The following is a 57,671-nucleotide window of genomic DNA, read 5'->3' on the forward strand; positions in this document are numbered from 1 at the left end:
ACAAAAAAGCCCCCCTCCCCTCCCCCCGCGGCGGGGGCCGCCCCCCCGCCCCCCCCCCCCCGCCGCTCCTTGTGTGGGGCTGAGTTCTCTCGCCTCCTTCCCCTTCACACCTCTCGCCACCCCTTGTACGGAGGCTGTGTTGTCTCGTCCTTCCGCTCGAAACTATTGCTTCACGGGTGCTGCAAGCGCAGGCGACGCGCCCCTTGTGAGGGCCTCGCTTGCCTTGTCTCCCTCTCCCCTCCAGCCGCCCTTCGTCTTTTATATGGGGGCTGTGTTGCCTCGTTTACCTCTGCTTCCCCGCCTCCCCCTTCCCACCTCCCACCGCCCCCTGTACGGGGCTTGGCGGCACTGGCTCAGGCGCTTCTTCGGGATCTCGACCCGCCGCCCCTTGTGCGGGGCTGCGCAGACTCAGCCCCTCCTCAAACTCGAGTGACACGCAAAGACGCAAGCTGTGCCGATACACCCCTGTACGACGGCACCCACCTCGGCCTCGTCGGCACCCTGAAACAACGCGACTGGAACATACGTCAAAACGCAGCTTCGCACGGACGTGGTGACTTAGGTCCCTTTCTTGCTATCCTTCGCCTAGCGGTCCGATGGAGGGCCGACCCACGCGACTACGGAAGTTGAGGACCTCAATGGTCAAGTACGTGTACGACTTCTCCGAGGGCGACAAGTCCATGAAGGACCTGCTCGGAGGCAAGGGAGCAAACCTCGCCGAAATGACGAAGCTCGGCCTTCCTGTTCCCCCCGGATTCACCATCACGACCGAGGCATGCCGCGCCTACCTCAAAGATTCGGTGGTCCCCGAATCCCTCGCCACCGAGGTCACCGCCGCACTGCGCGGGGTCGAAGACCAAATGGAACGCACCCTCGGCGACCCCGACAACCCGCTCCTCGTTTCCGTCCGCTCCGGCGCGAAATTCTCCATGCCCGGCATGATGGAAACAGTCCTCAACATCGGTCTCAACGACCAGTCGGTCCTCGGCCTCGCGAAAATCTCCGGCAACGAGCGCTTCGCCTGGGACTCCTACCGCCGCCTCATCCAGATGTTCGGCAAGACCGTCCTCGACATTGACGGTGACCTCTTCTCCGACGCCCTCGACTCCCTGAAAGCAGAACGCGGCGTTAAAGGCGACACCGAACTCACCGCCGACGACCTCAAGGGCCTCGTCGTCACCTTCAAGAAGATCGTGTCCGAACAAAACGGCATGGACTTCCCCCAAGACCCTCGCGCCCAGATGGACATGGCCATCGAAGCGGTCTTCCGCTCATGGAACACCGAACGCGCCCGCATCTACCGCCGTCGCGAGCGCATCCCCCACGACCTCGGCACCGCCGTCAACATCTGCACAATGGTCTTCGGCAACATGGGCGAGGGCTCGGGAACGGGTGTCTGCTTCACCCGCGACCCCTCCTCGGGCCACTCCGGCGTGTACGGCGACTACCTGGAGAACGCGCAGGGTGAGGACGTCGTCGCAGGTATCCGCAACACCCTTTCCCTGGCTGACCTCGAGGACATCGACAAGGCGTCCTACGACAAGCTTCGCGGCATCATGCGCAAGCTCGAGACACACTACCGCGATATGTGCGACATTGAGTTCACGATCGAACGCGGCAAACTCTGGATGCTCCAGACCCGCGTCGGCAAGCGCACCGCAGCCGCTGCTTTCCGTATCGCCATCCAGCTCGTCGAAGAAAAGCTCATCACCCGTGACGAGGCTCTGGCTCGCGTCACCGGCGACCAGCTCACGCAGCTCATGTTCCCCCAGTTCGACCAGAAGGCCTCCAAGGAATTCGTCGCCCGAGGCATGGCCGCCTCCCCGGGTGCCGCCGTCGGCAAGATCGCCTTCGACAACGCGCAGGCTGAGGCCTTCTCCGCCAAGGGCGTCAAGTGTGTCCTCGTTCGCCGTGAAACGAACCCCGATGACCTGCCCGGCATGGTTGTCGCCGAGGGCGTCCTCACAGCCCGCGGCGGCAAGACCTCTCACGCCGCCGTCGTCGCCCGAGGCATGGGCAAGACCTGCGTGTGCGGCGCCGAAGCACTCGAGATCAACGCTGAAGCCCGCACCGTCACGATCGATGGGCGCGTCTTCACCTCCGATGACACGATCGCCATTGACGGCCAGACCGGTGAGATCTTCTCCGGTGATGTTCCCGTGACTGATTCTCCTGTCACCACCTACCTGGCGGAGGGCCTCGAAGCAGGCCTCGCTGCGGCGGGCGCCGACGAAGGAACCCAAGAGCTCGTCAAGGCCGTTGACTTCATCCTCACCCACGCCGACAAGGTCCGTCGCCTGCGTGTCCGCGCGAACGCCGACACCCCGGCTGATTCACGCCGCTCCATCGAATTCGGTGCCGAAGGAATCGGCCTGTGCCGTACTGAGCACATGTTCCTCGGTTCGCGTCGTCCCCTCGTCGAGCGCGCGATCCTCTCCGCTCCCGGCTCGGATGAGCGCACAGCTGCTTTCGCTGAACTTGAGAAGCTGCAAAGGCAGGACTTCCTCGAAATGCTCGAGGTCATGGACGGCAAGTCCATGACGGTTCGCCTCATCGACCCGCCGCTCCACGAGTTCATGCCGGCCCTGTCCGAGCTCGAAATCAAGGTCGCAGTCGCCAAGGCCACCGGCGAGGTGGATCCGGCCGATGAACGCATGCTCATGGAGGTTCGTCGCTTCCACGAGCAGAACCCGATGCTTGGCCTGCGCGGTGTCCGTCTCGGCATCTACCTGCCTGGTCTCTTCGCCCTGCAGATGCGCGCCCTGTGCGAGGCCGCCGCCGACCTCGTCGCGAAGGGCCTTGACCCGAAGCCGGAGATCATGGTTCCCCTCGTTGGTTCGGTCCGCGAGCTCCAGCTCATCCGTGAAGAGGGCGAGGCGATCATCGCTGAAGTGCAGGAGGCGCGTGGCGTCAACCTGTCGGGTGTGACGATCGGCGCGATGATCGAACTGCCCCGCGCGGCCATGACCGCTGAGGACCTCGCTGAGGAAGCTGACTTCTTCTCCTTCGGGACGAACGACCTGACGCAGACGGTCTGGGGCTTCTCGCGTGACGACGTTGAGGGCGTGTTCTTCCCGCAGTACCTTGAGGCTGGAATCTTCGGCGTCTCGCCCTTCGAGTCGATTGACGTTCACGGCGTCGGCACCCTTGTTCGTGAGGGTGTCACCCGTGCTCGTTCGACTAAGCCGGGGATCAAGCTCGGCGTTTGTGGCGAACACGGCGGTGATCCTGCGTCGATTCACTTCTTCCACGAGGTCGGTGTGGACTACGTGTCCTGCTCACCGTTCCGCGTGCCGGTGGCCCGCCTCGAGGCTGGCCGCGCCGCGGTCCTCACCGAAGAGTCCTGAGTCTTCGCTCTGAAACGCCGGTGCCCCTGCCCTCGAACGAGGGCAGGGGCTCCGCTTTTGTAGGTGTGGGGTGTGCGGGCGTTGGGGTGTAGACGCGGGCTGAGAGGGTGTGTCCTGGTGGTCTTGTGTGAGTGGAGGGGTTGGTGGGGGTGTGCCCTGGGCTCCAGGTTTTCCGTCCTACTCCTGTCATATGGAGCGTGTTTGTGCCGGAAAAGCTGGAATTGACGGTAAGGCCGGTGCGGATTGAGGCGGCACCCGGGGAGAGCACACGTGGCACAACGCAGAAGGACGGGAGGGGTGCCGAGTCAGTGCTCGGCACCCCTCCCCTGGCGATGTGGATTCGTGTGTTCCTTTCGAAGTAAACGTTCGAATCAGGCGGCGTGCCCGACCGGGTTCCGCGTCCGCCGAGGTCAGCGCGCCAGACTAGCTCACGCACCCACCCAGGCGGTCCGCCCAGGCGGCGCGCCCGCCAAAACAGCGCTCTCAATAAGGTAGCGTCCCCGCCTAGGTCGGCGGCTCCGCTCAGCTAGCGATGAGGAAACCGAGGATCCCCATGGACGCCAGAACCGTGATGATGGACAGCAGCAGGAGCAAGCCCACCGAGTAGGGGGCTGCCTTGCGGAGCAGCTCGGGCTCAAGACCCTCCTCCTTGACGGCCGTCGCCGCGATCGCGAGGTTCTGCGGGCTGATAATCTTGCCGATGCCGCCACCGATCTCATTGACGGCGAGCAGGAGTTGCGGGCTCAGCCCCGTCTGGGCGGCGACGGTCGAATGCAGGCTCGCGAACAGGGCGCCCGCGGAGGTCGCCGATCCGGTGACCGCTGTGCCGATCCAGCCGAGGATCGGGGCGAAGAATGCGAAGGCGGCGCCGGTCCCGGCGAGGGCGGTGCCGATCGCGACGGTCTGCCCGGAGAAGTTCATCGCGTAGGCGAGGGCCATGACGGCGCTGATTGTCAGGATCGCCATCTTCAGTCCCATAACGGTCGAGCCGAGGGTCGCGATGCCCTTGCTGATGGAGAAGGGGAAGCGCCCGTTCGAGTCGCTCAACGAGTAGACGATGGTGACGACGAGCGAAGCGAAGACGAGCATCGTGCCGGGCGAAGCGAGCGTGGAAATCGACAGGATCGTCTCCTTCGACACTTCTCCTGAGGCGGTGAGCAGGTTTCCGTCGAGGCCGGGCCAGGGGATCTTGAGATCAGTCGTCTTCAGTGCTGCGGGAACATCGACGCCGAACTTCCACAGCTTCGCAACGGCGAAGACGATGACGACGAACCAGTAGGGGAGAAGAGCCAGGGTGATACGTCCAGCTCCGAGTTTCTCCGTGACCACGGCGGAACGTTCTTCCTCGGGAGTGGTCGGCGACCAGAAGCTGAGCAGGCCTGCGATGAGAACGAAGGCGAGGAGGGCACCGACGACGGCGGTGAGCTCGTAGGAAATGAAGTGTGCGGTGACGAAGTGGCCGACTGCCATGCCGATACCGGCGGTGAGGGCAACGGGCCAGAGTTGCTTGACGCCGCGCTTGCCGTCGAGCATTGCGAGGAGCACGAAGGGGAGCCAGATGAGGAAGAGCGGGGTGATGCGAGAGCCGGTCTGGGTCAGGAGGGTGGCCTCAGAGCCGCCGAGTTTGGCGGTGGTGATCATCGGGATCGCCATTGCGCCGAATGCGACGTGCAGGGAGTTCGCAACCATGGTGACGAGGGCGGCTTTGAGGGGTTTCAATCCGAGGGCAAGGAGCATCGCGCAGGTGATGGCGACCGGAGCACCGAAGCCCGCAAGGCCTTCCATGAGCGCGCAGAACGCGGTCGCGATGAGGAGCGCCTGAATGCGGATATCGCCCTTGCCGACAGCGGAGAAGACGGCGCGAACATCATCGCCGCGCCCGGAGACCTCGGAGAGGTTGTAGAGCCATACCGCGGCAACGACGATGTAGCAGATGACAAGCAGGCCGAAAGCAGCGCCCTGCGCCGCTGAGAGTGCGGCGAGTCCGAGGGGCATGTGGAAGCCGAAGGCGGCGATGACGATCGCAATGGCGAGGGAGCCGATGGCGCACCAGTGGGTGGCGATCTTGAAGACGCCGAGCATGATGAAGAAGACCGCGAGGGGGAGGAGTGCCGCTATAGCGGTGAGGGGAAGAGAGCCTGCAATGGCTGTGGTCGATGGTGTAAACGCGGTTGTGAGCACTGAGATCTCCTCGTGTCGGTGTCAGCGAAGCGGGCGGGGAGCGATGGTCCGATCCCGTCCTCATCGGGTGAACGAATCGAATGGGTGTGCTCGTCGGCGTCAATGCCTGACAAAGCTGCGCTCCGCCCTCCGAGGAGTATCTTCGCATTCCAGCCCGAGTGATCCCAAGTCTTTCGAGGAACCGCGCCATGAGATTTTGACAATTAGGTAAGGCGAGACTTAACTATATCTGGTCAGCCTGAATAGAAACCCGTCCACAGGAGCGCAAGTCCTCTCATGTCAAAGACAAAACTGGCCGTCCCCCTTGCTCCCGCCCTCCTCAGTCTCGCCCTCAGCGTCGGAGCGGCCACAGTCTTCTCCGCCTGTGCCCGTCGTGAGGACGGCACCTGGATGAACTGCCACCAGTGTCAAAACACGGTCGTCGCAGGGGGTATCGGCCTTGTCGCCCTCTTCGGTGCCTCCGCTGCGATCAAGAACAAGCCCACGAGGATTGCGCTGCAGGCCCTCGCCGTCATCGCCTCCCTCTTCGTCTTCTTCATTCCCGGTGGCATCTGCCCCATGTGCATGATGAAGACAATGCGCTGCTACACGGTCTTCCAGCCCTTCACACGGGTGATGACGGTCCTCATCGCCGCCACAGGAATCGGTGCTCTTGTCGATTCGCTGAAGATGAAGAAGACGGGCGCACCCCAGGCGGAAGCCGCTCAAGTGGACACAGTCGAAGCTGGAACGGCCAGCACGGATACAAACGCGCGGGATACGAAGAAAGAGATTCGCGCCTAGGTGATGATGTGCGAGTCCCGAAGCGTGCAAGCGCGCCCCGAATGAGGAAGACGAGGCGCGCACTCGCTGCAACTATCGTTCTCGCCCTCATTGTCGTAGGTGCTTTCCTCATCTGGCGCGAGCACCGAATGGCGGTGTCCTACCAGGAGGCTCTCCGCCTCGAACAATCCGGTGAAGACGAGCGCGCCTACGAGGCCTTCGCAGCGCTCGGAGGATACGCGGAGGCTGAAGAACACTTGCGCGCGATGCTCAACGCCAACCCGGCCCTTCCCTACCGTGTTGCCACCAAAGGGAGCCTTGTCGACTTCGGCTCCTATGAACAAGACGGTAAGGACAGCAACGGCCCGGAGCCGATCCGCTGGATCGTCCTCGACAAGCTCGACGGACGCCTCCTTCTTCTCAGCCTCGACAGCCTTGAGGCTCGCCCCTACCACCCCGTCCCCTTCGAGCCGATCACTTGGCAAGACTCCGATCTGCGTCAATGGATGAACATGGAGTTCCTCAACACGGCCTTCACCGACCTGGAACGATCCCTCATCCCCACGGTCGAAGTGCCAAACGCCGCGCAAACAAAAACCGGCACCACGGGTGGGCCCGCAACGAAAGACCGAGTCTTCGCATTGAGCGAAACCGAGGCCGCAATCTACATCGCCGACCCCCTTGAGCATGAACTCGTCGGCAAAGCCCTCCTGAGCGCGAAGGCTGCGGATGATGCGTTACCTCTCGACGAGGACGGGCACGCCGACTGGTGGCTGCGCTCACCCGGCACCTATGACTTCACCGCGCAATTCATCGACCGGAAAGGCGCAGCTCATGTGTCCGGGGCGAATGTCGATGCGATCTACGGGGTACGACCTGCGCTCTGGCTCGACACGAATCCGGCGGGAGAAGAGCAATGAACAGAGGTCCCCTGTCCCTTCGCGCCATTCCCTTCAAAAGTCTTCGCGCCCACCCGCTGCGTTCAACGATCCTCCTCGTCCTCGTCCTCGCTCAGGCTCTGAGCGCAATGATGGGGCTCCTCCTCGTCCAATCGGTGAAAGGTGAACTCGAGCTCGCGCGCGACCGGCTCGGGGCGGATATCCTCGTCTACCCTTCGGCAGGATTTCGCAGCCTCGACAAGAGCTGTGTGCAGATGCTCGGCACCCCGGTCCTCTACCACAAGGAACGATCGACCCTCGCGCGCCTCAAAGACAATGAAGAGATCGAGCGCATCGCCTACCAGCTTTACTTATCGGACGCGAGTGGCGAGGGTGAGGTCCGCTGGATCGTTGGCTTCGACCCAGCTTCGGACTTCGTTGTCGCCCCCTGGCTGGACAAGGGCCCCCGTCATCTGATCCCAAGTGACGCGGTCGCAGTCGGCGCTGATGTCCCGGTCACGCAGGCTGGGACAACCTTCGTTTTCAATAAAGAATGGCGGGTCGACTCCAGACTTGAGCGCAGCGGCTCCGAGTACGACAACGCCGTATTCGTGCCTTTCACATCCCTCCAACAGGTGATTGATGACGCCTCGGCCATGGGGATCAACACCTATTCCTCCATTGATCCCAAGCGGGACTACTCGGTGGCCCTGCTGAGAATCTCGGATGGGAAACGAGTGGAATCCGTGACGAATTGGATCAACCTGTACGTTCGAAGGGTCGAGGCCCTCCACTCCGATGTCGGCCTCGTCTCCACATCCTCTTCCCTTACGAAACAATCCGGGGCGATCGGAGTCGTCACCGCAGTGACCTGGCTCCTCCTTCTCGGCGCACTCGGCGTTGCTCAATCCCTCATGATGAATGAGCGGCGCCGAGAGATGAGTGTCTGGAGAATCATCGGCGCCTCGAATCGTGTCATTGCACGCCTCTTCATGCGCGAGACCCTCCTCATTCACCTGATCGGTGCTCTCGGAGGGGTCGCGCTCGCCGCCTGTTTCGTCGTCTTCGGATCCTTTAGCTTCCTGCATCGAGAATTCCTTGACGCTTCGAGCATCCTCGCCTCGGCGGGACTCGCAGGTGCGATCACCGTATTCACCGGGTGGGCGAGCGCGCGCTGGTCGCAGTCGAAGGTGATGCGCGCCGCCAACGAGTCGATGCTGTTGATGCGTTAGTGAAAGCTGTTGATGCGCTCATGAAAGAGGGGATTCTTTGCTGTCCTTGATGAAGCTGCCCGGACGCAATCTTCGGGCCTATGGGGCTCGCAGTGCGTTCCTCTTCGCCTTCGCCGTACTCATGGCGGTCGCAACTTTCGGCGGGAGTGTCCTCATTCATGGCATCCACCGCGGTCTCGATACTGTGGAAGCACGCCTGGGGGCGGATATTGTCGTCACCCCAAGTGACGCGGCGAACGAGTTCAATCCCCAGAGCTTCCTCATTGAGGCCGAGCCGGGCTACTTCTACATGGACAAGAGCACGGTTCAAAAGGTCGGGGCAATTGATGGGGTGAAAGCGGTTTCCGGGCAGATCTTCCTCGCATCGGCGAGGTCGAGCTGCTGTTCGGGCCGCTACCAGGTCGTCGCTTTCGACCCTTCAACGGATTTCGTCGTCCAACCCTGGATCGCCGACTCCGTTGGGGGAGCGGACATCGGCCTGATGGATGTCGTTGTTGGCGCCAATGTCGCCGTCCCCCCTGAGGGGAGTTTTAGGATCTACGGCGAGAACCTGCGAGTCGTCGGCCAATTCGATCCGACCGGTTCCACTCTCGACAATGCTGTTTACACGAACTTTGACACGGCGAAGGTCCTTCTCCAGGCCTCCGTGGATAAGGAACTCAACAAGTATCCAGATCTGGACCCCGATGCGGTGGTCTCTTCCGTGATGGTCGCCGTTGAGCCTGGCGCCGATATTGAAACGGTCGCAGAGCAGATCCGCGCACAGGTCGAGGGGGTGAATGTCGCAACGGCGAAGAACATGGTGAAAGGGATCGCCACCGCCCTTGATCGGGTTTCTAGCACCATCAGTATCTTCATTGGCCTCGTGTGGCTGCTCGGAGCGGGCATGACCGTCCTCGTTTTCACGATGATGCTTCATGAGCGGGCGCAAGAGTTCGCACTCCTCAAAGCCCTGGGGGCGAGTCGATCCCAGTTGGGGCGCCTCGTCGTACATGAGGCGCTCCTGATTGACCTTGTCGGCGGGCTAGCGGGGATTGTTCTTGCCGGCGGGGTGCTCGCAGCTTTTCGCACCCTGGTCACTCAACTCATCGGCATTGGCTTCATCCTGCCTTCGCCTCCCCAGATGGGTCTGCTGGCCGTGGAATCGCTCGCGGCGGTCCTCCTTGCGGCGGTGTTGGCTTCGTGGGTGTCGATGATGCGTGTGAACAGGATGGACGCGGCCCTTGTACTCAAGGAAGGGGAATGAGATGACGATCAGTGCCCAAGGATTGACGAAGGAATTCACTCGCCGTGCGGCAGGTGCGGTCTTCACTGCGGTTGAGCCGGTGGACCTGCAGGTCGAGTGCGGTGAGCTGGTGCTCCTCAAGGGGCGTTCGGGAAGCGGTAAGAGCACCTTGGTGTCAATGCTTGCCGGAGTTCTCGCGCCTACAGCGGGCCGGGTCCTCCTCGATGGCGAGGACCTGTATTCCCTGTCCGAGGTGGAGCTGTCGAGTCTGCGCAATGAGAAGATCGGCCTGGTTCCTCAAGGACATGCGGCCCTTCGCTCCTTGAGCGTCGTGGAGAACGTCATCTTGCCTGCTGTCCTTTCCACGAAAGGGGCGGTGGGACCTGAGCGGGGCTTGGAGCTCCTTGAAGCGGTGGGCATGTCGGCGCTTGCGGATGCGTCCCCGAGCGAGTTATCGGGCGGGGAATTGCGGCGCATGGGGGTGGCGCGGGCACTGATGATGGACCCGAAAGTGGTCCTTGCCGATGAGCCGACTGCGGGCCTTGATGAAGAGAACGCTGTGATGGTGCTTGAGATGCTGCGCCGTGCGGCGGACGAAGGTAGGGCGGTCGTGGTTGCGACCCACGAGGAGGAGGCGACGCGCTTTGCCGATCGGGTGCTTCATATGGTCAAGGGATGTTTGCGTGAGGACGGGGGCGGCAGGAGAAGGACTGAACTCGGGCAGAGGGAGGCGCATCGAGGGCGCGTGTTGGCCTCTAGATCAGGGGGACCTTGTCTGCCCGGGCAAGGGCCGGGAGGGCTGGCCAGGGGAAGGGTGCATTGAGAGCGCGTGCTGGAGCCTGTGTAAGGGGGCGTCGGCGAGGAAAGAGGCGTGTCTGTCAGTGTCTGGACTGGGCAAAGTGTGGTGCACCCTGAGTCAGGGCCGGTGGCTGCCTGAGCTCTCACACCGTGCTGACTTGAGTTGGGGTGTCAGTCTGAGTGAACCCCTGAGAATGCTCCAGCCAAGGCGCGGTGTTCAAGGCTCGGAAGAAACCTTGCTCGAGCATTCACATCCTCTTTCACCAGCGCTAATGAGGCAAGCCTTAAATAGGTAATTGGCACCTTATGCAATTCTGGTTAGACTAAGCGTTGCTCGGCGCATCCCATGCGTCGTACACGCAAAGAGCCGCCCCATGCGGCTCAAGACACGAAGGGGAACAACGGGTGGCAGCGAAGACAGCCTCGAAGGAGCACTCACAGCGGAACACCACCTGGCGAATCACCACCTGGATACAAGCCTGTGTCCTCCTCGCACTCCTTGCCCTCATCCTCCTGCCTGCTCCCGCCCGCGCCGCTGACGCCGACTCCTGGGAGCAAGTTGCCGAAGAAATGAGCCAAATCCTCGATGATGCTCAGACCGCCTACCTCGCCGGTGATATTGAGGCCGGTAAGGATCTGGTGAACACGGCCTACTACCGGCGCTATGAGACTCTCGGCTTTGAAAAGCAGGTCATGGCCCGCATCTCCGGTGAGAGGGTCTCTACGGTGGAGATGGAGTTCTCCCTGGTGAAGAGGGCCATGAACGAACATGACGATGCGGGAGTCGCCCAACACACGAGCGCATTGAAGAACTACCTGCGCGAAGACGCCGCCACCCTCGACGGCAAAGGCTCCTCGGATGGCGCATCCGATGACTACAGTCCAGGCCCTTGGGGACAGGTCGCCAAGGAGATGGGCCAGATCCTCGATGATGCGCAGGCCGCCTACCTTGCCGGTGATATCGAGGCCGGTAAGGATCTGGTGAACACCGCCTACTACCGGCGCTATGAGACTCTCGGCTTTGAAAAGCAGGTCATGGCCCGTATCTCCGGTGAAAGGGTCTCCACGGTGGAGATGGAGTTCTCCCTCGTGAAGAGGACCATGAACGAACATGACGATGCGGGAGTCGCCCAACACACGAGCGCATTGAAGAACTACCTGCGCGAAGATGCCAACAGTCTCGACGGATACACCAGTGCGAGCTCAGCGACCAGCCCCTGGCTCTCCGGCTTCCTTCCCTCCCTACTCGTCATCTTGCGTGAAGGCATGGAAGCGATCCTCGTCGTTGCCGCTATCCTCGCCTACCTCACCAAAGCCGGACACAAGGACAAGGCGAAGGTCGTGTGGATCGGCGTCGTCCTCGCCCTCGTCGCCTCCGTGCTCCTTGCTGTCCTCTTCTCTGCTTTCGCGAACCTCGCAGGCGCGAACCAGGAACTCCTCGAAGGCCTCGCAGCACTCTTCGCGGTCGCCATGCTCATCTGGGTGTCGAACTGGATGGTTTCCAAATCCAGCAATGAAGCTTGGGACCGCTACATCAAGGACCAGACGGACGCCTCTTTGACGAGAGGATCACTCCTGGGCCTGACCTTCATCGCCTTCCTCGCGGTCTTGCGTGAAGGAGCAGAGACGATCCTCTTCTACGTGCCGATCATCTCGAATGCTCAAGACTCCCTCACGCACGTGTGGATCGGACTGGGCGTGGGAGTCCTCATCCTCCTCGTCGTCTACCTGCTCATCCAATTCGCAGCCCTGCGCATCCCTTTGCGCCCCTTCTTCACCGTGACCTCAATCCTCTTGGCCCTCATGGCCGTGACCTTCACGGGATCTGGGATCAAAGAACTCCAGGAAGCCGACGTCTTGCCGCTGACGTACATTCAAGGCTTCCCGACCATTGACCTCTTGGGGATCTACCCCCGAGTGGAGAACCTCTCCGGCCAGGCACTGGTTCTCGTTGTAATCGTCGGTCTCTATCTGTGGGGCAGGAAGCGCCGCAGCGGCGCCCTCGCCGCAAAATGACGAGCCGACATCCCATCCGACATCGACATGGAGATAGATTCATGAAGCGCTCACTCACCCGTATCGGCGCGGCTGTTGCAGCCCTCGCCCTGATGACTGGCCTTGCCGCCTGCTCCTCCTCCTCCGACTCCTCGAAGCCCGCCCCCTCTGTCACGGAGTCCACTTCCGAAGAAGGCACCGCCCCCGGTGAAGACGCAGGCTTCGACGAGTTCCCCCTCGGCGATGACGTGTTCTCCGGCCCCCTGAAGATCTCGGGCGTCTACTTCCAGCCCGTCGACATGGAGCCCCAGATTCAGACTCCCGCCAAAGATGCGTCAATGCACATCGAAGCCGATATCTCCGCGCTCGAGGGCAACGACCTCGGCTACGGCGTCGGCGACTTCATCCCCGGCCTGACCGTCGAGTACAAGATCCTCGGCGCCGACGGCAAGGCCGTCCTTGAAGGCACCTTCATGCCGATGAACGCCTCCGACGGCCCGCACTACGGCCTCAACCTCCCCAAGCTCGACGCGGGCACCTACACGGTGCAGTTCATCGTGCACTCGCCCGAGGAGAACGGCTGGCTCCTCCACACCGACGAGACCACCGGTGTGAAGGGACGCTTCTGGACCGAGCCGATCACGGCGGAGTTCAAGGACTGGAAGTGGGATCCCAGCGCCGTCGAATGGTGATCAACCGGATCAGTGGGCCGGAGGTCTCTCCGGCCCACTGGCTTGCCCAGAAAAGACCAACAGACTCGACTCGGGCGCTGAAAGACACTCACTCTGGTGCCTGAGGACGTTCATTTCGGGCACTGAAGGATGCTCACTGAAGGTTCACGCACTCACGCCTTCGACACACAATGCACTGTGGCAAACGTGTTCTTCGGGAAACAGAGGCATGAATCAGGACACGCGCCGATACTCGGGTGTGCCTTCAACACACGACCATGAAGGGGGAAACTGAACGGTGATCGTGCAAATGGGGACTGTCACCCTCACCTTGCTGCTCACGGCACTCGCCGTAGGAGCTGTCCTTCCCTTCATACCGAGCCGAGGACGAGGACGCAGCGGACGCAATGCCAGCACACGGGTGATTCTCATCGGCCTGGGAACGGGCATCATCGCCTCATTCATCCTCACCCTCGTCAACACCCTCTTCCCTAAAGCCGTTAACCGCCAGAGCGTCGCCCTGTGGACCCTGCCCCTCGCGATCGGCCTCGCCATCGCAGTCATGGTCCTCCAGGGCCTCATGAGCCGAAAAGACCGGCCCTCCCCCCGTCTCGAATCCACGCTCCGCCTCATCATCGGCGCATACCTTGCCCTCGCGGTCTTCCGCAGCGCCCCGCAGGCAATGGCTCAGGCCGTCATGATCTTCCCCGCGGGCAGTGAACTCTTCTCAACCCAGATGGTCCTCATCTTCGTCGGCTACGTCCTCGGATGGGTGGTCGCGGCCCTGCTTGGTGCCCTCGCCTTCAAACTCCTCAGCCTCTCGCGACGCCGCTGGGTGATGAACTGGATCCTCGTGCTCCTGGCGCTCACGCACCTCATGCTCATCGTGCGCATCCTCCAGGCCCAAAGGGTCATCTCCATGTCGAATGAGGCATTCGAGGTCTTGTCCTGGCTCATCAACCACGAGGCGGTCTTCCCGATCGCAGCAATGAGCGCCCTCCTCGTCCTCGCTCTCCTCGTGTGGAACGAGGGGCGCCTCATGCCCCTCGAAGGAGCCAACCCCGCTCAAGAGCGCCTCAAGAAAGCCCGGGCGCGCCTGTGGAAACTCATCGCGGGCGCAGCGGCCGGTGGATACCTGGCCGGAGCCCTGCTCATCACCCTCGGAGTACTCATCGGCTCTGCCGAGGTTGAGCTCTCCGAACCCGAGTCCTACTCCGTCCACAACGAGAGCGCCGTCATCAACGTCGCCGACATTTCCGACGGGCACCTCCACCGCTTCGCCTACACCACCTCCTCCGGGGTGGAAGTCCGTTTCATCGTGATCCAAAAGGCGGGCTCCTCCTTCGGCGTTGGCCTCGACGCCTGCGAGATCTGCGGGGCGAGCGGCTACTACGAGAAGGACGGGAAGATCATCTGCAAACTCTGCGAGGTCGCCATGAACATCGCCACCATCGGCTTCAAAGGCGGATGCAACCCCATTCCCATCGAATACGAGGTATCCAACGGGACGCTGAGCGTGCCACTGTCAGTGTTGGAAGCGAACGCGGACATCTTCGCATGAACAGAGAAGACCACACTGTGAACGCAGGAACGAAGGGCGAGACGACGTGTTCATAAGAATGCTCAAAGGAGCGCTGCTGCGCCGGGGCAATCGGCATCTGCTTATCGCCGTGACCATCGCCCTTGGAACCGCAGTCGCCACATCCATGCTCTCCGTCATGTTCGACGTCGGCGATAAAGTCAACCAAGAACTCAAGTCCTATGGCGCGAATATCGTCGTCCGCCCTCGAGGTGCCGCCGTCCTCAACGACCTCTACGGGGCCGAAAGCCCCGAACAAGCACACCTGCGCGAAGACGAACTCGGCAATATCAAAACGATCTTCTGGACCTATAACATCCTCGACTTCGCGCCCCTGCTGCCCGTGGAAGTCACAGACTCGACAGGAACGCAGCTCACCCTCACAGGCACATGGTTCGCCCACCACCTCGATCTCGCGACGGGGGAGAGCCTGGACACAGGGCTCGACAAACTGCGCGGATGGTGGACGATCGAGGGTGAGTGGGCCACAGACGCTGAGCCCACAGGAGTCATGCTCGGAGCCGACTACGCGGCCCGCAACTCCCTCAAGCCCGGCGACACCCTCACCCTGAGTCGAGGTGGAAGCAGCGTCGAGCTCAGGGTGAAGGGGATCTACGAATCGGGCGACGAGGCCGACTCGGGTATCTACGCTCCCCTGAAAACCGCCCAGACTCTCCTCGGACAATCAGGAGTCGTCGGCTCAGTTGAGGTCTCGGCCTTGACCACTCCCGACAATGACCTCGCGCGTAAAGCCGCGAAGAACCCACAATCCCTGTCCGTTTCGGAGCGTGAAACCTGGTACTGCACGGCCTACGTCTCCTCCATCGCCTACCAGATCGAAGAAGTCATGACCGATTCGGTTGCCAGGCCAGTCCGGCAAGTCGCCGAATCTGAAGGGACGATCCTCGCGAAGACGCAGCTCCTCATGGTTCTCGTCACGATCCTCTCCCTCATCGCCTCCGCCCTCGCCATCGCGAACCTCGTCACCGCGAACGTCATGGAACGATCAGCGGAGATCGGTTTGATGAAAGCCGTCGGCGCGAAGAACCGCTCGATCATCGCCCTCTTCCTAAGCGAAATCACGATCGTCGGCCTGCTCGGCGGCGGACTCGGATACGCTGCAGGCCTTGGCCTAGCCCAGATCATCGGCCACATGGTCTTCGCCTCCCCGATCGCCATCGCGCCGGTCGCCCTCGCCCTAGTCATCCTGCTGGTCCTCCTCGTCGTCCTCGGAGCCTCGATCCCGGCGATCCGCTACCTGCTGCGGCTCAACGCTGCTGAAGTCCTCCATGGAAGGTGAACATGAGTCGTCGCACAATGTTTTGGAGGATGGTCGCCTCCTCGATCCTGCGCAGGCGCTCCCGCGTCCTCATCGCCGTCCTCGCCGTCGCTATTGGCGCGACCACCCTCTCGGGCCTGGCAACAATCGCAATCGACGTTCCCGCGCAGATGGCAAGGGAAGTGCGCTCCTACGGGGCGAATCTCGTCGTCTCACCCGCTGAGGACGCCACATCCTTGAGCGAAGAATCCCTCGAAAGCATCTCGGACTTGATCACCCCAGGGACCCTCGTGGGCTCAGCGGTCTTCGAATACCGGACCCTGCTCGTCAACGATCAACCTTTCGTTTCCGCAGGGACAGACCTGCAAGCGGTTCGTGCGATGAATCCCTCCTGGTACGTCGAGGGAGGGTGGCCCTCCCAGCCCAATGAGGTCCTCATCGGAGAAGAAATCGCCGACACGATCGGAGCACACCCGGGAGATCGGATCCAGGTGGCTGCGCTGCGCGATAATACGGGCGCACACTCGGCGGAGGGCGAATCCCAAGGGGCACAGTCAACACCGACTCTGAGCGAGGCACAGCAGGCAGGAACAACATCCTCCACTGGAGCTTCTTCCACGGCAAACCTGGAACTCACCGTCGCCGGGATCTTGAAAACCGGAGGCAACGAAGACTCCTACATGTACATGGCGGCGCCCGACATGTCCGCCTTCACAGGTGCCAGCTTCACGCCCTCAATCGCCGAATACTCCATCGCCATCGAAGCAGGAGCCCTCCACGCCCTCGCCGACACCATTGAAACGCGCGTCCCCGCAGTCAACGCCCAGGCCGTCAAACGCCTCACCACATCAGACTCCGGCGTGCTCGGCATGCTGCGCTCCCTGCTCGCCATCATCACCGGCATTGTCCTCGCCCTCACCATGATCGGCGTATCGACGACAATGGTCGCCATCGTCGCCGAGAGGCGCACCGAGATCGGGCTTCGTAAAGCACTCGGCGCCTCCTCGCGCTCCATCACCATGGAGTTCATCGGTGAAAGCCTGCTCCTCGGGCTCATCGGAGGTGTCCTCGGAGTCGCCCTCGGATATGGTCTCGCTGTGGCCATCAGCCTCAACGTCTTCCACAGGAGCTTCTCCTTGTCCCCACTCATCGCCCTCATCACGGTTCTCGCCTCGCTCGCGATCGCCGTCCTCGCCTGCCTGCCGCCGGTGCGTCGCGCCGCCGCCGTCGACCCCGCCCTCGTCCTGCGCGGAGAATGAAGGAACCAGCATGACTGAAGAGAAGACCGCCCCGCCCCTGCTCGACCTCGAAGGGGTCTCCAAGATCTACGGTGAATTGCACGCCCTCGACAATGTGTCCCTGCAGGTCCCGGCCGGACAATGGGTCTCAATCGTCGGCCCCTCCGGCTCGGGCAAGACGACCCTCATGAACATCGTCGGCTGCATGGACACCCCCTCAAGGGGAAAGGTCCTCCTCGACGGGCACGACATCTCCGATCTCACCGGCGATGAGCTCACCGAGATCCGCCGCTCCACGATCGGCCTGGTTTTCCAGCAGTTCCACCTCATCGGGCACCTCACGGCCCTGGAGAACATCATGGTCGCCCAGTACTACCACTCGATGCCCGATGAGAAAGAAGCTATGGAGGCTCTCGACCGTGTTGGACTCGCCGACCGCGCGACCCACCTGCCCCGACAGCTCTCCGGCGGAGAACAACAGAGGGTGTGCGTGGCTCGCGCCCTCATCAACTACCCGAAGCTCATCCTCGCCGACGAGCCGACCGGTAACCTCGATGAAACGAATGAGGGGATCGTCCTCGACCTCTTCGGACAGCTCCACAAGGAAGGCACGACCCTCATGGTCGTCACCCACGACGCCCTCGTCGCCAGCCAGGGCCAGCGAGAGATCGCCCTCGACCACGGGCGGGTCCTCAAAGAAACCTGGCACGATCACGACCTCGAAAAGGGAAACCGCCCGATTGGCACCGGCAAGGACAAGGTGAGCCTCGCATGAAAAGACAGATCGGAGCCGCAGCCCTTGGTCTTGGCGCGATGCTGCTCGCCGCATGCCAACCCACCTACGACATCGACATGAGCCTGCCGATGAAGGACGGGGTGTGGAAAGGCCAGTCGAATCCGGATGATCAGGGAGCGATCGGCATCATCACGATCGTCGTTGAAAACGGTGACATCACGAACACGATCTATGAGACGAAACAGGCCGATGGTTCGGACAAGGGAAGAAACTACGGGAAGGACTCCTCCGGTCAAGTCTTCAACGAGGAGTATTACGCACGCGCCCAAAGGGCCGTTGACTCCTTCGCCCGCTACTCTCAAGAACTCACCGATAAGGACGACCCCACCAAGGTTGATGTCATCTCTGGTGCAACAGTCGCTCACAGTCAATTCATGCAGGCCGCGATCCGTGCCATTTCCGCAGCTCAAGGAGTGGAAGCTTCAGGAGTCGATGGCATTGAGATCCCCGGCTTGGAGGATTCCACGAAAGTCGGAGGCTCTGAGCTCGACAAGGATTTGGGCGGGACCGGCCAGTAGTGGGTGGGCCCCTCGTTGAAGTCGGTGTGCCCGAGACGGGGGCAGTGGCGCCCTGGCGCCTTTCCCTGCCCGCAATGGGCACGCGCGTCGACATCATCGGACATGGGGGAGACCTGAGGGAGATCACCTCACAGTCCTGCGTCCTGCTCGCCGAACTTGAGTCCCTCTGGTCGGTTTTCCGTCCCGACTCCGATGTGTCACGGATCAACGAGGGTGACTCCTGGTGCGAGGTCGATGAAAGAAGCGACGCGCTTCTCCAAGACGCGCTCGCCCTATCGGAGGCGTGCGGTGGCGCTTTCAACCCCCTGATCGGCCAGATGGGTGAACTCTGGGATGTCAAGGGCTGGAGGCGCGCCCTCGTCGAAGGAAGGCCTTTGCCCTCGCCACCTTCCGAGGAGGTGCTCGCGAGCGTGCGCGCCTGGGCGGCAGAACCCGGACTCGAAAGAGACGACGTCGGACGCTGGAGGCTGAGACGAGGGCGGGCGAAGAACCTACCTGCCTTTCGACGAGGCCCGATTGACCTTGGGGGGATCGCGAAGGGAGCTGGCGCGGATGAGCTGCGCGATGCTGCGGTGCGTTTGGGGGCCGAGGGGGTCCTCGTGTCGATGGGCACCTCCTCAATTGCGGTGCACGGGCATCGAGCGGATGGTGGCGAGTGGCGGGTGGGCCTGCGAGACCCCGATGGGGCAGAGAACGAGTGGATCGGAAGAGTGATGCTCAAGGGAGGGGCTCTGTCCACTTCAGGGACCTGTGGGCCGCGTCTTCTGGCGCCTCGGGCGGGCCAAGCGAGCGAGACGGGCCAGGGAGCCGAGGTGCGCCAGGGGCGTGAAGCGGGCCAGGGAGCTGAGGTGCGCCAGGGGCGTGAAGCGGGCCAGAGAGCTGAGGCGCGCAGAGAGGATCACGTGAGCGAGGAGCGCAGCGGGGCGCTGCTTCCTGACCCGCGCATCTGGGGCCACCATATTCTCGATCCGAGGACGGGCTGCCCCGCAGCCCCTCGCCTTCGCCAGGCGACGGTGATCTGTGAATCGGGGGTGATGGCAGAAGCCTTATCAACGGCTCTGATCGTCGGCGGCGTGGAGTGCATTGATGAGGAGAAGCTGCGCGAGTGGGCACATCGACGCGGAGTGAGCAGCGAATGGGAGTGGGTTGTCGTGGGGGAGGAGACGATCTCGTCCCCCGCAGCGGGGTGGATCCCCAAAGAAGAATCCGCAGGAGTTTCTTCGCTTGAAAGATAACGATTAGGACAACACTCTCGAAAAACTCTAGAACTGGGACCAAGGTCCCTTTATTGTGAGGTGTCGCATCGACACTTCACAGCTGTTCACAGGAGTACAGAGACTATATGAGTGTTCCTATCACACATGAATCGACTTCGGTTGCCCGCGCTGAAAAAGAAGAGGCACCCGACAAGAGCGCATGGATGCGCTCATTCATCGGTATCTTCCTCGGCCTCGCCCTCGCGATCCTTGCCTTCTACATCTTCCCCAAGAGCGGAGTCGAGCAAGTCAACGCCGTCGCCCAAGCTGCCGCAGAGAAAGCCGGAAAGGACTTCACCCCCTACACCGACCTCGGCCTGCGAGTCGTCGTCTTTGCCGCAGTCCTCCTCGGGATCTGGTGGATGACCGAAGCGATCCCCCTGGCCGCCACCGCCCTCCTGCCGCTCGTCATCTTCCCGGCCTTCCAGGTCGCGAAATTCAAAGATGTCGCAGCCCCCTACGCTTCCGACACGATCTTCCTGTTCATGGGTGGCTTCATGCTCGCCCTGGCAATGCAGAAATGGAATCTGCATCGCAGGATCGCCCTCGGCGTGGTCCTCCTCGTCGGCACGAAGCCGCGCCAACTCATCCTCGGATTCATGATCGCCACCGGCTTCTTGTCGATGTGGGTCTCGAACACCGCGACCGCAGTCGTCATGCTCCCGATCGGCATGTCCGTCCTCACCCTCGTTGCGGGCCTCGTCGGAGGCATGGACAAGGTGAAGCGCTTCGCCACCGCCCTCATGCTCGGTATCGCCTACTCGGCATCCATCGGTTCGGTCGCAACGATCATCGGCACCCCGCCCAACGCGCTCCTCGTCGCCTACCTCGCTGAAAACCACGACATCAACATTGGTTTCGGCCAGTGGATGCTCGTCGGCGCGCCCCTCGCCCTCGTCTTCCTCTTCTTCGCCTGGTGGCTCATGGTCTTCGTCATGTTCAAGCCCGAAGTCGACGACATTCCCGGCGGACGCGAATTGATCCTCCAGCAGTGGAAAGAACTCGGAAGAATGAGCCGAGGAGAAATCATGGTCGCGGTCATCTTCGTCCTCGCCGCTTTCTCCTGGGTCTTCGTGCCGATCCTCCTCGATGTCACCGGCTCGGCACTCAATATCTCCGACTCTCTGATCGCGATGATCGCCGCCGCCCTCCTCTTCCTCATCCCCACGGATGTCAAGAGCGGCAAGCGACTCCTCGACTGGAAGACGGCGAATGATCTGCCCTGGGATGTGCTTCTCCTCTTCGGCGGCGGCCTCTCCCTTTCCGCGATGTTCTCCAAGCTCGGCCTGTCCTTGTGGATCGGCGAGCAGGCGAAGGGACTAGGAACCTTGCCGATCCTCGTTATCGTTGCCGCAGTCGCGACGCTCATCATCTTCTTGACGGAACTCACCTCCAATACGGCAACCGCTGCGGCCTTCCTGCCGATCATGGGTGGCGTTGCAATGGGAATTGGCGTGACCGCCGAGAATCCGATGAACGTCCTCCTGCTCGTCGTGCCCGTGGCGCTGGCGGCGACATTCGCCTTCATGCTCCCCGTCGCGACCCCGCCCAACGCGGTCGCCTACGGCTCGGGCTACATCAAGATCGGGGACATGGCGAAGACGGGCCTGTGGCTCAACATCGCCGGCGTCGTGCTCATCACGGTCGTCGTCTTGCTCATTGGAGTCCCCGTCTTCGGCCTCACCCTCTAAAACGCGACACGCTGGGCCGAGCTTCTCGCCGAAGGCTCTCTTAGCGAAGGCCCCTTCGGCTCTTGGTGCAGGGCCATTCGGAGCAGGCTCATTCGGCGCAGCCGAGCGTTTCAACGACAGCCCCGTCCTCGTCTTTTCCCTATCGACGAGGTCGGGGCTGTTCCCTCTCGACGCTGAGCTAGCATGAAGTCAACACGATCGGTTCCGCTCCCCATCTTCGGTGGGAGTCCAGGGCCGGTCTTTGTACTCGAAAAGGCGCCCGCGGGAGTGACGCGAGCGAAACAGTTCAAGACCTACGCAGAGCAGGTCGACGTGCTTCGTGCGCGCGAAATGCACATTGATGACCAGCCCCAAGTTGAGTAGCTGCTGGCTCGACTTCACTACTACCGGAGTCGTGTTGCGCCTTTATCGTCTCTCGATTGTCCGACGGCGCACGACGAAAACTGTCACAGCGAGCATGACCAGAATGTCGATCAGCCCGGCAAGGAGAAGAGTTGCAACAGTTTGCCCCTCGATCGCCCCAGAACTACTCACCGCAGATGAGCCGAGAAGAATCCCCCGCGTACACAAGGCATGCGGGAGTGCGAAGGAAAGCACTTGCGTGATCCTTCCCGGCAAGAGGGTGAAGAGGAAACCGAGGATCGACGCTCCCATGGCGAGCGCAGCTGGACCCGCGAAGGACTTCATCAGCATCGAGAGCAGCGATTGGAGGAGTACGAGCGGTATGGAAAGGACGATGATGAGAACGAACGAAGCGATGAAGAATGAGGGAACGCCCACTCCCAGGCCGACAGTGATCCCAAATATCCAGGTGTAGATGATGAAGCACATATGGAGGGCCGATGTCGGAATCATGATGACGAAGGCCTTGGTGAGAACCAGTTTCAGGGGTGAAATCCCACAGGTCAATGCCACATTCCATGAGGAAGAGCGGTGCTCTGGACGCCATACGGCGGAGGCAATGAGACCAATTCCCAGCGCGTAAAAGAGCGTGCCGTAGAAGAGGGTCGTCTGACCGATCAAGGACGCCCACCCCTTGGTGAGCACGTCCCTATTCATCCAATAATTGACGCCCCCGGAAATGACGGCGAGCAATGACAAGAGTGGAACGAATACCCACACCATTGAGCGACGGAGTTTGAGAAGCTCTGCGCGGACCATGACATTTACCCCTTGATCGTATCCGCACGGCGCGTGAGCACCGCGAAAATGACTGCGACGAGGACGAAGAGCCCGATGAGCCAAGCAGTGCCCGGCTCGCAGTATTCGACTCGCACGTCTCCTGCCTCACCAACCAGACATGTCGGATTGATGACGGCGAAGTATCCCCACGGCAGCCAGCGAGCGAGCTTCATAGGGGCGAGAAATAGATAGATTCCAGCGAAAGCCCCCAATAAGCCGGTTCCCATGCTGATGAGTTGGTTCTCGAAACGAGCAGAAAGAAGAACATGACCGGCTGTGAGGACTAAGTCCACAGCCCAGAGCATGAGGAAATAGCCAATCCAGGGAAGCGCATCAAAGGGGACAGTGATCCCCGAATGCAGTCCGAGCACAAGGATCGCTCCGAGCTGGAAAGTGCAGGCGAATAAGAGGATCAGGGCGAGAACGATGAGTTTGACTCGCATGAGTCGTCCTGGCCTCGTTCCCGCTGTGGCATTGAGCATCCATCCGTCGCCAGTGTTCTCCATATCCACCTGCCGGGAGGAGATGACGGCGACAAGAATCGGATGAAGGAGGGCATTAATCATTGCGACGCTGATAAGTTCCTGTGCCCACGGCAATTTTGAGGGGTCGGAGGCGATTGCCTGGGAGCTTGCGCTATACAGGGTGCCCCCTTCGAAAAGGACGATGACAACGACGAGAGCGAGGAGGATCACCGGGGTATGCAAGCGTCGCATCTTAGACAATTCAATTCTCACGAGCGCAGCAAGATTGAGGGGTTTCCATTCGTCTGCCTGTGCCCCTGGCATTCCGCTTTCTTCCATCCGTGATGAGGGCAGGGGAAGGGGGCTCATTGTTGACCGCCATTGAGAGAAGTGAGATCCATGAAAACGTCCTCGAGACGTTGGGGTGCCCGGCTGACTTCATAAATCGGAATATCAGCTCGCACGAGTTCCACGATGAGACGAGCAACATCCTCTTCGCGGCATCCGGGGACTATGAGGCTTCGTGGAGTAGCGCTCCCGGGGAAGCCGAGGGCGTGCGCCCGGGCAGCTTGGGGCGTCGAAATGATGACATCGGGAACGGATCGGGAGAAGAGCTTTTCCCGGCTTCCCTGGAAGACGAGTTTCCCTTCGGACAAGATCCCAATGACTGAAGCCATCTTGTCGACCTCGTCGAGGAGGTGACTGGACACCATGACGGTGACGCCCTCGTCTGCCAGGTGGATGAGGAGCTCACGGATCTCTTCGATTCCGGCTGGGTCCAGGCCGTTCGTCGGCTCGTCGAGGACGAGGAGTTGCGGCTGGCGGGCGAGCGCTATTGCAATGCCGAGGCGTTGTTTCATGCCAAGGGAATACTGGCGTTGGAGTCGATCCTTGTATGCGCTGAGACCAACAAGGGCAAGGGCGTCATTGATTTGCTGATCGCTTAGGCGGAGCATCTTTTGGACGATCCGCATATTCTCCATTCCAGTGAGGTGACCATAACCTGGAGGAGTTTCGATCATCGAGCCAATGCGGGGCATGAGCCGGGCTCGAGTCCTTTCATCGGCGCGCTGTCCGAAAAGGTGAACCTCACCGGAGGTGGGCAGGAGCAAACCGAGGATCATCTTCATTGTCGTCGATTTACCTGAACCGTTGGGGCCCAGGAATCCGTAGACGCATCCGGTGGGGATGCGAAGATCGAGGGAATCGACGACTGTGTGGCCGTCAAAGCATTTGCTGAGATTGTGGGTGATGACGGCATCAGCGCAGGACGAGGTGGAGGCGCCCTTGTGTGGAATCACGGTGGAGTACGTCATGGCACGATGATGCCGTTGTGCTGGGCGCATCCACATCGTGCCGAGGAATGATTCTGCTTCATCACAGACTCATACCGAGGTATGAGGAGCGGTGGATTCGGAGGAGCGGTGGATTCGGAGGAGCGGTGGATTCGGAGGAACAGCGGTCCTTTATGACAGCGCGAGGAAGAATGCTGAGCCTCGAGGAGCGAAGTTCAAAGGAGTACCTTCCCCTCAAAGCCAAAGCCAAAGCCAAAGCCGAAGCTTGGCGTCCGCAGGGTAAAGCTCAGGGAAGCCCCTTCCCCTCAAAGCCCAAGGATCCCTTCCCCCGAAGCCCGGTAGCGAACAGGCAGGTCTCAATCCTGTTCACGTCCCCGGCTGAGTCTTCCCGCCATGCAGGAGCAGTGTCGCCAAGTGCATGCCGCCCCGTTCGGCAAGCTGCGCGGCCTGAGTGCGGCAGGAGAATCCATCAGCCAAATACACAGCCCCAGGATGCTCAGCGAGGGTGGGCAACAAAGACTTCTCCGCGACCTTCACGGACACCTCGTAATGGCCCTTCTCCATGCCGAAGTTCCCGGCCAAGCCGCAACAACCCGAGAGCTGCGTGACTGTTGCCCCCAAACGGTCGAGGAGAGCACGATCCGCCGACCATCCCATGACCGAATAGTGGTGGCAGTGCGGCTGCGCCACGATTTCAACACCGGAAAGATCAGGAAGATTGAGATCCTCATCGGGCACCGTCGCTAGCAACTCCGACAGTGTGAAAGTGCCCCTGGCCAGCAGCGAGGAACGCGGATCCTCAGGCAGAAGATCGAGCACATCATCTCTAAGGACCGCAGTGCACGAGGGTTCGACACCGAGGATCGGAATCCCATTCGCCGCGAAAGGCGCCAGAGCATCAAGCAAGGCCGAGAGCTTCTTCTTCGCGCCACTCAACTGCCCGGTCGTGATCCACGTCAGACCACAGCACACGTCCGGGGCGACGATGACGGCAAAACCATTCGCCTCCAAAAGCTCAACGATCGAGCGGGCACCCGTGTCGTCAAGAGTCTGCGAGAAGGAATCCGCCCACACGAGGACATAACGCCGCCCCTTCGGATCGCGAGGCCCACCAGCGCCGCGCATCGACTTTTCAGGTGACGAGGTCGAAGCCTGCCCACCCTGAGAAGCGGAAGCAACAGAGGTCTGGGTCGGCGCAGTCGAAGCCTCCTGAGTGGAGGGAGAAGAAGAGGAAATGCCACGCGCCCTCGCCCACTTCGAGAAAGTCCCCGACTGCAGGGCGGGCATTGGGCGGCGAGAATCCAAGCCGATGAATGAGAAGACGAGGCGACGCAGCGCATCGACACCCAAGAGCGCATTCGCGAGGGCGGCAGCACCGGGGATTGAGGCGCTCAAACGAGTCCACCGAGGAAGCCAGCCGAGCGTGTAATGCGAGAGCGGACGAAGGCGCCCCCGATATCTGCGGAAGAAAACCTCAGAGCGGTACTTCGCCATGTCAACGCCCGCCGGGCAATCTGAGGAACAGGCCTTGCAGGCGAGGCACAAATCGAGAGCCTCCAGGACCTCTGGAGAGTCGATTGAGGCGATGAGCTGCCCATTCGCTGCGTCTTGGAGGGTGCGGGCGCGCCCACGAGTCACATCCTTCTCATCCTTGGTGGCCTCCCAGCTTGGACACATGAAAGCCCCGGGCACTCCGGCGCGACACTTGCCCACACCGGTGCAGCGATGAACCGCAGTCGCGAAGTCCCCGTGATCCTCACGGAAAGCAAAACCCCCATCGGCGGGAAGGCGCCGAGAGGCGGGGCGGCGCAAGAAATGATCAACGAGGTCAACCCCCGGCTGAGGATCCACATCCTCCACATCCGCGCCCAGCTTTGTGCCCGGGCGGATCGCCCCAGCTCGCACCGCCGCTGAAGCGGCACTCATTGGGGCGGTGAGGACTCCCGGGTTCAACAGGTTCTTCGGATCGAAAAAGCCCTTCACCTGGGCGAAAAGGTCAAGCATGGCGGGCGAGTACATGAAACGCAAGAGTTCGCTGCGTGCCCGCCCATCCCCGTGCTCACCCGACACGGAACCGCCGTGGGAGGCACAGCACTGGGCGGCCCGTTCCAAGAAACGACGCGAATGCGCGACCCCCTCATCCGTTTCGAGGGGCATATCGAGGCGCACGTGCACGCACCCATCCCCGAAATGCCCGTATAAGAGCCCGTCAATGTCGAACTCCTTCATCAGCGCCGTGAAGTCGCGCAGATACGCGCCGAGCCGCGCCGGAGGGACCGCCGCGTCCTCGAAACCCGGCCAAGCCTGCTCATTGCCTTTCCCAGTCTCAGGGTTGAAAGGAGTGCGACCCCCAAGGCCCGCACCGTCCGCGCGAATCCGCCACAACCTGAGGGCATCGGCTCCGGGCGGGTAGATCGCAGCCGCATCCGTGTGCGCCGAAGCGACCAGGGCCCTCGCCCTCGTCAATGAGTCTTCCAGATCTGTGCCGCCGACCTCGCACATCATCCACCCTTGCCCGGCGGGCAGCTCGGGGACCGCGCCGGGGCCGTTGTGGCGGCGGACAACATCCACGAGCCTCGAATCCAATCCTTCAACCGCGAGCGGATGATGTTCGAGCACCGTGGGGACATCATCCGCTGCGGCGATCATGTCCGGGTATCCAAGAGCAACGAGGACAGGGGCTCTCGGCAAGTCGACGAGGCGGACAGTGATCTGAAGGATCGTGACGAGCGTGCCCTCAGTGCCGACGAGCATCGCCGCAAGATTCCGGTGCTTTTCAGGGGTGAGGTGTTCGAGGGAATAGCCAGACACTTGACGCCCGAAAGTGCCCAGCTCAGTGCGGATGATCCCCAGATTCGAGTCAATGAGTTCAGCGAGGCCGGGCACCTCGGGCAAGGAGGGGTCGTGTTCGAGTTTCGCAGTGAAGCGCCGCCCCAGGCCATCAACGCAGTCGAGTGCCACGATGTTATCGGCAGTGCGCCCCCAGGCGGTCGCATGCGGGCCGCAGGCGTTGTTGCCGACCATTCCGCCAATGCTCGCCCGGTTCTGGCTCGAAGGGTCAGGGCCGAATCTCAGGCCGAATGGGGCGGCTGCCTCTTGCAGGCTCGCCTCAATGCAGCCGGGCTCGACGATGGCGGTGCGCGCCTGCGGATCGATGGACACGACCTTGTTGAGGTGGCGCGTGAAGTCGAGAACAATGCCCGGTCCGATCGCATTGCCCGCACAGGAGGTGCCTCCGCCTCGGCTGGTCACGGGGATCTCGTATTCGCGCGCAAGGGCGAGGGTTGCGAGAACATCGTCAACGCTTGCGGGGAAGACGAGGGCGAGTGGGGGGATTCGGTACAGGCCGGCGTCGGTCGAGTATCGGGCGCGCGTGCCCGTGGTGGCGTCGACCTCCCCCTCGATCGCATCGACGAGGGCGTTGAGGAAGGCTGCGATCTTGGGCTCCGAGAAGGGGTCCGCGGGAGCGTCGGCCTGCAGGCTTGCCGTCCCATTGAGGGGGGAGGGGTCTGCGGGGGTGAGGCTCCTGGCTCGAAGATCGCCGCCGTCGAATTCAACGCTCATGGCCCGATTCTGACACTTCCAGGCAAGAAGAAGGCCAGGACGCTCGAATTATGGGGTGGCTCCCGCCCTCGTCCATGAGATAATAGGCATTCATAAAGACGAAGGAGAGGGGAAGACGAGGTGCCTCTGTTCGAGTTCGACGGCGGACGACTGGTCCCTGCACAGTTCGGGCACACCGTCACCTCCGGGCTCACATCAGACCTCGTTGACGCGATCTGTTCGCAAGTCTTCGAAATCGTTGCACGCCCGCTTTTCCCGATCACGTGGAGGGAATTGTCGCGACTGCCCGTCGAGGGTGACTCCCCGCGTCTGACGGCTCTGGATGTGAGTGGTCAGGTCGTCTCCGTGGAGGTTGTTGCGAAACTCGACTCCGACACGCTCATCGCTTCCTTGTCTCGTCTTGCCGATGCTGCGGCCCTGTCCTGGGCGGATTTGGCCCATGAATACGAGGGCGGCGTTGAAGCATTCAAGAATGGCTGGCTTGAGTTCCGCGACTCGATGCCTCCCGCCTCCGGTGCGGGCCCTCGCCTCGTCATGGTTGTCGGAGCGATTGACCCGCAGGTGCGCCCGGCCCTTGATGTGCTCGCGAGTTCAGGCGTTGAAGTTCACGAAATCAGTTTGCGTCGCATGTCGAACGGCCGCATTTTCCTTGAGGTGAACGCGGTCGGCCCACGCATGTACGGGCACGCTCCGCAACTGCCCGCCGGCCAGTCCACTATCGCCGCCGTCCTGCCCCCTCCTCCGCATGACGAGGACGAGGTTCATCTCGAATCTGAGGATGGCGCTCACACGGGGAGGCTGCGCCTTGAGGGCGTCCTCCCAGAAGAGGAGTTCACTGAGGTGCCCATCGAAGAGTCTGGGGCGAATATGAGTGGGGAAACCCCCCAGCCGGACGCGAGCGCAGTCCCTGGCGTTGAACATGCTTCACATGGGGCGACCCGTAACGCCCCAGCGCAAGAGGCCGCCGAGTTCCTTGCTGCGCGCCAAAACGGTGTGCCCTTGCTGAATCGGGATTCCGATGGCCTGAAAGTTCTCGCCACCCTTATCGGCGAGTCGGTGCCTTTGAACGCGCATGAGGATTGCGCTGCCCCTGATGATTTGATCCTCGACTCCGAGGGGCGGATCTGTTCCCAGCTCGGGACATGGGCTTCCCCTGAAGAGCTCGAAGCCCGTTTCCCCAGGCTCGCGGATGCGTGGGACCACCTGCGGGTTGCGGGTTCTTCGGGCCCGACCCTTGGTGAGAGCATTGACGAGGTCAACCGTGAAATGATCCGCGAGTATTCGCGCACTTCGGGACGCTCGCGCGGGCGCCACGCTTCGAAGGCCTGAGCCTCTCTGCGTGAGCTTTGACCTCTCTGTTCAGAGCTGAGCCTTCGCTCCTTTGTTCCGTGAGCTTCGGTCTGTTCCCTCAGCTTCAGCGTGAGCCTCTGTCACTCTGTTTAGAGCTGAGCCTCCGTCCCTCTGTTCCGTCGGCTTCGCTGTGAGCTTTTGCCCCACTGTTCAGAGCCCTGCTCTCGACCTCACACTCTCTACCTCACTGCCTGAAAGCGCTTTTCTCAGCTGCCCAGGTGTCGAGCCCCAGGACGTTTGATCAGCGAGCCCCGGGATGCTTGATCAGCCCTGTGTCACGAAAGCGCCGATCCATCGCTTCATCGTGTCGTACACCTTCTCACGCACATCCGGATCCGAGAGGAACAGATCGTGCTTGCCGGGGAAACGTGCGATCGTGACCTGGTCGGCGAGGTGTGAAGAGCGCTCCCGGATGATCTCCACGTCGAGGACGATGTCAGAAGTGAAGACCTTCTCGCACCATTCGGATTCAAAATACGAGGTGGTCGAGGTCATCGAGAGAACCGGGCACGTCAAATGCACGTCCTTTTCAATCGTCTCGTGTCCGGCCATGATCGCATCCAACCAGGCAGCTGGGATCGGGTAGGACTCGGGGCGCTTCCACGCTCGAACATAGCCCCATCCGGTGACAACGGGGTCGTCCTCGCTGATCCCCTCGGGGATGGGCAGTTCGGACGCCTGGCGACCGTAGAGGAGAGAACGACCGTAAAAATCGAGGCCACCACCGGAGGGGACCTCCCACTTCGGGTTGCGCGAGGCGATTCGCCCGAGGATCGGCTGAGCGACGGGACGCAGATTCGCCATGGTGTGCATTTCAAGCCAGGGCGAGTTCAGGATCAAGCCTGCGACTGCTCCGGGATGGCGGTGCGCCCACAGGGTCGCGATGAGTCCGCCGGTCGAATGCCCAATGAGAATCAGGGGGAGATGTCCCTGCTCGGCGTGCATGATGCTCAAAGCCTCGCCGATCTCCTCGTCGTAGACACTCAGATCATCCACGTAGCCGATCTGTTGCCACGGACGCAAAGAGCGTCCGTATTTTCGCAGGTCAAGAGCGTAGAAAGCGCATCCGGCCTCGGCCATTGTTTGCGCGAGCTGAGTCTGGAAGAAATAGTCGTTACGTCCGTGCAGGTACAGAGCGATGAAACTGGGGAAAGCCTTCGCCTCCTGGGAGGCGTCAGGGTCGCGGTGGGCCGAATAGCGTACGAGGACAGCGGAGGCGTCACCCTCCTCATCGGGGATCAGGGGGATCGTCTGAGATTCGTAGGCCGGACCGAGGATGTCCTCTCGCCATTCGCCAAGCGGAGGGGGACCGTCAGCCGCCCAGGGCTCCATGACGTCGTATTCGGGTGCCGCTTCGGGAATGCTCAGTTCATCGTCCTGCTCGCTCATGGGATAACCCTACGAGGGCGGGGGCTCTCTCGTACGCTCGCGGGGCTGCGAGGCGCGCCCTCGGGGCGTGTGGTGCGTGGTCTGTCGGGGCTGAGAAGCGCTCACCGGGGGTGGGGCACGTGGCCTGTCGGGGCTGAGAAGTGCTCACCGGGGGTGAGGCGTGCTCGCTGGGCTTCTGGCATGCATACGCGGGGGTGCTCAGAGCCCTGGTCTTGGGGCTGCGTGGCGCTCAGCGGGGGTGTACTGCAAGCTTTGGAGTGCCCCGGCCCCGAGCGATCGCTGACGGACCCTGATTATGTTTTCGGTGGGTCTGGGGTGAGGGTGCACGCGTCGAGATTGTCTTTGGGGTGCGTGTGGGGGCTTGGGAATAGGCGTGTTGTGCCCTGATTATGTTTTCGGCGGGTCTGGGGTGTGGGCGCGTGCGTCGAGATTGTCTTTGGGGTGTGGGAACGGCGTCGGATAACCGCACGGCTTTGGCGGCCGCGCGCCTCAATTGAGACGAGCGACCGCCAGAGGAGCCTGTCGCTTGTTTTGTCTAGGCGGTGGTTACAGGTAAGAAATGAAGCGGTGCGCGAGTAGTACACCTGAGTGAGCATTCCAGTCGGACAAGCGCTCCCGTGGCCAGCGTTTCAGTCGGTCGAGCGCTCCAGCCGACCGACTTGCTCAGCCGACCGAGTCCTTCAGCCGACCGTGCGGATTGGCCCGCGTTCTCCAAGAACCCAGGCGATCGGGACCATGAGGAGCCCGATCCCTCCCATCGCGAGAACGAAGTTCGATTCCCACGATCCGGCGCTCATTGTCGTATCGAACCAGCCCGCCACGGCGCCCAGAACGGGACCGAGAAGGAGCAATACGACAAGTGAGAAGAGCCCGCCCCAGGTCGACCAGATCCTGAATGAGTGGCTGATGATCCTCCCGATCGCACCGATGCTCGCCCACAGGACGAGGAGCGCGAGCGCTCCGCTGAGGATGAAGGGGAGGGGCAGTCCGAGGAAGTTTCCCTGGGAATCGGCGAGAAAGATGGATCGCTCAGAGGAGGGAACAAGAGCCATAGCGAGCATCCAGACGAGGATCGCGCCGAGCGCTTCAAGACCATCCGAGACCCAGCCGACGCGGTTCTGCATCTTCAGGCCCGCCCCCGAGAGGGCCGCCTGCGGGGTGGAGGAGAGTCCTCTGACGATTCCAACGACGAGGAAAAGGATGAACCAACTGAAAGCCCAGTTCGTGGGGATCGAGGATGCAAGATCGTGCTCGCCATTCACCCCTTCGCTGAAGAAGAGGATGAGTGCGTTGATGAGGAGATTCGCTGCGGTCACGCCCACGGGAATGAGCCAGTAGAAGCGGATTTCGGTGAGTTCGGCGCCAATGAGACGGACGAAGGAGGGGCCTTCATGCGCTCCGACGGTGCTTCGGGAAAGGGGTGCGGTCGTCATTTCACTTCTCCTCAGAAATGAGGGACACGAAGGCGTCTTGGAAGGACAGGGGTTGGATCTCGATTCCTGAGAGGCTCAGGGATTCGAGGAGCTCGGGAGTGTGACCGACGATTCGGATCTCAGCGAGGCGCCCGAGGGGGCGTTCGTCGAGGATTCGCGTCTTCGCTTCGGATGCGAGCTCGGCCCGGATCGTGGTGGGATTACCGACGAGGGCGATGGCGGCGGATCGGAGTTCCTCAGCGGGCATCGCTGTGACGAGTCGTCCCTTCTTCAATACGACGACGTGTTCGATGAGTGACTCCAATTCGCTGACGAGGTGGCTGGAGATGAGGATCGTCCGTGCGCCCTCAGCCTCGGCATTCACGCGGATGATCTCTTCGGCGAGTGCGAGTCGTGTGGGCACATCGAGGTTGCCGCTCGGTTCGTCGAGGAGGGTGATCGGCGCGCCCGAGGCGAGTCCGAGCGCCGCAGTGAAAAGGGCGCGTTGGCCCAGGGAGCGTCGGCTCAGGGTTCCTTTAAGGGAGAGCTCGAATCGCTGGGCGAGACGAGTGAAGAGCGCTTCGTCCCAGGTCGGACGGCATCTCGCGTAAAGAAGTGCGTTCTTCGCCGAGATGGGGGAGAGGTCCTTGTCATCGCCGACGTAGAGGCAGTGGGCGATGAGTTCCTCGCGCCCGGTGGGGTCGCCGTCAATGAGGACCTGGCCGCTGGAGGGAAGAATACGCCCTGCAAGGGCTTTGAAGAGGGTTGTCTTCCCCGAGCCATTCGGGCCGATGAAGCCTGTGATTGCTCCTTCGGCGAGTTCGAGGGAGAAGGAATCGAGGGCGGGCTCCTTCTGGCGGGGGTAGGTGTGGGAGAGCGAGTCGATGCGGATCATCAGTGCTCCTTGGTGTGTGTCCCCGCGTTTTGCGCGTGGGTGTGGATTGCGTCGATGAGGTCATTTGGGGTCAGTCCGAGGGCGAGTGCCTCTTCGACCACTGGGAGGAGAGAGTCTTGGATGAATCGGGCTCGGCCGGTGGTGCGCAGGCGCTCGCGGGCGCCTGCGGCGACGAACATTCCGATACCGCGTTTCTTGACGAGCAGGCCTTCATCGACGAGGGCGGTGAAGGCTTTTGCTGCTGTGGCCGGGTTGATGCGGTATGTGGTCGCGTATTTCGTGGTTGACATGACTTGGTCTCCTTCGTCGAGGGCTCCGATGAGGATTTCGTGACGGAGTTCTTCTGCGATCTGGATGTAGATCGGGGTTGTGGAGTCGAATTCCATTGAGAACCTCCTCTCTGGTTCATTACATGACTAATTAACCATGGAGGTGGTGAGCTTGTCAAGGGGCTCGAGGGGGAAGAAGAAGGGGGTTGTAACCCTGGAACCCGGAGGGGGAAACGATGCGTCGCTCGAAACCCATGGAACCGGGAGGGTGCGTCGCTCGAAACCCTTGGAATCGGGAGGGTGCGTCGCTCGAAACCCTTGGAATCGGGAGGGGAGAGCGGTGAAATGTCCTGAGAGTGGTGAAGCGTTTCCGGTGTGGTGTCGGCCCTCGCCTGTTCCAGGTTTTCCTGCGTGCGTCATTGCCTATTCCACCTTTCCCGGCAGAAATGGGTGTCATAGGGCAGGAATAGGGCGGGAAAGGTGGAATCCGCGCGGGGCGGGAGCAGGGTGTGGTGGTCGGGAAACCTGGGATCCGGAGAGGGGAGGGGCGGAGCTTCCTGGTTCGGCATCCACCATTGTCTGTTCGATGTTTTCTTGCGTGCGTCATCGCCTATTCCACCTTTCCCGGGGGATGGCGATGCCTATTCCACCTTTCCCGGCAGAAATGGGTGTCATAGGGCAGGAATAGGGCGGGAAAGGTGGAATCCGCGCGGGGCGGGAGCAGGGGTTGATGTGGCTGAGGACGTCTGGAATCCGCGCGGGGAAGGGGAACTCTAAGGTGTTCGCTTGGGGTCGTGGGCGTGTAGATGGCATCAAACCTGGCGGTCTTGTCGTGGGGCGCCCGTTCGGGCCGAGGCATGTTCCCCCTGCGTGCCGAAACATGTGCCCCTGCGTGCCGAGGCGTAGAGCCCCTCGACGCTGAGACGTGCCCCCCCGTGCAGAGGGCTACACCCAGGTAGGCAGCTGCGGCTTTCTCGAGGGTGGGCACAGCCCCTCTACGCCGAGGATTACACGTTTGGTGGAGCCCCGGAAGAGGCCCCACTGGAAGTGCCCCCTCCACGCCGAGGGCTACTTCCCTTCCGTGTCCCCTCAGAGTTGGGCGGTATCCCCCAAGAACTCATCGAACATGGCGGTGAGCTGGGAGTATTCGAGGAGGAAGCCGTCGTGCCCATAGTCTGAGTGGATTTGACGGTAAATGGCACCGGGGATCTGCTCGGCGATCTTGCGGAGTTGTTCAGGGAAGAACAAGCGATCCGAATCCACGGCGACAACAAGGGTCGCTGCCGTGATCCGCGCCAATGCTTCGGGAATGCCCCCGCGCTCGCGGCCCGCATCATGCGAGAGCATCGACCTCGTAAGAGCCACATAGGACCCAGCATCGAAGCGGTTGACGATCTTCGTGCCGTGATAGTCGAGATATGACTCAACGGCGAGGCGCCCGCCATGCAGGGGGTCCTCGTCCCCCTGAGGGCGCCTTCCGAAGCGAGTATCGAGTTCTTCGGGGGAACGATAGGTCGTATGAGCGATCTGACGAGCCAGAGCGAGTCCGGAACTGGGCTTGTCCGGGGAGGTGTAGTAGTCGCCCCCCTGCCAAGCGGGGTCCAATTCGATTGCCCGCAACTGCGTATGTGCCCAGGCCGCCTGTTCGGCCGTGGTGTGTGCGCCCGAGGCGACGACAATGAGTCGGCGAACTCGCTCGGGCATATCGACGGCCCATTCGATCGCGCGGTGCCCGCCAAGAGAAGCGCCGACGACGAGGGAGAAACTCTCAATACCGAGCTGATCGGCCAGAAGGGCCTCAGCTGCGACCTGGTCGCGCGTTGAAATGACAGGGAACCTTGAGCCCCAGGGAGCTCCATCGGGTGCTAAGGAAGAGGGACCCGTCGAACCTTGGCATCCGCCGAGCACATTCGGGGCAAGGACGAAGAACTTCTCTGTGTCGATGACTTTGCCCGGTCCGACGATCTCATTCCACCATCCACCGGTTGCTTGTCCCTCGGTCGCCTCGCCGACCACGTGGGCGTCCGCAGTGAGCGCGTGGAGGATGAGGACGGCATTCGACTTCTCAGTGTTGAGCTCACCCCAGGTCTCGTATGCGAGTTTGGTGCCGGGCAGGGTTTTGCCGTTCTCCAGCTCCAGGATTCCCAGGTCTGCGAAGAGGCGTTCAGCGACGGGATCGCCCTCGTTCCACCCTCCGGAAACGGGTGCCGAGGGACCGGTGTTGGCGGCGGTGGGCATCGATTCTCCTTGGGGTGGACGAGGGTGAGGGGGTGTTTGGAGGAGGGGATGGGAACTGTAGGTAGCTCTCCGGGGTTTAGAGGTTGAGGTGAAGGGTGAGGCTCATCCTTCGTGTCGAGTGACAGTGTCCAGGTCCCCGACTGTTCAGGACGCGACGGTGTTGGCCGCTGTGAACCCGATTTCGAGGTCGGCGATGATGTCGTCGATGTGCTCAATGCCGATCGACAGGCGGAAGGTTCCTCCTTGAATGCCCGCGGCTTCAAGCTGCGAGGGCGACAATTGGGAGTGTGTCATCGAGGCCGGGTGAGTGGCGAGTGTCTTGTTGTCACCGAGGTTGGCGATGAGGGGTAGGAGCTCGAGTGAATCTGCGAAAGCGCGCCCCGCTTCGTAGCCGCCCTTGATGACGAAGGAGAGAAGGGGGCCGGCGCCTCGTGGACAGTATTTGAGGTGAAGGTGGTGCAGCGGCGAGGATTCGAGGCCCGCGTAGTTCACCGATTCGACCTGTGGATGCGCTTCGAGGTAGCGGGCGACGGCGAGGGCGTTGTCCGTTGCCCGTTCGATGCGCAGTGACAGGGTCTGGATGCCCGACTCGATGAGGAAGGCGTTGAAGGGGGAGGGGACGAAACCGAAGTCGCGCTGCCCGAGGAGGCGGGCGCGCAGGATGTAGGACAGATTCTTTCCGAATGCGCCCCCTTCGCCGAGGTCGCGCGCGTAGACGATTCCCCCGTAGGAGGGGTCGGGAGTGTTGAAGTGCGGGAAGCGCTTCGGATCGGCCGAATAGTCGAAACGCCCGGAGTCGACGATGAAGCCGCCCATGGTGGTGCCATGTCCGCCCAGGGATTTTGAGGCCGAGTGGACGACGATATCCGCACCCCATTCGAAGGGCCTCGTCAGATAGGGGGTGGACACCGTGTTATCAACGATGAGGGGGACCCCAACTTCGTGGGCGGCTTGGGCGATTGGTTCGATGTCGAGGATGTCTCCGCGCGGATTGGGGATGGCTTCGCCGAAGAAGGCGACGGTCTTGGCGTCGGCGAGGGTTTTCCATGCCTCAGCGTTGAGGGGGTCGGAGACGAAACGAACCTCGATCCCGAGGCGGCCCAGAGAGTTCTTCAGCAGTGTGACGGTGCCGCCGTAAAGGGAACCGGAGGCGACGATGTTATTTCCCGTGTCTGCCAGGTTGAGGATCGAGAGGGCGGTTGCGGACTGTCCCGACGCGAGGAAAAGGGCGCCGACTCCCCCTTCGAGGGCGGCGACACGCGCTTCGAGGGAGTCGTTCGTCGGATTCGATAGGCGGGTGTAAATATTGCCGATCTGTCGAAGGGAGAAACGATCGGCCGCCTGTTCGGCGGATTCGAAGGCGAATCCATTGGACATATGGATCGGCAGGGCTGTTGCTCCGGTCGCGGGATCGCGGTCCCAGCCTGCGTGGACCTGCTGGGTTTCAAACTTCCAGTTCTGGGCGTTGGACTGGGGCATTGTGGGCTCCTGAGAGATCTGAGGAGCGGGAGCTGTACGGCGCGATCTTGGGCGCTTGCGACCTCCCGCAGGGACTGGGGTTGACTGCACGCCAGCACTGTGCGCTCTGGCGCGACAGGGATGCTGGGGTCCAGTCAGCGGGGCATTCGCAAGCTCATGATGACGAGGCTACGGCGTGGAAGGGAGTGAAAGGGGAGCTGTTCAGAAGCTGGGACGAGGTGACACCCCTGTGAAAGATGGTGTGATTGTGATGAATGTAAATAATAGGGAAGATAGTGGATGGTGTTGCGTGCTGAGACTGAAGTGAACTACGCTCGCGAGAAGGTACACCAGCTCCGGTGGGCCTCCGCGTCCTCGACGATAGGTGATTCAGTGTCTGATTCGAGCAGCCGATCACACTCCTTCCGCTTACGCGCAGGAATCATCGCGCTCTTGGCCAGCGCCGCTCTTCTTCTCCCACAGATTGCGCAAGCCGCTCCCTCCGAAGAGGACATTGCCCGCGCCCAGGCTGAAGAAGAAGCGGCACGAATGTCGGTCGCTCAGATCGAGGTTCGCCTCGCCACAGTTTCCGCACAGGCGGACATGGCCATTCAAGAGGCGCGGATCGCTGCTGAACAGCTGAACGCTGCGAACCTGGAACTCGAACAAGCGAGGATGACTGCCTCGAAGGCCCAACAAGACGCGGACCAGGCGCTTTTAGAGTTCGAGCAGGGCAAACAGCAGATCGCCTCCGTCGCTCAAACCGCCTACCGCGAGGGCGCCGCCTCCCTCGATTCTCTCGCCCCCTATCTTGGGGCCGATGGCTTACGCACCGTTGAAACGAAGCAAGCCTCCCTTGACTCCTTCTCCGCATCCGCTGACGCGAAGATGCAGGAGGTTGCGGCGCTCGAACAGGTCGCCAGGGTCATGCAATCTGCTGCCGATGAAGCCGTGAACGTCCAACAAGCTGCGACTGAGGAAGTTGAGGCTCGCACTGAAGCAGCTCGCGCCTCCGCCGAATCCGCTCTTGCCCTTCAGCAAACAACCGCAGCTCAACGCGAGGTCTACGTCAACGAACTCGCGAAGAAGCAGGGCACCACCGTCGAACTCATCAACGAAAGGGAAGCTGCCCTCGAAGCCGAAAGGCAGGCGGCAGCTCAAGCGGCCGCTGAAGAAGCCGCGAGGCGTGCGGCTGAAGAAGCAGCCAGGCAAGCAGCTCAAGAGGAGGAAGACTGGGAGGAACCCTCCTACGTCGCCCCCTCCCAGTCTTCACGAGGGTCTTACTCTCCCTCCTGGTCCTCCTCTGGAGGGGCTTCCACCGCAATTGCGGCCGCGAAGTCCTTCTTAGGTGTCCCCTACGTGTGGGGTGGTGAATCCTACGGAGGCGTCGACTGCTCGGGTCTGACGAAGCTCGCATGGGCTGAAGCTGGGGTCTACCTGCCGCACTATTCGGCCTCCCAGTACGGCTATGGAACGCATGTGCCGATCGATTCGATGGAGCCCGGTGACCTGATTTTCTGGTCCTCCAATGGATACCAGTCCGGCATCTACCACGTCGCTATGTATCTTGGCGGCGGTCAGATGATCGAAGCTCCAACTTTCGGTATGACGGTACGCATTACCTCGATCTGGGGCTGGTCTCAGCTCATGCCCTACGCGACGCGCCTCTAAGGCCCACCCCTTCAGCACTCATTCCGCCTGGATGCGAGGCGCTCCGTGGGAGCGCCGGGGCTCGAACGGGGAACGTCTTCACCCCCGCCTTTGAGGCTCGTATCTCGAATGCCGCGTTCTGCGTGAAGTGGAGGTGCTCAGCATGAAGCGTTGGGCCTCGTGCGCCTGCTCGTTCACACTGATTGTTACACAAAGCTAGTTGTCATCCCTCAAGCAGGTGGGCGCATGTTCGCCAGTCAGGCGCAGCGTCTTATGAGACGCGCGCACTCTGAGACACTCGGGGCGTGAGGTGTGCGCATAGCACGCCGCTCGGGATCTCATCCTCGAACAGTCTGGTGCATTCCCCAAGCGGACAAGGTCTTCACCAACACGCCCAGACACAAGGAGCGGGTGGTCATGAGCCGCAGCTCATGACCACCCGCTCGGGGTGTGAATAGCTCTCAGTGCCCGGCCTCGTGCTCCTTCAAACGTTCATAGGAACGCTTGATCTCAGCTTCGGCCTCTTCACGCCCCACCCAGTGGGCGCCTTCAACCGACTTTCCGGGCTCGAGGTCCTTGTACACCTCGAAGAAGTGCTGGATTTCAAGACGGTGGAATTCCGAGACGTCCTCGATCTCAGTACGCCACGATGCGCGCTGATCCGACGCGGGAACACACAAGACCTTGTCGTCCCCGCCCTTCTCGTCGGCCATGCGGAACATACCGAGTGCGCGGCAACGAATCACACAACCAGGGAAAGTGGGCTCTTCAAGGAGGACGAGGGCGTCAAGCGGATCGCCGTCTTCACCGAGGGTATCATCAATGAAGCCGTAATCATCGGGATACCTTGTCGAGGTGAAGAGCATACGGTCAAGGCGGATGCGTCCCGTCTCGTGATCGATCTCGTACTTGTTCCTATTCCCCTTCGGGATCTCAATGGTCACATCGAATTCCACCGCGAACTCCTTCATATTGCGCCAGTGACTGAGGGTGTCGGATCGGCCGCCCCGGCGCCTCACCATTAGGGTGGGAGCGGTTGTTGAACCTCGGAAGGAGATCCATGCGGCGCGAAACTCTTACAGCGATTGTAGGCGTTGCAGTACTCGCGCTGGGGATCAGTGGGTATGTTGCCGCCGATATTGCCGACCGAGTACCAGGGTTCCTCACCACCGCTGAAGTGCCGAGCCCTGCCGACCCCCCTCAATTACCTGCCGATTCAGGCCAATCCCTCGCCACGTTCTCCACTCCTGAAGGCGAGCCTGTCCTCTCTTCCGACGTCGCCCAACTCTGGGCAAGCGTCGCCCAATCCGCCGAAGAGGGGCAGTGGAAGGCCTGGGGAAACGTTATCGATGCACGAAGCGGGGAGGTCCTCCTTGATGCTTCAGCAAGCCAGGCGCATACTCCCGCGTCCACCACGAAGGTCCTCACCGCTTTCGCGGCCCTGAAGACCCTCGATCCGGCGAGCACACTCTCAACGAGCGTGCAGGCATCCGGCTCTGAACTCTTCCTCAGCTCTGAAGGAGATTTCCTCCTCGGGGCGGGCACATCCGATCCTGACGATGTCAACGGTCGCGCGGGGCTCGCCGACCTGGCTGAGGAGGCGGCCGCCGCCCTCGTCAATGCCGGAACGACCAATGTGACCCTGAACTGGGCGGATTCTCCCTTCGACGGGCCCGATCGCCTGGAAGCCTGGACCGCCCAAGACGTCCAAGGCTACGTCGGAGCAGTCGGAGCGATGGCGATTGATGCGGGACGCACAGCCCCCTCGGTCTACGTTTTCGTTGACGACCCCGAGTCCACCGTCGCAGCCGTTTTTGCCCAGCGCCTACAAGAGCGAGGAATCGCAGTGACTTTGGGGGGAGCGTCGAGCGGACTTGAAGGCGCAGAAACGATCGCCACGATCCAATCGGCGTCCCTGGGCGAGCAGATCCGATGGATGCTCTACAACTCCGACAACACTCTCGCCGAACAACTGGGGCGCCTGAGCGCGAAGGCCCGAGGTGTCGAAACTTCCTTCCCAGGAGCCGTTTCCGTGATCCGCCAGACCTTGGAGGAATCCGGAGTACCGACGAGTGGCCTTTCCCTGGGGGATTGCTCGGGATTGTCCTCCGATGACAGGATCGCCCCGCAAACCCTGGTGGGCGCCATCAACGTCTCACTTTCCTCTACCGGCCCGCTCGCCGACCTTCCTCGAAGCCTGCCCTGGTCGGGACTCAATGGCACGATGGAAAGACGCATGACAGGTGGTGGGGCTTATGCGAATGCTCAGGCCAAGACGGGAACGCTGGGAGAAGTGTCATCCTTGGCTGGGATCGTACAGACCTCCACGGGCAGGATCCTCGTGTACGCCATTGGAAGTGAGAATGTTCCCGATGACGGTGGAGCCTTGACCAGGCCGGTGCTTGACGCTTTCGTTACGGGGCTGGCCGGCCTCTGAACCACCCGCGCCACCAGGGGTTTTCCGCCGGGTGAAGCCCCTGTCCTTCCCCGTGTCAGCAGGGGGCTTTGTAGAATGAGCCCATGTCGATGCGGATTGGCTCCAGAGGAATTGCACGAGCACTCAACACCTTCAGCTCTGCGGGGCCAATGACGAACTCCTCGATCGCTGCCGGGGCCGTCACCCGCCTCAGGCGCGCCGCACGCTGGTCCGAGCCCTACGTGGAGAGCCTCAGTGCCCTGCCCGAAGCGGCAAAAATTGCCACATCTCCCGTCCTCGTCCTCGACCGGCATTCCTTCGCGCTTCAGACGGCTCGCACCTTGGACACGATCGCGCCCATCTACGAGCTTCGCGAGCTGCGCGACCGCGCTATCACGATCAGGGCCCTTTCTCGTCGAGCCACGGGACTATGGGATCCGCGTGTGAAGGCTCGAGTCCTCATCGCACCGAATGTCCTCGACGCTGCCCACGCCCATTCCCTCGACCAATCCGACTGGTGCAAGTGGGTTGCCCTACGAGTCGGATTGGAAGGCCTCATCGTGCACAAGGCGCCGAACCTGGTGGATCCAACCCTGGAGAACACGGACTTCCTGGCCCGCCTCCTCCTCGTGGATGCCCTCCTCGATGCGCTGATGCTCCGCCTCACCCCAACGGACCTGTCCTCGGTCCTGTGGATTCGCAACTTCGGCCCGAAATCCTCAATTCGTACTCTCGTCTCTGCGCTCCTCCTTGACTCTTCAATCCCGCAGACCGAGCTTTTCCGCGCATACGAGGACTATCGGAGAATCTCCCACGAGGTCGTGAGCTCAAACTCTTTGGGCTCTGCCCTTGATGCTCTTTCCCGCAACGAGGACCCCTTCCCGGACTTTGCCCGCAAAGGGCCCGAAGCGACGACACCTCCGACTCTGACGAGCCCGCGTGTCTGATAAAACGAAACGGGTCGCGCATCCTCGGGCCTCCTCGTCCACTCAAGACAATCGGGGCGCGCATCCTCACGAACATGGCCCTCGCTCCACCCCCACTTCACATGCGAGCCGCATCATCGGCCCGAACCCGAAAGGGCAATTGCGGATCGTCTCACTCGCCGTGAAGCACTCTCTCGAATCCCTCGAATCCCTTGACCCGAAAAGCCCACTCCTCGTGGGCCTGTCCGGGGGAGCGGACTCCCTCGCTCTGACTCTCGGGGTGATCGACTGGGCAACGAGGGAGGGCAGGCAAGTCCACACCCTCACCATTGACCATGGTCTGCGCCCAGAATCGGCTCAAGAAGCGGAAAAGGTCGCAGCCCTGGCCCGCAAACTCGGAGCCTACGCCGACATTGAGAAGGTCGAAATCGGCTCGGTGGGAGGACCAGAAGGCGCAGCCCGCGAGAAACGCCGCGAAGCCCTTGCCCGCAGAGCACAGGAACTGGGCGCCCCCATCCTTTTAGGACATACCCTCAACGATCAGGCTGAAACGGTCCTCTTACGCCTCGCCCGAGGATCGGGCGCACACTCCTTGAGAGCGATCCGCCCTAAAGTTTTCGACTCTCAGGGCCTGCTGTGGCTGCGCCCACTGCTCGGGGTGCGCCGAGAAACGACGGAGGGCGCCTGCGAGCAAGCCGGACTCGAATGGGTGAAGGATCCGACGAATGAGCCCCAGGGCCCCTGGCGCGCAGCCGATGGGAGTCCTCTTCGACGAAGCGCCGTCCGCGCCCATGCTCTTCCCTCTCTTGCTCAGGCCTTGGGAGTTGACCCGATCCCTGCCCTTGCCCGCAGTGCGGAACTTGCCGCCCGCGATGACGAAGCCCTCGCCTCCTGGGCCAAGAGCGCGTGGCACACGGTGAAACGCGAAGCGCTCTTGCCTGATGGGAGTCGCGCCCCGGCTCTCGACATCCTTCCCATGGTGGAGTTGCCGATGGCGATCCGCACCCGCATCATCCGCCGTTTCTGCCTCGAAGGAGGAGCGCGAGCGGGCGCCCTCTCCTCGCGTCTCATTGACGAGGTTGATGCACTGCTGTGTCAATGGCACGGACAAAAGGGCGTTGATCTTGCCGGGGTGAGGGTAAGAAGAGGACGCGACATCGCCGCCCGCCCCGTCCTGATCGTGGAGAACACTCACTGAGGGGACGCCGGGTATGGGATGGGGAAGACTCAGGCGAAGCTGAGCTGCTGCTTCTCGAAGGAACGCCGGGGGTGTGGGGCTGCGCTACCTGAAGGATCCTGCGCGCCGAGCCCACCATGTTTTCGCTCTCAGTGAGTTGTGCCGCCCCGCGTCGCAGCCCCCTCGCCAAATGTGGCAACCTTAAGGCAGGATGCCCGCTCGTGTGGGCGCACGATATGAAAAGAGGACCGCGTGGACACCACGGATATGGGCGAGAATCTCAAGGACGTTCTGGTTACTGCAGAACAACTCGATCAGCGTCTCGCCGAAATGGCCGAGGAGATCGACAAAGACTACGCGGGCAAGGAGATTCTCCTCGTCGGTGTTCTGCGCGGAGCCGTCATGGTGATGGCCGACCTGTCCCGTAAGATCCACACGCCCCTTGAAATGGACTGGATGGCCGTCTCCTCCTACGGTTCGGGAACGAAGTCCTCCGGGGTCGTCCGCATCCTCAAGGATCTCGACCAGGACGTGAGCGGACGCCACGTCCTCATCGTTGAAGACATCATCGACTCGGGGCTCACCTTGTCCTGGCTCAGGACGAATCTCCTCTCGCGTGGAGCCGCTTCGGTCCGCATTGCGACGGCCATGCGTAAACCGGCAGCCGCGAAGGTCGAGGTAGAGGTCGCCTACGTCGGTTTTGAGATCCCCAACGAGTTCGTCGTCGGCTACGGGCTCGACTATGCGGAGAAATACCGCAACCTTCCCTTCGTGGGCACGCTTGCTCCCCACGTCTACGAGAACTGAATCGGGAACCCATGGCGAAGACCAAGACGAAGAATCGAGTCAACTGGGCGTGGATCATCGCGCCACTCCTCGTCCTCATGATCGGAGGGTGGTTCCTCTGGCAGGCCTTCCAGCCCCGCGCAGTCGACACTTCCGAAGGACTTGAGATCCTCAAGAGCAACTCGATTGAAAGAGTTGTCCTCAACGAGTCCACCCAGCAGGTGAACCTCTTGCTCAGCGAGCCCTATACGCACGAGTCGACGGGGCTCGGCGACCGCACGGCGGAGCTCGGTAAGAACGTGTACTTCACCTACTCCTATTCGCAGACCGAGGACATCCTCACCGCGGTCGCAAATGCCAAGCCGACGAAGGGTTGGAACGCCTTGCGCCCGCAGGCCTCCTTCCTCTCCTCGATCGTGCAGATGCTCGTTCCCCTGCTCCTCCTTTTCGGCCTTCTTCTCCTGTTCATGCGCTCCATGTCGGGAAATAAGATGCTCGGTGGTTTCGCCCAGTCGAAGGCGAAAGAGTTCAACCAGGAGCGCCCCGACATTACTTTCGCCGACGTGGCCGGTGAAGATGAAGCCGTCGAAGAACTCGAAGAGATCCGCGAGTTCCTCGCAGCCCCCGACAAATTCCACAAAGTCGGTGCGAGGATTCCGCGCGGCGTGCTCCTCTATGGGCCTCCCGGGACGGGCAAGACCCTCCTCGCGAAGGCAGTTGCCGGTGAGGCTCATGCCCCCTTCTTCTCGATCTCGGGCTCGGAGTTCATGGAACTGTACGTCGGCGTGGGCGCCTCTCGCGTGCGCGACCTCTTCGAACGCGCGAAGAAAGCAGCGCCGGCGATCATCTTCGTTGACGAGATCGACGCGGTCGGCCGTCACCGAGGTTCGGGCATCGGCGGAGGCAATGACGAGCGCGAACAGACTCTCAACCAGCTCCTCGTTGAGATGGACGGCTTCGATGAGCGCGCGAACATCATCCTTATCGCAGCGACCAACCGCCCGGACATCCTCGACCCGGCGCTGCTGCGCCCCGGTCGTTTTGACCGTCAGATCGCCGTCGAAGCCCCGGACCTTAAGGGCCGTGAAGCGATCCTCAAGGTCCACGCCGCAGGCAAACCCATGACGAAAGAGGTTGACCTCTTCCAGATTGCGAAGCGCACCCCCGGTTTCACCGGCGCTGATCTCGCGAATGTCCTTAACGAGGCCGCGCTGCTCACGGCCCGTTCGAACGCGGACCTCATTGATGATCGCGCCATTGACGAGGCGATCGACCGCGTCATCGCGGGCCCGCAGAAACGCACCCGCGTGATGAACGATCATGACAAGGCCGTGACCGCCTACCATGAGGGCGGGCACGCCCTGTGCGCCGCCGCCTTGAGGTACACGGACCCGGTGACGAAGGTGACGATCCTCCCGCGCGGACGCGCCCTCGGTTACACGATGGTCATGCCGACTGAGGACCGCTACAACAAGACCCGCAATCAGCTCCTCGACGACCTCGTCTACGCGATGGGGGGCCGAGTCGCTGAGGAGATCGTCTTCCGCGACCCTTCGACGGGCCCGGCGAACGACATTCAGCAGGCAACGAAGACCGCTCGTGCGATGGTTACCGACTACGGCATGTCCTCGCGCGTCGGCCTCGTCAAACTCGGAACGACCGACACTGAGGCTTTCGGGCACGGCGGTGCAGGTGAATCGCGTGTCTTCTCCGATGAGATGGCCGGGATCATTGATGACGAGGTGCGTCTCCTCCTCGACGCGGCCATGCGGGAAGCCTGGGAGATCCTGACGAAGAATCGCGATGTGCTCGACACTCTCGCTGCCCGTCTCCTCGAGGAGGAGACCCTCGATGAGGCTCAGCTCGCGAAGATCTTCGAGGCCGTCCGCAAGCAGGATGAGCGTCCCGTCTGGAACTACGGTGCGGATGCGGCGATCCCCGGAGCCCGCCTCGGTGAACCGGTCGGTATTCCTGCGTCGGAAACGCAGACGGACAGCGCGCCCCTTGACGCCGATGAGGGTGTGGAGAAAGCCGAGGACATCTGATGGGCTACGACGAAGCGCGAGCCGAAGCGGCTACGCGTGAACTCATCGCCGCTATTGGTGAAGACCCAGATCGTGAGGGGCTTCGCGATACGCCCACCCGTGTTGCCAGGGCCTGGAAGGAGATCCTCAAGGGCCTTGATGAGGATCCGCGCGACTATTTGCGCACCCAGTTCGAGGCGGGGACCGATGAGCTCGTCCTCGTGCGAGACATCGTGTTCCACTCCGTGTGCGAGCATCATCTTCTGCCCTTCTACGGGCGCGCCCACGTCGGATACATTCCGCGCGGTGGCAGGGTTACGGGCTTGTCGAAGCTCGCCCGGGTTGTCGAGGGGTATTCTCGCCGCCCCCAGGTCCAAGAACGTCTCACTGCTCAGATCGCTGACGCCATTGACGAGGTCCTCCACCCTCAGGGTGTCATCGTCGTCATTGAGGCCGAGCACATGTGCATGTCGATGCGCGGCGTCTCCAAGCCCGGTTCCTCCACAGTCACCTCTGCTTTGCGGGGGATCATGAATGACGGGGCGACCCGCGCCGAGATGATGTCCCTGGTGTTGGGTGGCCGACGCTGAGGATGCGCATTCGAACTCCGAAACTGCCAGGCGATTGGTCCCTTCCTACGGATCGGACCCTCATCATGGGGATCCTCAACGTCACCCCCGATTCTTTTTCCGACGGGGGGCGCTGGTCGAGTAGTGACAAGGCGATCGAACGCGCTGTGCAGATGATCGACGAGGGCGCCGACCTTATTGACATTGGCGGAGAATCGACGCGACCGAACTCGACGCGAGTCTCAGAAGAAGAAGAGTGGTCGAGGATCAGTAAGGTGCTCTCCGCCCTCGCCGATCAGGGCGTCGTGTGCTCGGTCGATACCCTGCACGCCGCGACCGCCCTGAGGGCCGCCGACGCGGGGGCGGCGATCATCAACGACGTTTCGGGCGGGCGTTGGGACCCGCAGATGAACGCTGTGCTTACGAAAACCGGTCTCGCTTATGTTGTTCAACACTACCGGGCCCTGCCCGGGATGCCGGGTGAGTCCTTCGACTACGGCGAGGATCTCATGGGGACGCTGAAAGAACGGATCAACGCACAGGTGAGGGACGCTCTCGACGCGGGAGTCGTCCCGGAGGCGATCATTATTGACCCCGGGCTCGGCTTCTCCCTCACGAACGAACAATGCCACACGGTGCTTGATGGTCTCGGCATTCTTTCCTCCCTCGGTTACCCTGTCCTCATCGGTGCGTCACGGAAACGTTTCATTGCGGCAATGGGCGGTGACTGCGACGAACAGACCGCTATAATCACTCGCCGTTGCGCGCGCGAGCGGGTATGGGCTGTGAGGGTCCATGAAATACGGGGAAACGCTCGCGCGGCGCGTGAGGGAAATGAGGTGGGAAGATGAGCCGGCCACTCGACGTCATCACGCTGCGCGGACTCGCAGCTGAGGCGATCCACGGCGTCCTGCCTGATGAGCACCTTGCCGCTCAGCCTTTCGTTGTCGACCTGAGAATGTGGCTCGACGCCTCTGAGGCCGCCCGTTTGGACGAGATCGAAGAGACGGTCTCCTATGCTCAGATCGCTGAAGAGATCGCCGCGATCCTCACAGGACCTTCGGTGCGGCTTCTTGAGACTCTCGGCCAGAGGATCGCTGATGCAGTCCTCGCCCATGAGCGGATTCTCGGAGTTGAAGTCACTGTTCATAAGCCCCAAGCCCCGATTGCTCAGGCATTTTCTGACGTGTCCGTGACGGTGCGTCGTGGACAGATCGACGTGGCTCCGGCACTGTCTTCGCAGGACGCGACTTTCTCATTCGAGACTCCGACCCCGTCGACAACACCTCTGCCATCCTCTCCGATACTCTCCACCCAGCCCCCGGCCTTGCCTCCTTCCTCCCCTGCCAGGGGGGCCCTCAGTGAGCCTCGCGAGCAGACTGCGGACACGATTGAGGAATCGGATGAGCCCGCGCACGTCGTCCTCGCCCTCGGGGGCAATGTCGGGGATGCGCCGACCCGTTTGGCCGCAGCCGTTGAAGCTCTCGTCGATTCGCCCGAGGTCGATGTCCTTGATGTGTCGCCCCTGCTGCGGACCTGCCCGGTGCTCGCCGAGGGACAAGAACCTCAAGCGGACTACTGGAACGCAGTCGTTCTCATGGAAACTCTCCTCGACCCCTATGAGGTTTTGGAACTCGCGCGCGAACTCGAAGCAGAGGCTGGTCGGGTGCGCTCTGAGCATTGGGGTCCGCGCACCCTCGATGTTGATGTCATCGACTACGAGGGGTGCACCCTCGCTGAGGGGGACTTGATTCTTCCGCATCCGCGTGCGGCGACGAGGGCTTTCGTTTTGGCGCCCTGGCTCATGGTGGATGAGGACGCCCACCTGGGAGATGACAGTGTCGCCGAGCTTTTGCGCTGCGCCCCTGATGCGGATGGCATTATCGACGCGGTTGACGAGTGGCTTCTTGAACCGGGTTCCGTCATCGCCGAGTCGGATGCTCTCCTTGAGACTGCGCACAATGAAACGCCTGATGAGACTCATTTTGCAGAGCCTCAAGGCGGGTTGAGGGCCTCGGCTTCCTCTACTGTGTCCTCTTCGCGTCTTTCAACGATCACCCGCCTGGACTTCATGCCAGAAGAACTGCGAGAAGGTCTTACTCCTTCAGGTGAAGGCGATGACCTCGTGTGGCGTCGCCTGTGGGAACGCTGGTCCCAACCGATGACTCAGGATGCTCTCGCGGCTGTTGATCCTCGTCGTCAGGCTCTTCTTCGCCCTGCTCCTATGAGCAGTGGACAAGCGGAGCCTGCCACGGGATCCGCTGCGTTGGAGAAGAACACGCGGGTCGAGAACACGGCGACGAAGCCAAGGAATCAAAGGGAACGTGACGCTCTCGAAGCGCAGGCTCCTGCATCGCCCCGGGCCTCCCAGGCTCCTGCGTCGCTTCGTGCCGCTCAGGCAGCTGCGCCGACTCGTGCCTCCCAGGCTCCTGCGTCGCTTCGTGCCGCTCAGGCAGCTGCGTCGCTTCGTGCCCCTCAGGCTCCTGCGCCGACTCGGGCCCCTCAGGCTCCTGCATCGCCCCGGGCCCCTCAGGCTCCTGCGCCGACTCGGGCCCCTCAGGCTCCTGCATCGCCCCGGGCCCCTCAGGCTCCTGCGTCGCTTCGTGCCGCTCAGGCAGCTGCGCCGACTCGGGCCCCCCAGGCTTCTGCACCAACTCGAGCCACTCACACGCACGATCGTGCCTCTTCCTGGGATGAAGCGAAGACCCGCACGGCCCAAGAGTCCCCGCCATCTCGCGTCGAGGCCACAGCGGCAGGTGAAGACAGGGTGGCGATTTCAGAAGAGAAACAGCCTCGCCTGCGCTGGCTTCCCCTCGCTGCTGCCTCTGAAACGAGGAAGAAGCGCCAAGCGAAGCTCACTGAGACTCAGCGCCCCTCCGAACGCGCCTCCACATCTGAAGAGGACGCGTCTTGTGTGCAAGAAGAGCACAGGGATTTGCCGAGCTGGGACTTTGCGCGCGGGGACGTGCGGATTGTCGATGAGCCCACTCCCCAGACTCTTCATGTCGAAGCTGAGGCAAGTGCAGCTCCCGAATCCGCGGCTCGTCGTTCCATCATGGACCCTGAGCTCCACTCTCAATCGCTTCGCGCAGACGTGGCCGACACGGAAAACACGAAGACGGGCTTGTTGCGCAAGATCGTTGTTCGTCCTTCGACGACCGGGCAGATCCCGATCTTCAAGGATCGGGACCACAGATGATGCCCCTATCGAAGGCCTGGCTCCTCCTCATGGGAGCGCTCAGCGCCCTCGTGTCTGGAGCTATTGGCCTCATGATCGTCGCCTCGGGAGGCTCCCCGATCCTCGTCACCCCGATGCTTGCACTCCTTCAGGGCGTTCTCGCCGTATTCCTCTTATGGGCAGGGGTGCATGTCAAACGTTTCATCGCTCATAAGAGCACCTGGGTGAACTCTTTGAATGCCATGAGGATCGCCCTAGGCGCGCGGGCATCAGCGATTGTCGCGTCCCTGCTCGTCGGCGCCCTGCTTGGCATCCTCGTCACGACTCTCAGCCGGATCGGCGCACCTGAGATGATGCGCAACGCCCTCGCCTGTGCTTTCGGAATCGCAGCCGGACTGCTGTGGTGCGTGATCGCTGTCGTCGTGGAGCGCTGGTGCATTATTGACGAGGACGATCACGAAGACGGAGTCGAAACACAACAGCCGACGGTGAGCCCAGCATGAAGGATTCACAATCGAAAGGGCCGAGAAAACGCGCGAAAGCACCATCGCTTTCGCGGGGGGATGCTCGAAAGTCACCAGGCGGCGTGAGTCAGAAGCGGGGGAAGACTCCTCGCACGACGAACCCGGGCAAGGGCACATCGCGTCCTTCATCTTCTCGAGGGGCTTCTCAGAAAGCTTCGGGTCAGAAAGCTTCGCCCCGGGGGATGAGGCGTTTAGGTGGCGCTCGTGCACCGAAGAGACGCAAGCAGAACCTGTGGCCTCGGCGCATCATTACGGGACTTGGCCTGATCCTCATTCTCGCGCTGATCGTGTGGGCTGTGCTTTTCATCATCGGCTTCATGACCACTCAGCCTAAGGTCGATGAATCACAGTCGGCCTTGGCGAAGACGGGGGAGTTCATTCAGTCTGGAACAGAAAGGATTGAGCTTCGCAATAGTGATGAGGTGACGAAAGACGGTGTCGTCACCCGCGAAGAGGGAGTGATGATCCCCGGGTGCATTGCGAAGGATTTGAGTTTTTCCGCGACGGCCACGCAAACGCGGGTCGGTTCAGGAGAGAACCTCGCACTCACGATGGTGAACATTGGGCGCACCGCCTGCTTCACTTCGCTTGGACGAGTGGATCTGGCGATCCGCTCCGGCGATCAACTCATCTACGATTCAGCGCGCTGCGCCTCTCGTGACGAGGAAGCGACGCCCTTGCTCCTGAGTCCCGGAGATCCCTGGTCGTCTTCATTGGCGTGGGATGGGCGCGTCTACGTGCAGGGCTGTTCAACGCCCGAGGGCGGGGCTCCCCTTGCAAGCGAGGGGACGTACCGGGCCCAGTTGAGTTTCGCCGGCGTGCCTGTGACGAGTGAGTTGGTGTTCACCGTCATCGAAGCTGCGGGCTGATATACCCTCGCCGTTCTGCTCTTTACGGGGCTCCTTACAGGCAGAGATCTCGCGCAGCGCCGGTGTTTTATGCAGAACGTTTGGCGGGAGTCCCGAATAGCTCTTTATCGGCGCATCTCGGCGCACAACACCTGCGCCTGCTTGGCGGTCGGGTCTTCTAGAGTGTCCGTGCATACCCCCTGGGCGGATGCCTGAGCTTTCCTGCCAGGAGAGTCTTTCGGAGTGCGCGCGTTGCCCACTGCGTGAGTGCTCCAGTGCGCCTGTCGGGCAAGTCTTTCCTCAGTGCCTGTGTGTCCTCTCGGCGGGTGCCTGAGCACCCCTACTGGGTGAATCTCGCGCGTGCGCGGGCGAATCTCCCGAGCCGTCCCCTCACCAGCCGACGAGGCCGTTCGCCGCCATCTGAGCCTGATGCTCGAGGTTCTCGTGGATGAGTTTCGCCCGGTAGGGGCCGATCCCTTCGATGCTTTGCAGATCCTCGACGGTCGCGGCTCGCAATTCCGCGTAGCTCCCCCAATGCGAGGAAACATCCTTGATGATGCTCCACGGCAGGTGCGGGACAAGGGAGAGGGCGCGGATTCCACGAGGCTGGATCTCTCGATCCAGGTCGGCGACCTCGAAGACCCCCAAACCGAGGACATTCGCGATCGCCGTGAGATCGACGAGCTTATCGCCGGGCAGCTCTGAAAGATGCTGTTCAACAGTGGCAATGGAGGACTGGTCACGCACGTAGTCGCGCATGACGAGGGCCCGTTCGGATGCAGAACCGCGGATCAGATCATCGACCTGAAGGGCGAGGAGACGCCCCTCGGAGCCGAGTTCTTCAAGGTAGCTGTTGATCTCGGAGATGATCCTTCGGATCATTTCCATGCGTTGCAACACAGTCGTGACATCACGGACCGTCGCAGAATCACGGATTTCAAGGACAGTGAGGGTCTGGAGGACCTCGTCGAGGCGCTGAGAATAACGGTCGAGAGTATCGACAGCAAGGTTGGCGCGCGCGAGGAGAGCCTCGGGTTCTTCCACGAGACGGTGATATTCGCCGACGTAGATGGAGATCATCCGCATCGACGCGGACAAGGACAGGATCGGAAGGTGCGTCTGACGGGCTGTCCGCTGGGCCGTGCGATGACGCATGCCGGATTCATTAGTGGGGATCGAAGGATCAGGGAGGAGCTGGACATTCGCCTTGCGGATGCGCCACTTGTCAATATCGAGGACGACGGCGCCGTCCATCTTGCACAGTTCACGAAGACGAGAGGCCGTGAAAGCGACATCAAGATCGAAACCGCCTGAGCACAAAGCCTCAATCTCGGGCGTGTAGCCCAGGACAATGAGAGCGCCGGTGTGTGAACGCTGAATCCTTTCGAGCCCTTCACGCAAAGCAGTGCCGGGAGCGACGGCCGCAAGGGCCTCCCTCAAAGTGACGGCGTCAGCATTCATGCCACCCTCCTAGGCGACTCAACCTTGATTCGAGTCTAGGGCAGAGCCACGCGGATCGCGGTCGACAGCTCGGAGACGGTGAACACGTTCATGCCTTCGATGCGGGGAAGATCCTGCGAACCCTGCGCAGGCACGATCGCGGTTTCAAAACCCAGACGAGCCGCCTCCTGTAGACGCCGTCCCAGCCCCGTGCAGGCCCGCAGTTCCCCGGTCAGCCCGATCTCTCCCATGGCGATCAAGGAGGAGCGGGGAGCTGAGCCTTTGAAAGCGGAGGCGATGGAGATCGCGATCGCCAGGTCAACCGCAGGCTCCTGGGTCCTCGCACCCCCCACTGTTGACACGTACACATCCAAAGATGAGGAGTCGAGGTCGAGCCTGGCTTGAAGTACCGCGAGGATCATTGCGACCCTGGAATGGTCGACTCCTGAAGTGGTGCGACGCGGCGAGCCCCCGGCGCTGGGGGCAACGAGGGCCTGGACTTCGGTCGGCATGGGGCGCCGCCCCTCGAGGGAAACCGTCGCGCAGGAACCAGGAACGTCCCGCGAGGCCTGTGAGAGGAAAAGTCCGGAGGGGTCTGAGAGTTCACGAATCCCCGAATCGGTGAGTTCGAAGCACCCGACCTCGTCGGTGGGGCCATAACGGTTCTTCACCGCGCGCAGCAGGCGTAAACGGGCGTGGCGCTCGCCCTCGAAATGACAGACCACGTCAACGAGGTGTTCGAGGACGCGAGGTCCGGCGATGCCCCCGTCCTTCGTCACATGACCGACGAGAAGGATCGGCATATTGCGTTCCTTCGCGGTGCGGATCAGGGCAGCTGCGACCGCACGGACCTGGGCGACGCCTCCCGCGCCACCATCGACCTGCGGGGACTGGATTGTCTGCACGGAGTCGACGAGCAGGAGCGAGGGCTTGACAGCCTCCACATGCCCGAGGATCGAGGACAGGTCGTTGTCGTCGGCGAGGAGGAGGCCTTCGTCGATTGCGCCAATGCGTTCTGCACGGGACTTCACCTGGGAGGAGGACTCTTCTCCCGTCACATACAGGACTGGGCCGAGGCGAGTCGAGGTGCGGGCGACTCGGGCCGCAACATCAAGGAGGAGAGTCGATTTGCCGACGCCGGGTTCTCCGGCGAGGAGGATGACTGCCCCCGGGACGATACCGCCACCGAGGACCCGGTCGAGTTCACCTACACCGGTGGGGCGCTGCTTCGAGATTCCCGCGTCCACCTGGCCGATCGGACGGGCCGGCTTGCGCGGGGGAGTGGGGGCGGTGCCACCGGCGAGCACTCCTGCGGGGGCGGCCTCTTCCAGGGTGCCCCAGGCGGAGCATTCTCGGCATTGGCCGAGCCATTTCGCGCTGCTCCACCCGCATTCCGTGCAGCGGTAACTCGTTTTCGTCTTCGCCATGTCTTAACCGTATCGACAGCCCTAGGCATTTGCGGACGGGCTTGAGGCAGGCGGGGAGGGGCGAGGGCGAAAGGGGGAGCGAGGGGCTGTCACACTGCCCTGCACCGGGCTGTTTGACGGGGCCTTCGCTTGCGTTCAGGGGCCGATCCGCGCTGAACTCCCTCGGTTCAGGGGCGGTTCGCGAAGTATTCGAGAAGACGAGCATCCCCGGAGACAATGATGATGTCTTCAGGATTGATGCGGGTCTGGGCCTTCGCATACTCGAAAGGCTGACCCGGACGCAGGATCCCGAGCACGTTCACCCCGTAACGGCCCCGCAAATCCAAGTCTTCGAGAGTGAAACCGTGGACTTCCCTCGGGGGGCGCAGCTTCATGATGGCGAAGCCGCCCTTTTCCATTTCAATATAGTCGATCATCCTTCCGCCCACGAGGTGCGCCGTGCGCTGGCCCGCGTCGAACTCCGGGTAGATGACATGATGGGCGCCAATTCGACGCAGAATCCGACCGTGCTCGCGTGAGATCGCCTTCGTCCAGATGGAGGGCATCCCAAGGTCTACGAGGTTCGCGGTGATGAGGACCGAGGACTCCAAGGAAGAACCTGCGCCGACGACTGCGGCCCTAAACTCTCGGGCGCCAAGCTGTTCGAGGGCGTCCATGGAGGTCGCGTCGGCCTCGACAAGGGGGAAGCGCCCGGCGAAAGCGCGAACCCGAGCCGGGTCCCTCTCAACGGCGAGGATTTCGTAGCCGAGCTTGTCAAGGGTGACCGCCACAGCCGAGCCGAAACGCCCGAGCCCGATGACGAGCGTCCCAGACGTCAGATCCTTGCTTTCCTCGTGTGCCATGACCGCCATTATGCCCGTTCACGGCTCTCTGCGTGCTCAGCCGATGATCGGGCGCTCTTCTGGCATGCGGATGACGCGGGAACGCTCCCGCAGTGCCAGAGCGGCTGCGACCGTCATGGAGCCGGTGCGCCCGGCGAACATGAGAGCGATGAGGACGTATTTCGCCAGCGGCGGCAAAGTCGCGCTGATCCCCGTTGACAAACCAACGGTTGCGAAAGCGGAGATCGTTTCGAAGAGGACCGCGTCGAGGGAGTAGTTCGTCAAGGTGAGCAGCAAGACGACGGAGACGGCAACCATCGCCATTCCGAGGAGGGACACTGCGACCGCGAGGCGGACAACGGAAGGGGGAATGCGCCGCCCGAAGGTTTCAATGTCCTGATCGCCCCGGGCTTCGGCGATGACCGCGAGGACGAGGACCGCGAAGGTCGTGACTTTCACACCTCCTGCAGTCGAGGCTGAACCGCCGCCGATCATCATGAGGATGTCTTGCACGAAGTGGGTCTGGGGGCGCATCAATCCGACATCGAGAGCCGATAGGCCCGAAGAACGCGAGTTCACGCCGGCGAGGAGCGCATTGAGGATCCTCGAGGGGGTGTCGAGGGCGCCGAGGGTTGCGGGGTTCGTCCACTCGGTCAGGGCGAGCATGACGGAGCCGATGAGCGCGAGGATGAGGTACACGGAGAGGGTGAGCTTCGTGTGGAGTGCCCATTTTCTTGGTGTTCGCCAGTGGGCGTTGAGGTCTTGAATGACGGGGAAGCCGATTGCTCCGATGAAAGTGCCCAGGGTGATGGGGATCAGCATCCACCCGTCTGTCACATGCGGAGAGAGCCCTTCGACCATGATGACGAAGCCCGCGTTGTTGAATACGGAGATCGCCATGAAAACGGCCTGCCAGGCGGCGGAGAGGGGAGCATGTCCCAGGGTGAGGAACCTGGGGAAGAAGAGGACGGCGAGAAGAGCTTCAGCACTTAAGGAGGCGGTGAAGACCGCTTTGAGTAGGCCCGTGATTTGGCCGAGGCCATCGGATTTCGTCTCTTGGGCGGCGAGCATGCGCTGGGTGAGTCCCAGGTGGCGAGAAACCGCGAAACCGAGGATCGAGGCGAGGGTCATGACCCCCAGGCCACCGATCATGATGCCCAGGGCGATGACGGCTTGGCCGAAGATGGTCCATGAGCTCGCCGTGTCGATTGTCGTCAAACCCGTGACGCACACTGCGGACACTGCGGTGAAGAGAACATCAACGAAGGCGATGGGCCGTTCGGGAACGGTGGCGAAGGGCAGGGAGAGCAAAGCGGTGATCGTCGCGATGATTAAAGCGAAAACACCGAGGGCGAGGCGCGCTGGAGCGTAGCGGGCTTCGCGGGTGAACCAGCTCTTGAAGGAGTCGATTTTTCCTTCCTTCGGCCCGATAGGCCCGTCAACAGGGCGAACGAAGGGCGAAGGCGTGGTGCCGAAATCCTCCACGGTGACGGGGGTAAGCGCGGAGCCCCGTGATTTCAGATTCCCCGTACCAAGGGGAGAAACGATGGGGGAGGAGGAGCGTCTTTTGCGAGGTGCCATGCCCCGTCCTTCCTCGCCCCTTGGGGCGCGTGTCGCACTTCGAGTCGCCCGATGGGCTCCTCGTCTTCAAAGACCGAGAAGATTTCCTTGTGGAACTTGCTAAGGCTCGGCCCTCAGGCACTAGTATGTCCCCTGAGGCGGCCTAAGCAACGGATGGTCGATTCCGAGCGCCTCGCCAACGAGGTTTTCAGGAGTCTTCATGGTGCACCAGCCCGCCCCCCGTTTCATGACGGTTTCCGAAGTGGCGGATCTTATGCGCGTGTCCAAGATGACCGTCTACCGCCTCATTCACTCCGGCGAGATGCCCGCGATCAGGGTCGGGAAGAGCTTCCGCGTCCCCGAAGCGGCGGTCGGTCAACTCATCAACTCCGGTCTTGCCGATCACAGTGATGATCGGGCTGCGGGAATCAGCGGCTGAAGCGGGTAGGATATCCCCGCTGCGGTCCAGACGACCGCGATCACTCGAGCGGTAGTGACCTCTGCCGCGCAAACCGAACACGAGGGAGGAACCCCATGGGCTCCGTCATCAAGAAGCGCCGTAAGCGCATGGCGAAGAAGAAGCACCGTAAGCTGCTCCGCAAGACGCGTCACCAGCGTCGTAACAAGAAGTGAGCTTCAGGGCCCGACCTCATGAGGTCGGGCCCAGCTTTTATGCGCCTTCGCCCTCGTGTGCGCAGGTACCGCGCTCCTGTGCCCCATCAGCCCGTCGCCGAGCGGAGTGCCCTCGTGTGTGCAGGACAGTCGAGTGGAGAGCTCAAAGGGGCCCTTTCACCCTTGAGCGGAGCGGGCGTGAGAGAATCGACCCATGACTTCGACGAAGATTCACGTCATGCGCCACGGCGAGGTGGATAACCCCAAGGGCATCCTGTACGGGCGCCTGCCCGGCTATGGGCTCACGCCCCTCGGCCATGAGATGGCGCAAAGAGGCGCGGACTTTCTTCGCGACCAGGGAGCGGACATCACCGCTGTGATCTCCTCCCCTCTGCTGCGCGCACAGCTCACCGCCGCCCCGACTGCCTCCGCCTACGATTTGCCGATTAACTCCGATCCGCGTCTGATTGAGGCAGGCAATAATTTCGAGGGCCTGCCGGTGAACGCCGATCGTTCCCTCCTCCTGCGTCCCTCCGCCTGGAAGAACTACCTCAGGCCCTTGGAGCCCAGTTGGGGCGAGCCCTACATCGATATCGCTCAACGTATGCGAGCGGCCGTCTCCGGGGCTCTCAAAGTCGCGAAGGGGCATGAGGCGCTTATCGTCTCGCATCAAAGTCCCATTACGATCCTCACGCGCTTCGCTCGCAAACAGCCTCTGGCTCACGCACCCTGGTCGCGTCAGTGCTCTTTG

46 protein-coding genes (1 of these 46 only partly in view) are annotated in these 57,671 nt (G+C 62.0%); 30 read left to right on the plus strand and 16 right to left on the minus strand.

What is annotated here, in order from left to right:
- Nucleotides 1–638: 638 nt before the first annotated feature.
- Nucleotides 639–3,347, plus strand: coding sequence for a pyruvate, phosphate dikinase (gene ppdK / locus JFX23_RS03360; protein ID WP_198775728.1), 2,709 nt, complete (start codon nucleotides 639–641; stop codon nucleotides 3,345–3,347).
- Between the two features lie 522 nt (nucleotides 3,348–3,869).
- Here ppdK and JFX23_RS03365 read toward each other — a convergent pair.
- Nucleotides 3,870–5,528, minus strand: a complete 1,659-nt coding sequence (locus JFX23_RS03365) for an L-lactate permease (protein WP_005963342.1) — start codon at nucleotides 5,526–5,528, stop codon at nucleotides 3,870–3,872.
- Nucleotides 5,529–5,804: 276 nt separating this feature from the next.
- Here JFX23_RS03365 and JFX23_RS03370 point away from each other — a divergent pair, with 276 nt between their 5' ends.
- From JFX23_RS03370 to JFX23_RS03435, 14 genes are all read left to right on the plus strand, one after another.
- Nucleotides 5,805–6,311, plus strand: a complete 507-nt coding sequence (locus JFX23_RS03370) for a DUF4418 family protein (protein WP_005963344.1) — start codon at nucleotides 5,805–5,807, stop codon at nucleotides 6,309–6,311.
- A 41-nt stretch (nucleotides 6,312–6,352) separates the two neighbouring features.
- On the plus strand, nucleotides 6,353–7,210 hold the full coding sequence (locus JFX23_RS03375) for a DUF6273 domain-containing protein (protein ID WP_198775807.1): 858 nt from the start codon (nucleotides 6,353–6,355) through the stop codon (nucleotides 7,208–7,210).
- Entirely contained in the window at nucleotides 7,207–8,400 is a 1,194-nt protein-coding gene (locus tag JFX23_RS03380; RefSeq protein WP_198775729.1) for an ABC transporter permease, read from the plus strand. Before JFX23_RS03375 ends, JFX23_RS03380 begins: the two co-directional genes overlap by 4 nt.
- 49 nt (nucleotides 8,401–8,449) lie before the next feature.
- Nucleotides 8,450–9,646 carry an ABC transporter permease gene (locus JFX23_RS03385; RefSeq protein ID WP_332874669.1) on the plus strand — a complete coding sequence of 399 codons (1,197 nt, stop codon included), beginning with the start codon at nucleotides 8,450–8,452 and terminating at the stop codon, nucleotides 9,644–9,646.
- Nucleotide 9,647: 1 nt separating this feature from the next.
- A complete protein-coding gene (locus JFX23_RS03390) occupies nucleotides 9,648–10,448 on the plus strand; it encodes an ABC transporter ATP-binding protein (RefSeq protein WP_198775731.1) in 801 nt (266 codons plus the stop codon).
- A 380-nt stretch (nucleotides 10,449–10,828) separates the two neighbouring features.
- The gene (locus JFX23_RS03395; protein WP_198775732.1) at nucleotides 10,829–12,439 is read left to right on the plus strand and encodes an FTR1 family iron permease; all 1,611 of its coding nucleotides are present in this window, start codon (nucleotides 10,829–10,831) and stop codon (nucleotides 12,437–12,439) included.
- Nucleotides 12,440–12,480: 41 nt separating this feature from the next.
- Nucleotides 12,481–13,110 (plus strand): iron transporter, encoded by a 630-nt coding sequence (locus JFX23_RS03400; protein ID WP_198775733.1) that lies wholly within the window; start codon nucleotides 12,481–12,483, stop codon nucleotides 13,108–13,110.
- Between the two features lie 277 nt (nucleotides 13,111–13,387).
- Nucleotides 13,388–14,650 (plus strand): Fe-S-containing protein, encoded by a 1,263-nt coding sequence (locus JFX23_RS03405; protein ID WP_198775734.1) that lies wholly within the window; start codon nucleotides 13,388–13,390, stop codon nucleotides 14,648–14,650.
- Between the two features lie 58 nt (nucleotides 14,651–14,708).
- Nucleotides 14,709–15,968 (plus strand): ABC transporter permease, encoded by a 1,260-nt coding sequence (locus JFX23_RS03410; RefSeq protein WP_198775808.1) that lies wholly within the window; start codon nucleotides 14,709–14,711, stop codon nucleotides 15,966–15,968.
- A gap of 2 nt (nucleotides 15,969–15,970) precedes the next feature.
- The gene (locus tag JFX23_RS03415) at nucleotides 15,971–17,206 is read left to right on the plus strand and encodes an ABC transporter permease (protein ID WP_198775735.1); all 1,236 of its coding nucleotides are present in this window, start codon (nucleotides 15,971–15,973) and stop codon (nucleotides 17,204–17,206) included.
- A gap of 10 nt (nucleotides 17,207–17,216) precedes the next feature.
- Entirely contained in the window at nucleotides 17,217–17,960 is a 744-nt protein-coding gene (locus JFX23_RS03420) for an ABC transporter ATP-binding protein (RefSeq protein ID WP_198775736.1), read from the plus strand.
- Nucleotides 17,957–18,499: an FMN-binding protein gene (locus JFX23_RS03425; protein WP_198775737.1), complete on the plus strand. Its 543-nt coding sequence runs from the start codon at nucleotides 17,957–17,959 to the stop codon at nucleotides 18,497–18,499. Before JFX23_RS03420 ends, JFX23_RS03425 begins: the two co-directional genes overlap by 4 nt.
- 74 nt (nucleotides 18,500–18,573) lie before the next feature.
- The gene (locus JFX23_RS03430; protein ID WP_198775738.1) at nucleotides 18,574–19,734 is read left to right on the plus strand and encodes an FAD:protein FMN transferase; all 1,161 of its coding nucleotides are present in this window, start codon (nucleotides 18,574–18,576) and stop codon (nucleotides 19,732–19,734) included.
- A gap of 107 nt (nucleotides 19,735–19,841) precedes the next feature.
- A complete protein-coding gene (locus JFX23_RS03435) occupies nucleotides 19,842–21,446 on the plus strand; it encodes an SLC13 family permease (RefSeq protein WP_005963368.1) in 1,605 nt (534 codons plus the stop codon).
- A 405-nt stretch (nucleotides 21,447–21,851) separates the two neighbouring features.
- On the opposite strand, the gene JFX23_RS03440 is transcribed toward JFX23_RS03435, so the two are convergent.
- The 4 genes from JFX23_RS03440 to JFX23_RS03455 form a co-directional block, all read right to left on the minus strand.
- Entirely contained in the window at nucleotides 21,852–22,607 is a 756-nt protein-coding gene (locus JFX23_RS03440; RefSeq protein ID WP_198775739.1) for an ABC transporter permease, read from the minus strand.
- Between the two features lie 5 nt (nucleotides 22,608–22,612).
- Nucleotides 22,613–23,461 (minus strand): ABC transporter permease, encoded by an 849-nt coding sequence (locus JFX23_RS03445; RefSeq protein WP_332874670.1) that lies wholly within the window; start codon nucleotides 23,459–23,461, stop codon nucleotides 22,613–22,615.
- Nucleotides 23,458–24,408, minus strand: a complete 951-nt coding sequence (locus tag JFX23_RS03450) for an ABC transporter ATP-binding protein (protein WP_198775741.1) — start codon at nucleotides 24,406–24,408, stop codon at nucleotides 23,458–23,460. Before JFX23_RS03450 ends, JFX23_RS03445 begins: the two co-directional genes overlap by 4 nt.
- Before the next feature lie 345 nt (nucleotides 24,409–24,753).
- On the minus strand, nucleotides 24,754–27,951 hold the full coding sequence (locus tag JFX23_RS03455; protein WP_233050541.1) for an FAD-binding and (Fe-S)-binding domain-containing protein: 3,198 nt from the start codon (nucleotides 27,949–27,951) through the stop codon (nucleotides 24,754–24,756).
- A 120-nt stretch (nucleotides 27,952–28,071) separates the two neighbouring features.
- On the opposite strand from JFX23_RS03455, the gene JFX23_RS03460 reads away from it, so the two are divergent.
- Nucleotides 28,072–29,280 (plus strand): hypothetical protein, encoded by a 1,209-nt coding sequence (locus tag JFX23_RS03460; RefSeq protein ID WP_198775742.1) that lies wholly within the window; start codon nucleotides 28,072–28,074, stop codon nucleotides 29,278–29,280.
- 285 nt (nucleotides 29,281–29,565) lie between these two features.
- Here the strand turns inward: JFX23_RS03460 and JFX23_RS03465 are convergent, their stop codons facing one another.
- The 6 genes from JFX23_RS03465 to JFX23_RS03490 form a co-directional block, all read right to left on the minus strand.
- Nucleotides 29,566–30,690 (minus strand): alpha/beta hydrolase, encoded by a 1,125-nt coding sequence (locus tag JFX23_RS03465; protein ID WP_198775743.1) that lies wholly within the window; start codon nucleotides 30,688–30,690, stop codon nucleotides 29,566–29,568.
- Nucleotides 30,691–31,370: 680 nt separating this feature from the next.
- Nucleotides 31,371–32,123: a hypothetical protein gene (locus JFX23_RS03470; RefSeq protein WP_198775744.1), complete on the minus strand. Its 753-nt coding sequence runs from the start codon at nucleotides 32,121–32,123 to the stop codon at nucleotides 31,371–31,373.
- Nucleotide 32,124: 1 nt separating this feature from the next.
- A complete protein-coding gene (locus JFX23_RS03475; RefSeq protein ID WP_198775745.1) occupies nucleotides 32,125–32,997 on the minus strand; it encodes an ATP-binding cassette domain-containing protein in 873 nt (290 codons plus the stop codon).
- Nucleotides 32,997–33,383, minus strand: coding sequence for a GntR family transcriptional regulator (locus JFX23_RS03480; protein ID WP_198775746.1), 387 nt, complete (start codon nucleotides 33,381–33,383; stop codon nucleotides 32,997–32,999). Before JFX23_RS03480 ends, JFX23_RS03475 begins: the two co-directional genes overlap by 1 nt.
- A gap of 972 nt (nucleotides 33,384–34,355) precedes the next feature.
- A complete protein-coding gene (gene metX, locus JFX23_RS03485) occupies nucleotides 34,356–35,504 on the minus strand; it encodes a homoserine O-acetyltransferase MetX (protein ID WP_198775747.1) in 1,149 nt (382 codons plus the stop codon).
- Nucleotides 35,505–35,648: 144 nt separating this feature from the next.
- A complete protein-coding gene (locus JFX23_RS03490) occupies nucleotides 35,649–36,983 on the minus strand; it encodes an O-acetylhomoserine aminocarboxypropyltransferase/cysteine synthase family protein (protein WP_198775748.1) in 1,335 nt (444 codons plus the stop codon).
- Nucleotides 36,984–37,262: 279 nt separating this feature from the next.
- On the opposite strand from JFX23_RS03490, the gene JFX23_RS03495 reads away from it, so the two are divergent.
- A complete protein-coding gene (locus tag JFX23_RS03495) occupies nucleotides 37,263–38,633 on the plus strand; it encodes a C40 family peptidase (protein WP_233050542.1) in 1,371 nt (456 codons plus the stop codon).
- Nucleotides 38,634–39,073: 440 nt separating this feature from the next.
- On the opposite strand, the gene JFX23_RS03500 is transcribed toward JFX23_RS03495, so the two are convergent.
- Complete coding sequence (locus JFX23_RS03500; protein WP_040313623.1) at nucleotides 39,074–39,568, minus strand: inorganic diphosphatase; 495 nt, start codon at nucleotides 39,566–39,568, stop codon at nucleotides 39,074–39,076.
- 104 nt (nucleotides 39,569–39,672) lie between these two features.
- Between JFX23_RS03500 and dacB the strand changes: the two genes are divergently transcribed.
- The 10 genes from dacB to JFX23_RS03550 all read left to right on the plus strand — a co-directional run bounded on the left by dacB (nucleotide 39,673) and on the right by JFX23_RS03550 (nucleotide 51,081).
- Complete coding sequence (gene dacB, locus JFX23_RS03505) at nucleotides 39,673–41,049, plus strand: D-alanyl-D-alanine carboxypeptidase/D-alanyl-D-alanine endopeptidase (RefSeq protein ID WP_198775750.1); 1,377 nt, start codon at nucleotides 39,673–39,675, stop codon at nucleotides 41,047–41,049.
- Nucleotides 41,050–41,132: 83 nt separating this feature from the next.
- Entirely contained in the window at nucleotides 41,133–41,975 is an 843-nt protein-coding gene (locus tag JFX23_RS03510; RefSeq protein ID WP_198775751.1) for a zinc-dependent metalloprotease, read from the plus strand.
- A complete protein-coding gene (tilS, locus tag JFX23_RS03515) occupies nucleotides 41,968–43,152 on the plus strand; it encodes a tRNA lysidine(34) synthetase TilS (RefSeq protein WP_198775752.1) in 1,185 nt (394 codons plus the stop codon). Before JFX23_RS03510 ends, tilS begins: the two co-directional genes overlap by 8 nt.
- 231 nt (nucleotides 43,153–43,383) lie before the next feature.
- The gene (gene hpt / locus JFX23_RS03520; RefSeq protein ID WP_198775753.1) at nucleotides 43,384–43,938 is read left to right on the plus strand and encodes a hypoxanthine phosphoribosyltransferase; all 555 of its coding nucleotides are present in this window, start codon (nucleotides 43,384–43,386) and stop codon (nucleotides 43,936–43,938) included.
- An 11-nt stretch (nucleotides 43,939–43,949) separates the two neighbouring features.
- On the plus strand, nucleotides 43,950–45,962 hold the full coding sequence (gene ftsH, locus JFX23_RS03525) for an ATP-dependent zinc metalloprotease FtsH (protein ID WP_198775754.1): 2,013 nt from the start codon (nucleotides 43,950–43,952) through the stop codon (nucleotides 45,960–45,962).
- Entirely contained in the window at nucleotides 45,962–46,531 is a 570-nt protein-coding gene (gene folE / locus JFX23_RS03530) for a GTP cyclohydrolase I FolE (protein WP_198775755.1), read from the plus strand. The genes ftsH and folE overlap by 1 nt, the downstream gene beginning before the upstream one ends.
- Before the next feature lie 2 nt (nucleotides 46,532–46,533).
- Entirely contained in the window at nucleotides 46,534–47,361 is an 828-nt protein-coding gene (gene folP / locus JFX23_RS03535; protein ID WP_198775756.1) for a dihydropteroate synthase, read from the plus strand.
- On the plus strand, nucleotides 47,358–49,709 hold the full coding sequence (gene folK / locus JFX23_RS03540; RefSeq protein WP_198775757.1) for a 2-amino-4-hydroxy-6-hydroxymethyldihydropteridine diphosphokinase: 2,352 nt from the start codon (nucleotides 47,358–47,360) through the stop codon (nucleotides 49,707–49,709). The genes folP and folK overlap by 4 nt, the downstream gene beginning before the upstream one ends.
- Nucleotides 49,706–50,191, plus strand: coding sequence for a DUF3180 family protein (locus tag JFX23_RS03545; protein WP_198775758.1), 486 nt, complete (start codon nucleotides 49,706–49,708; stop codon nucleotides 50,189–50,191). Before folK ends, JFX23_RS03545 begins: the two co-directional genes overlap by 4 nt.
- Before the next feature lie 203 nt (nucleotides 50,192–50,394).
- Nucleotides 50,395–51,081, plus strand: a complete 687-nt coding sequence (locus tag JFX23_RS03550) for a hypothetical protein (protein ID WP_198775759.1) — start codon at nucleotides 50,395–50,397, stop codon at nucleotides 51,079–51,081.
- A 369-nt stretch (nucleotides 51,082–51,450) separates the two neighbouring features.
- On the opposite strand, the gene disA is transcribed toward JFX23_RS03550, so the two are convergent.
- From disA to JFX23_RS03570, 4 genes are all read right to left on the minus strand, one after another.
- Nucleotides 51,451–52,521: a DNA integrity scanning diadenylate cyclase DisA gene (gene disA, locus JFX23_RS03555; RefSeq protein ID WP_005963401.1), complete on the minus strand. Its 1,071-nt coding sequence runs from the start codon at nucleotides 52,519–52,521 to the stop codon at nucleotides 51,451–51,453.
- Nucleotides 52,522–52,556: 35 nt separating this feature from the next.
- The gene (radA, locus tag JFX23_RS03560; RefSeq protein ID WP_198775760.1) at nucleotides 52,557–53,927 is read right to left on the minus strand and encodes a DNA repair protein RadA; all 1,371 of its coding nucleotides are present in this window, start codon (nucleotides 53,925–53,927) and stop codon (nucleotides 52,557–52,559) included.
- A gap of 167 nt (nucleotides 53,928–54,094) precedes the next feature.
- Nucleotides 54,095–54,769, minus strand: coding sequence for a potassium channel family protein (locus tag JFX23_RS03565; RefSeq protein WP_198775761.1), 675 nt, complete (start codon nucleotides 54,767–54,769; stop codon nucleotides 54,095–54,097).
- A gap of 36 nt (nucleotides 54,770–54,805) precedes the next feature.
- Nucleotides 54,806–56,329: a TrkH family potassium uptake protein gene (locus tag JFX23_RS03570; RefSeq protein ID WP_198775762.1), complete on the minus strand. Its 1,524-nt coding sequence runs from the start codon at nucleotides 56,327–56,329 to the stop codon at nucleotides 54,806–54,808.
- 199 nt (nucleotides 56,330–56,528) lie between these two features.
- On the opposite strand from JFX23_RS03570, the gene JFX23_RS03575 reads away from it, so the two are divergent.
- The 3 genes from JFX23_RS03575 to JFX23_RS03585 form a co-directional block, all read left to right on the plus strand.
- Entirely contained in the window at nucleotides 56,529–56,747 is a 219-nt protein-coding gene (locus tag JFX23_RS03575) for a helix-turn-helix domain-containing protein (RefSeq protein WP_005963405.1), read from the plus strand.
- Between the two features lie 95 nt (nucleotides 56,748–56,842).
- The gene (locus tag JFX23_RS03580) at nucleotides 56,843–56,941 is read left to right on the plus strand and encodes a 30S ribosomal protein bS22 (RefSeq protein WP_003792170.1); all 99 of its coding nucleotides are present in this window, start codon (nucleotides 56,843–56,845) and stop codon (nucleotides 56,939–56,941) included.
- Nucleotides 56,942–57,134: 193 nt separating this feature from the next.
- A protein-coding gene (locus JFX23_RS03585; protein ID WP_198775763.1) for a histidine phosphatase family protein crosses the window boundary here: on the plus strand, nucleotides 57,135–57,671 show its 5' portion. 132 nt of this gene lie beyond the right edge of the window; only the first 537 of its 669 coding nucleotides appear in the window; it begins with the start codon at nucleotides 57,135–57,137; the stop codon falls past the right edge of the window.

Source organism: Schaalia cardiffensis (assembly GCF_016405145.1).
Classification (GTDB): domain Bacteria; phylum Actinomycetota; class Actinomycetes; order Actinomycetales; family Actinomycetaceae; genus Pauljensenia; species Pauljensenia cardiffensis.

Excerpts from the sequence above, each read along its gene's own strand:
- ppdK (WP_198775728.1), top strand. The coding sequence starts at position 639 with ATGGTCAAGTACGTGTACGACTTCTCCGAGGGCGACAAGTCCATGAAG.
- JFX23_RS03370 (WP_005963344.1), top strand. The coding sequence starts at position 5,805 with ATGTCAAAGACAAAACTGGCCGTCCCCCTTGCTCCCGCCCTCCTCAGT.
- JFX23_RS03375 (WP_198775807.1), top strand. The coding sequence starts at position 6,353 with ATGAGGAAGACGAGGCGCGCACTCGCTGCAACTATCGTTCTCGCCCTC.
- JFX23_RS03380 (WP_198775729.1), top strand. The coding sequence starts at position 7,207 with ATGAACAGAGGTCCCCTGTCCCTTCGCGCCATTCCCTTCAAAAGTCTT.
- JFX23_RS03385 (WP_332874669.1), top strand. The coding sequence starts at position 8,450 with ATGAAGCTGCCCGGACGCAATCTTCGGGCCTATGGGGCTCGCAGTGCG.
- JFX23_RS03390 (WP_198775731.1), top strand. The coding sequence starts at position 9,648 with ATGACGATCAGTGCCCAAGGATTGACGAAGGAATTCACTCGCCGTGCG.
- JFX23_RS03400 (WP_198775733.1), top strand. The coding sequence starts at position 12,481 with ATGAAGCGCTCACTCACCCGTATCGGCGCGGCTGTTGCAGCCCTCGCC.
- JFX23_RS03410 (WP_198775808.1), top strand. The coding sequence starts at position 14,709 with ATGCTCAAAGGAGCGCTGCTGCGCCGGGGCAATCGGCATCTGCTTATC.
- JFX23_RS03415 (WP_198775735.1), top strand. The coding sequence starts at position 15,971 with ATGAGTCGTCGCACAATGTTTTGGAGGATGGTCGCCTCCTCGATCCTG.
- JFX23_RS03420 (WP_198775736.1), top strand. The coding sequence starts at position 17,217 with ATGACTGAAGAGAAGACCGCCCCGCCCCTGCTCGACCTCGAAGGGGTC.
- JFX23_RS03425 (WP_198775737.1), top strand. The coding sequence starts at position 17,957 with ATGAAAAGACAGATCGGAGCCGCAGCCCTTGGTCTTGGCGCGATGCTG.
- JFX23_RS03430 (WP_198775738.1), top strand. The coding sequence starts at position 18,574 with ATGGGCACGCGCGTCGACATCATCGGACATGGGGGAGACCTGAGGGAG.
- JFX23_RS03435 (WP_005963368.1), top strand. The coding sequence starts at position 19,842 with ATGAGTGTTCCTATCACACATGAATCGACTTCGGTTGCCCGCGCTGAA.
- JFX23_RS03440 (WP_198775739.1), bottom strand. The coding sequence starts at position 22,607 with ATGGTCCGCGCAGAGCTTCTCAAACTCCGTCGCTCAATGGTGTGGGTA.
- JFX23_RS03445 (WP_332874670.1), bottom strand. The coding sequence starts at position 23,461 with ATGAGCCCCCTTCCCCTGCCCTCATCACGGATGGAAGAAAGCGGAATG.
- JFX23_RS03450 (WP_198775741.1), bottom strand. The coding sequence starts at position 24,408 with ATGACGTACTCCACCGTGATTCCACACAAGGGCGCCTCCACCTCGTCC.
- JFX23_RS03455 (WP_233050541.1), bottom strand. The coding sequence starts at position 27,951 with ATGAGCGTTGAATTCGACGGCGGCGATCTTCGAGCCAGGAGCCTCACC.
- JFX23_RS03465 (WP_198775743.1), bottom strand. The coding sequence starts at position 30,690 with ATGAGCGAGCAGGACGATGAACTGAGCATTCCCGAAGCGGCACCCGAA.
- JFX23_RS03470 (WP_198775744.1), bottom strand. The coding sequence starts at position 32,123 with ATGACGACCGCACCCCTTTCCCGAAGCACCGTCGGAGCGCATGAAGGC.
- JFX23_RS03475 (WP_198775745.1), bottom strand. The coding sequence starts at position 32,997 with ATGATCCGCATCGACTCGCTCTCCCACACCTACCCCCGCCAGAAGGAG.
- JFX23_RS03480 (WP_198775746.1), bottom strand. The coding sequence starts at position 33,383 with ATGGAATTCGACTCCACAACCCCGATCTACATCCAGATCGCAGAAGAA.
- metX (WP_198775747.1), bottom strand. The coding sequence starts at position 35,504 with ATGCCCACCGCCGCCAACACCGGTCCCTCGGCACCCGTTTCCGGAGGG.
- JFX23_RS03490 (WP_198775748.1), bottom strand. The coding sequence starts at position 36,983 with ATGCCCCAGTCCAACGCCCAGAACTGGAAGTTTGAAACCCAGCAGGTC.
- JFX23_RS03495 (WP_233050542.1), top strand. The coding sequence starts at position 37,263 with ATGGTGTTGCGTGCTGAGACTGAAGTGAACTACGCTCGCGAGAAGGTA.
- dacB (WP_198775750.1), top strand. The coding sequence starts at position 39,673 with ATGCGGCGCGAAACTCTTACAGCGATTGTAGGCGTTGCAGTACTCGCG.
- JFX23_RS03510 (WP_198775751.1), top strand. The coding sequence starts at position 41,133 with ATGTCGATGCGGATTGGCTCCAGAGGAATTGCACGAGCACTCAACACC.
- ftsH (WP_198775754.1), top strand. The coding sequence starts at position 43,950 with ATGGCGAAGACCAAGACGAAGAATCGAGTCAACTGGGCGTGGATCATC.
- folE (WP_198775755.1), top strand. The coding sequence starts at position 45,962 with ATGGGCTACGACGAAGCGCGAGCCGAAGCGGCTACGCGTGAACTCATC.
- folP (WP_198775756.1), top strand. The coding sequence starts at position 46,534 with ATGCGCATTCGAACTCCGAAACTGCCAGGCGATTGGTCCCTTCCTACG.
- folK (WP_198775757.1), top strand. The coding sequence starts at position 47,358 with ATGAGCCGGCCACTCGACGTCATCACGCTGCGCGGACTCGCAGCTGAG.
- JFX23_RS03545 (WP_198775758.1), top strand. The coding sequence starts at position 49,706 with ATGATGCCCCTATCGAAGGCCTGGCTCCTCCTCATGGGAGCGCTCAGC.
- JFX23_RS03550 (WP_198775759.1), top strand. The coding sequence starts at position 50,395 with ATGAGGCGTTTAGGTGGCGCTCGTGCACCGAAGAGACGCAAGCAGAAC.
- disA (WP_005963401.1), bottom strand. The coding sequence starts at position 52,521 with ATGAATGCTGACGCCGTCACTTTGAGGGAGGCCCTTGCGGCCGTCGCT.
- radA (WP_198775760.1), bottom strand. The coding sequence starts at position 53,927 with ATGGCGAAGACGAAAACGAGTTACCGCTGCACGGAATGCGGGTGGAGC.
- JFX23_RS03565 (WP_198775761.1), bottom strand. The coding sequence starts at position 54,769 with ATGGCACACGAGGAAAGCAAGGATCTGACGTCTGGGACGCTCGTCATC.
- JFX23_RS03570 (WP_198775762.1), bottom strand. The coding sequence starts at position 56,329 with ATGGCACCTCGCAAAAGACGCTCCTCCTCCCCCATCGTTTCTCCCCTT.
- JFX23_RS03575 (WP_005963405.1), top strand. The coding sequence starts at position 56,529 with ATGGTGCACCAGCCCGCCCCCCGTTTCATGACGGTTTCCGAAGTGGCG.
- JFX23_RS03580 (WP_003792170.1), top strand. The coding sequence starts at position 56,843 with ATGGGCTCCGTCATCAAGAAGCGCCGTAAGCGCATGGCGAAGAAGAAG.